The following is a 53887-nucleotide window of genomic DNA, read 5'->3' as shown; positions in this document are numbered from 1 at the left end:
CGGTCGCGTTTTCCGGCCGCGCTCGTGGCCTTCGTCACATTCCGTACCCGTCCGGGACCCCGTACGTCACCTCGCGACCTCCCGGAAACCCCAGGTAAGGGCGGCATGACGCCGCGTTCATCCCCTCTGGTCCGATTCTTCCGAATGGTTCCGATGTGGTGTGGAGCGTGGAACCCTGGAGGGCTTGGGGCCGTCTGTGTCAGAGGGCGTGGGTAGTCGCAGCGAGCAGACGGGCAGGCAGAGGAAGCATGAGCCAGGACAGCAGGGGCCGGGGCCGAAGGGCCGCCGCGGGCCGCCGCCGGCGCAAACCGGCCGGGCGCCGCAGGGCCGTCGTCATCGCCGCGTGGACGGCCGCGGCCGTCGTCCTGCTGGGCGGGGCGGGGCTCGGCTGGTTCTACTTCAAGCTCAACGGCAACCTGAAGACCGTCGACATCGACGCCGCGCTCGGCAAGGACCGCCCGCAGGACGTGGACAACGGCTCGATGGACATCCTCGTCCTCGGATCGGACTCCCGCGGCGGCGCCAACGGGGAGTACGGCCAGGACGACGGCGGCTCCGCCCGCTCCGACACCGCGATGATCGTCCACCTGAACGAGGGCCACACCAGGGCGAGCGTCATATCGATACCCCGCGACACCCTGGTGACCCGGCCCGCGTGCAAGACGGCGAACGGCAAGACCGACCCGGGCGGCACGCGCCAGATGTTCAACGAGTCCTACACGGTCGGCGGGGCCGCCTGCGCGGTCGCGACCGTGGAGAAGATGTCGGGGATCCGCATGGACCACTACCTCGAGGTCGACTTCACCGGGTTCAAGAAGATCATCGACAACCTCGGCGGCGTCGAGGTGACGACCACCAAGTCGATCAAGGACCCGTACAGCCACCTCGATCTGGCGGCCGGCACCAACAAGCTCAACGGAGAGCAGGCCCTCGGCCTGGTCCGCACCCGCCACGGCGTGGGCGACGGCGGCGACCTCGGGCGAATACAGCTCCAGCAGGCCTTCATCAAGGCCCTGATCAAGCAGGTCACGGGCATCGGCGTCTTCGACAACCCCAAGCGGCTGCTGGACCTCGCCGACACCGCCACCAAGGCGCTCACCACCGACAAGGCGCTGGGCGACGTCAAATCCCTCATGGGCTTCGCCCAGGGCCTCCAGGGCATCGGCCCGGAGAACATGCAGATGATCACCCTGCCGGTGACCGGTGACCTCCGCGACCCCAACCGCGTCGTCCCGCTCGCCGCGGAGTCCAAGATGGTCTGGGACGCCCTGCTGGCCGACCGGGACATCCCCGCCGAGGCCACGGCGAACTCGGCCGGCGACAAGGGCACGGCCGGCTCGGTCGTCCGCTAGTACCGTGCGCGGACGGATCCGCCGGCGCCCGGCAAGCCCGGTGGGCCCACGGGCACGGAGTGGCATACGCCCTGCTCAGCGGGGTGCCGCCCGGGTGCGGAATAGATGGCGGCCCCCCTCCGTTGAGGGAGGCGTCCTCAGAATTTTGACAGGCAGCCCGGTCCTGGCAGACTGGTCTGTCGGCCCCGGTTCACGCAGCGCGCAATTCGGCTCCTGCGACCCGGCGCCCTCCCGAATCTAGGAGACACCTTGAAGCGCGATGTTCACCCCGAGTACGTCGAGACCCAGGTCAGCTGCACCTGTGGCGCGTCGTTCACCACTCGTAGCACCCTGACCGAAGGCACCATCCGTGCCGAGGTCTGCTCCGAGTGCCACCCGTTCTACACGGGCAAGCAGAAGATCCTCGACACCGGTGGCCGTGTGGCCCGCTTCGAGGCCCGCTTCGGCAAGGCTGCGCAGAAGTAGCGAGCCTCCGGCGCCGGATTCCGGCTGCACCCTGTTGCTACGGGGGCAGTCGGACCGGCGCCTTTCGCGTCCCGCAGCCCTTTTCTTCACTTTCACTTTCAGGAGCCCCCGATGTTCGAGGCGGTCGAGGAACTGATCGGCGAGCACGCCGATCTTGAGAAGAAGCTCGCCGACCCTTCGGTCCACTCGGATCAGGCCAACGCGCGCAAGCTGAACAAGCGCTACGCGGAGCTGACCCCGATCGTGGCGACCTTCCGCGCCTGGAAGCAGTCCGCCGAGGACATCGAGACCGCGAAGGAGTTCGCGGCCGACGACCCGGACTTCGCCGCCGAGGTCAAGGAACTGAGCGCACAGCGCGAAGAGCTCACCGAGAAGCTCCGCCTGCTGCTCGTCCCGCGCGACCCCAGCGACGACAAGGACGTGCTCCTCGAGGTCAAGGCGGGCGCGGGCGGCGACGAGTCGGCCCTGTTCGCCGGCGACCTGCTGCGCATGTACCTGCGCTACGCCGAGCGCGTGGGCTGGAAGACCGAGATCATCGACGCCACCGAGTCCGAGCTCGGCGGCTACAAGGACGTCCAGGTCTCCGTCCGCACCAAGGGCGGCAACGGCGCGACCGAGCCCGGCCAGGGCGTCTGGGCCCGCCTGAAGTACGAGGGCGGCGTGCACCGCGTGCAGCGCGTGCCGGCCACCGAGTCGCAGGGCCGCATCCACACCTCCGCCGCCGGCGTGCTCGTCACCCCGGAAGCCGAGGAGGTCGAGGTCGAGATCAACATGAACGACCTCCGCATCGACGTGTACCGCTCCTCGGGCCCCGGCGGCCAGTCCGTCAACACCACCGACTCCGCGGTGCGCATCACGCACCTGCCGACCGGTGTGGTCGCCTCCTGCCAGAACGAGAAGAGCCAGCTCCAGAACAAGGAGCAGGCGATGCGCATCCTGCGCTCGCGCCTGCTGGCCGCCGCCCAGGAGGCCGCCGAGCAGGAGGCCTCCGACGTGCGCCGCAGCCAGGTGCGCTCGGTCGACCGCTCCGAGAAGATCCGTACGTACAACTACCCGGAAAACCGGATCTCGGACCACCGGACGGGCTTCAAGGCGTACAACTTGGACCAGGTGCTCGACGGTGACCTCGACCCGGTCATCCAGGCCTGCGTCGACACGGACTCCGCCGCCAAGCTCGCGGCCGCGCACTGAGTCCCGGCGCACCACCCGCGTAGGCAGCACCCGCAGGCATCACCCGCAGTACCCGGCAGGACCCCCCGCACCACCCCCCGTACGACAGCAGCCCGGAGGACCAGCGTGAACTTGCTGCTTGCCGAGGTGGCCCAGGCCACCCAGCGGCTGGCCGCCGCCGGCGTGCCCTCACCGCGCTTCGACGCGGAGGAGCTCGCGGCCTACGTGCACGGCGTCAAGCGGGGGGAACTGCACCACGTCAAGGACGCGGACTTCGACGCCCGCTACTGGGAAGCCGTCGCCCGCCGCGAGGCGCGCGAGCCGCTCCAGCACATCACCGGCCGTGCCTTCTTCCGCTACCTGGAGCTCCAGGTCGGGCCCGGGGTCTTCGTGCCCCGGCCCGAGACCGAATCGGTCGTGGACTGGGCCATACAGGCCGTCCGGGCGATGGACGTGGTCGAGCCGCTGATCGTGGACCTGTGCACCGGGTCGGGCGCCATCGCGCTCGCCATGGCGCAGGAGGTCCCGCGCTCGCGCGTGCACGCCGTCGAGCTGTCCGAGGACGCCCTGCAGTGGACCCGTAAGAACGCCGAGGGCTCCCGGGTCACCGTCCACCAGGGCAACGCGCTCAGCGCCCTGCCCGAGCTGGACGGACAGGTCGACCTGGTCATCTCCAACCCGCCGTACATCCCGCTCACCGAGTGGGAGTACGTGGCCCCCGAGGCCCGGGACCACGACCCCGAGATGGCGCTGTTCTCCGGCGAGGACGGCCTCGACACCATCCGCGGCATCGAGCGCACGGCCCACCGCCTGCTGCGGCCCGGCGGCATCGTGGTCATCGAGCACGCCGACACCCAGGGCGGACAGGTCCCGTGGATCTTCGCCGAGGAGCGGGGCTGGGCCGACGCAGCCGACCACCCCGACCTGAACAACCGCCCCCGCTTCGCGACCGCCCGCAAGGCCCTGCCGTGACCGGCGCCGCCATGGCCGGCACAGCCCGCGCGAGGATTCCCGCCACCCCCCTGCTGCACGAGGAGGCCCGCTGATGGCCCGGCGATACGACTGCAACGACGCGACGGACCGCAAGACGGGCCTGCGTGAAGCCGCCTCCGCCGTGCGCCGCGGCGAGCTCGTCGTGCTGCCCACCGACACCCTGTACGGGATCGGCGCGGACGCCTTCAGCGCGGAGGCCGTCGGCGACCTGCTCGCCGCCAAGGGGCGCGGCCGCAACATGCCCACCCCGGTCCTCATCGGCTCCCCGAACACCCTGCACGGTCTGGTCACGGACTTCTCCGAGCAGGCGTGGGAGCTCGTCGACGCCTTCTGGCCGGGCGGTCTGACCCTCGTCGCCAAGCACCAGCCCTCGCTGGCGTGGGACCTGGGGGAGACCCGCGGGACCGTGGCCGTACGCATGCCCCTGCACCCCGTCGCGATCGAGCTGCTGACCGAGGTCGGTCCGATGGCGGTGTCCTCGGCGAACCTGACCGGGCACCCGGCGCCGGAGGACTGCGACGCGGCGCGCGAGATGCTCGGCGACTCCGTCTCCGTGTACCTGGACGGCGGTCCGACCCCGAGCACCCTGCCGTCGTCGATCGTCGACGTCACGGGGAAGGTTCCCGTCCTGCTCCGCGAGGGCGCGCTGACCGCCGAGCAGCTGCGGGAGGTCGTACCCGACCTTGAGGTGGCCCCGTGAGCCCTGAGGGGCGTGGCATAGCCGGGGACAGCACCTTCCGCATACTCCACGTCAGCACCGGCAACGTGTGCCGCTCGCCCATCACCGAGCGGCTGACGCGGCATGCGCTGTCGCACCGGCTCGGCGGGCTCGTCACGGGTGACCTGATCGTGGAGAGCGCGGGCACCTGGGGCCACGAGGGCGCGCCCATGGAGGCCAACGCGGCGGCCGTGCTGGCGGACTTCGGGGCGGACGCGTCGGGGTTCACCGGGCGGGAGCTGCTGGACGAGCACGTCATACGGGCGGACCTGGTGCTGACCGCAACCCGCGACCACCGGGCGCAGGTCATCTCGATGGGGCACTCGGCGGGGCTGCGGACCTTCACGCTGAAGGAGTTCACCCGGCTGGTCCGGGCGATAGACCCCGCGACGCTGCCGCCGCTCGACGACGGGATGGCGGAGCGGGCGCGGGCGCTGGTTCGGGCTGCCGCGGCTCTGCGGGGCTGGCTGCTCGCGCCGTCGCCGGACGCGGACGAGGTGTACGACCCGTACGGGGCGCCGATCACCTTCTTCCGCTCGATCGGCGACGAGATCAACCAGGCGCTGGACCCGGTCGTCACGGCCCTGACGGGCGTCACCGCTTCCCGCTGACCTGCGGCGCCGTTGTCGGGGGCGCCGCCCCCGGACCCCCCGCGCCCCCAAACGCCGGCGGGCCTCCGCGAGGCGGGACGGGTGGGGGCGGCCTACAGTGGCTTGTACCCGGTTCGCGGTACCCCCTGGAGTCGCGCCATGAGCGTCATCACCGAGCCCACGGACCTGCTGCGGCAGCAGGACCCGCAGATGGCGGACGTGCTCGCCGGGGAGGCGCAGCGGCAGGCGGGTTCGCTCCAGCTCATCGCCGCCGAGAACTTCACCTCGCCCGCCGTGCTCGCCGCGCTCGGGTCCGCGCTCGCCAACAAGTACGCCGAGGGGTACCCCGGCGCCCGCCACCACGGCGGCTGCGAGTACGCCGACCTCGCCGAGCGGATCGCCGTCGAGCGGGCCCGCGCCCTCTTCGGGGCCGAGCACGCCAACGTGCAGCCGCACTCCGGATCGGCCGCCGTACTGGCCGCGTACGCCGCCCTGCTGCGGCCCGGCGACACCGTGCTGGCCATGGGGCTCCCCTTCGGCGGACACCTCACCCACGGTTCGCCCGCGAACTTCTCCGGCCGCTGGTTCGACTTCGTCGGGTACGGGGTGGACGCCGAGACCGGGCTCATCGACTACCACCAGGTGCAGGAGCTCGCCCACGCGCACCGACCCAAGGCCATCGTGTGCGGGTCCATCTCCTATCCGAGGCATCCGGAGTACTCCGTCTTCCGGGAGATCGCCGACGAGGTCGGCGCCTTCCTGATCGTCGACGCCGCCCACCCCATCGGCCTGGTGGCCGGCGGGGCCGCGCCCAGCCCGGTGCCGTACGCCGACATCGTCTGCGCCACCACCCACAAGGTCCTCCGTGGCCCGCGCGGCGGGATGATCCTGTGCGGCGCCGAGTTCGCGGAGCGGATCGACCGGGCGGTGTTCCCGTTCACCCAGGGCGGGGCCCAGATGCACACCATCGCCGCCAAGGCGGTGGCCTTCGGCGAGGCCGCTGGTCCCTCCTTCACCTCGTACGCGCACCGGGTGGTCGCCAATGCCCGGGCCCTGGCGGACGCGCTCGCCGCACACGGCTTCGCCCTCACCACCGGCGGCACCGACACCCACCTGATCACCGCGGACCCCGCGCCGCTCGGCCTCGACGGAGTGAACGCCCGGGGCCGGCTCGCCGCCGCCGGGATGGTGCTGGACACCTGCGCCCTTCCGTACGGGGACCAGCGCGGCATCCGCCTGGGCACCGCGGCCGTGACCACGCAGGGCATGGGCGAGGCGCAGATGGCCCGGATCGCGGAACTGTTCACGGCCGCGCTGGCGGGCGGGGAGCCCACGAAGATCCGTAGGGACGTCAACGAGCTGGTGGTCGGTTTTCCACCGTATGGGGCTTAAGAGGGGCAAGAGCGACGTACCGCAACCGGGATACCGCCCCCTTGCGTCCCCGACAGCGAGTACATCGCAGCTAGTGTGTGGGGCTGAGATGGCCGGCGATACATCTGGGGCAGCCCGTGCGTGAATATCTGCTGACGCTTTGCGTCACGGTCGCGGTGACCTACCTGCTCACCGGGCCCGTGCGGAAGTTCGCGATCGCGGTCGGTGCGATGCCCGAGATCCGCGCCCGCGACGTGCACCGCGAGCCCACTCCGCGGCTCGGCGGCATCGCGATGTTCGGCGGCCTGTGCGCGGGCCTGCTGGTCGCCGACCACCTGCAGAACCTCAACGGCGTCTTCGAGCTGTCGAACGAGCCGCGGGCCCTGCTCTCCGGAGCGGCCCTGATCTGGCTGGTCGGCGTGCTCGACGACAAGTTCGAGCTCGACGCCCTGATCAAGCTCGGCGCGCAGATGATCTCCGCCGGCGTGATGTGCATGCAGGGTCTGACCATCCTGTGGATCCCGGTCCCGTGGATCGGGACGGTCGCGCTCACCCCCTGGCAGGGCAACCTGCTCACCGTGGCCCTCGTCGTGATCACCATCAACGCGGTGAACTTCGTGGACGGCCTCGACGGCCTCGCCGCCGGCATGGTCTGCATCGCGTCCTGCGCGTTCTTCCTCTACTCGTACCGGATCTGGTTCGGCTACGGGATCGAGGCGGCCGCGCCCGCGACGCTCTTCGCGGCGATCCTGATGGGCATGTGCCTCGGCTTCCTGCCGCACAACATGCACCCCGCCCGGATCTTCATGGGCGACTCCGGCTCGATGCTCATCGGCCTGGTGCTGGCCGCGGCCGCCATCTCCATCAGCGGTCAGGTGGACCCGGACGCGATGGCGCTCTTCGCGGGCGGCGAGCGCAACGCGACGCACGCGATGCTGCCGGTCTTCATCCCGCTGATCCTGCCCCTGACGATCATCGCGATCCCGATGGCGGACCTCCTCCTGGCCGTCGTACGGCGCACCTGGAAGGGCCAGTCGCCGTTCGCGGCGGACCGCGGGCACCTGCACCACCGGCTGCTGGAACTCGGACACTCGCACAGCCGTGCGGTGCTGATCATGTACTTCTGGTCGGGGCTGATCGCCTTCGGCACCGTCGCGTACTCGGTGCACTCCACCTCGATGTGGATCGTGCTCGCGATCGCCGGCCTGAGCGCCGTGGGCCTGCTCCTGCTCCTGCTGCCGCGGTTCACCCCGCGGACCCCCCGGTGGGCGGAGCGCCTCGTCCCGCCGCGCTACCGGCACGCGGAGCGGGCGGCCGAGGCCGCCCTGCAGGACGCCTCCGCCGTGGAGCCGGAGCCGGTACGGCCGATCGCGGCGGGTGTGGCGGGCGTCAACGGGGCGACCGCGGTAGGCCCCCGTTCGCGCTTCCCCGACCGGCGTAAGGCGGAGTCCTCGCGCTGACGCCGCGCGCACATGTCGGACATCAACGCCCTTTATCAGGCAAGGTGGTTGCCTGTCGCGCACACACGCGCAGGGTCACTCTCATGTGTGACAGTCGGCACACCCCACGGGTAAAGCTCTCATCAAATACTTTGTGATACCGTTCACTAAACCCGGCGACAGAGCCGAAGGACCGTAGTGCGACGGTCCATTGGCCCGAGGCTCTCACTCGGACCGGGCTTACGCTCGTCCCGTACGAGTCCCGTGCCCCCACCACCACGCGGAGCAAACCGCCATGCGGTCAGATGACGTCCGATCCCTCCTGCAAACCGCCGTACCCACGGCTGTCGCCGGCGCTCTCGCCGCCGTCATCAGTGGGCTGGTGGTCGGTGGCAAGGGGGCCGTGGGCGCCGTCGTCGCGACGGTGGTGGTGATGCTGTTCATGGGCATCGGGTTCCTCGTACTGCAGCGCACGGCGAAATCACTGCCGCACCTGTTCCAGGCCATGGGGCTCATGCTCTACACGGCCCAGATCCTGGCGCTCTTCGTCTTTCTCGCCGTGTTCAAGAACACCACCCTGTTCCACCCCAAGGCCTTCGCGATCACGCTCGTCGCCACCACCCTCGTGTGGATCGGCGCACAGGCGCGTGCTCACATGAAGGCCAAGATCCTCTACGTCGAACCGGACTCGATGAAGGGCGACAAGCCCGAAAATTCGGGACCGAAGTCGTGAGGGGTAGGGCCGGAATAAGTGTGCGTTCGAGATCCTGCTATCGTCCGGTTCCAACTGCGGCATTGCGGGCGCGGGCATCTGAGCTGACGCCTGTTCCATCGCGAGGCTCGATGCCTGACTGCCGCCCCACCATCCGTAATACCTGTCCAGTGCCGAACCGCGGCTGCACGCCGCGCCGACACAACGAGGTTGCCGTACCTATGCGCCACGCTGAAGGAGCCCTGCGGTGAGTGCTGCTGACATGACGCTCGCCTTCGAATTGAACTGTCATTTCGAAGACGGCACTGGCTGCGGCTTCCCGGGCCCGACCCTGTACTCGTTCCTGTTCAAGCCGATCTTCGGTGACGGTGACAGCAGCCTGTACTTCAACAAGACGATGCTGCTCGCCCTGCTGGGCTCGATCATCATCGTCGGCTTCTTCTGGGCCGCGTTCCGGAAGCCGAAGGTCGTCCCGGGCAAGCTGCAGATGGTCGCCGAGGCGGGCTACGACTTCGTGCGCCGCGGCATCGTCTACGAGACGCTCGGCAAGAAGGAAGGCGAGAAGTACGTCCCCTTCATGGTCGCGACGTTCTTCTTCGTCTGGATCATGAACCTGTGGTCGATCGTGCCGCTTGCCCAGTTCCCGGTGACCGCGGTCATCGCGTACCCGGCCGGCCTCGCCGCGATCATCTACGTCATGTGGATGTCGGTGACCTTCAAGCGCCACGGCTTCGTGGGCGGCTTCAAGAACCTCACGGGCTACGACAAGTCCCTCGGCCCGATCCTGCCGATGGTCATGGTGATCGAGTTCTTCTCGAACGTCATCGTCCGCCCCTTCACCCACGCGGTCCGACTGTTCGCGAACATGTTCGCGGGTCACACCCTGCTGCTGCTGTTCACCATCGCCAGCTGGTACCTGCTGAACGGGATCGGCATCGCCTACGCGGGCGTCTCGTTCGTCATGGTCGTCGTGATGACCGCGTTCGAACTCTTCATCCAGGCTGTCCAGGCGTACGTCTTCGTCCTCCTGGCCTGCAGCTTCCTGCAGGGCGCGCTCGCCGAGCACCACTGAGCGAGTTCGCTCCGCAAACCCCCCGAATCGTCCGGTGGCCAACCCCCACCGGTCCATGAAAGAGAAGGAAGAACTGGCATGTCCCAGATCCTCGCTGCTGCCACCGAAGGCGTCACCGGCTCCCTCAGCTCCGTTGGTTACGGCCTCGCGGCCATCGGCCCCGGCGTCGGCGTCGGCATCATCTTCGGTAACGGCACGCAGGCTCTCGCCCGTCAGCCCGAGGCTGCCGGTCTGATCCGCGCCAACCAGATCCTCGGCTTCGCCTTCTGTGAGGCGCTCGCCCTCATCGGTCTGGTCATGCCGTTCGTCTACTAAGACGAACTCCACGACTAGTCCGAATCGACGAAAGGCACTGATGTGAACCTCCTGGTTCTCGCGGCCGAGGAGCCGGGTAACCCCCTCGTCCCGCCGATCCCCGAGCTCGTCATCGGTCTGATCGCCTTCGTCATCGTCTTCGGTTTCCTCGCGAAGAAGCTCCTCCCGAACATCAACAAGGTTCTGGACGAGCGCCACGCGGCGATCGAAGGCGGTATCGAAAAGGCTGAAGCCGCTCAGACCGAGGCCCAGAGCGTCCTGGAGCAGTACAAGGCCCAGCTCGCCGAAGCCCGGCACGAGGCCGCGCGCCTGCGCCAGGACGCGCTGGAGCAGGGCACTGCGCTCAAGGAAGAACTGCGCGCAGAGGGCCAGCGGCAGCGTGAGGAGATCATCGCTGCCGGCCACGCCCAGATCGCGGCCGACCGCAAGGCCGCCTCTCAGGCGCTCCGTCAGGACGTGGGCAAGCTCGCCACCGACCTGGCCGGAAAGCTCGTCGGCGAGTCCCTCGAGGACCACGCCCGGCAGAGCCGCACGATCGACCGCTTCCTCAGCGAGCTCGAGGAGAAGGCCGAGGCGGCCCGATGAACGGAGCGAGCCGCGACGCGCTGGCCACCGCCCGCGAGCGTCTCGACGCGCTGACGGACAACACGTCCGTCGACGCGGCGAAGCTCGCCGGCGAGCTGGCGGCCGTCACCGCGCTGCTCGACCGTGAGGTCTCGCTGCGTCGGGTCATCACCGACCCGGCGCAGTCCGGCGAGGCCAAGGCCGAGCTGGCCGGTCGCCTCCTGGGCGGCCAGGTGGGCGGGGAAACCCTCGACCTGGTGTCCGGCATGGTCCGGTCCCGCTGGTCGCAGTCCCGCGACCTGGTGGACTCGCTCGAGGAGCTGGCGGCCACCGCCGACCTCTCGGCGGCCCAGAGCGGCGACTCCCTCGACGACGTCGAGGACGAGCTGTTCCGGTTCGGCCGGATCGTCGCCTCGAACACCGAGCTGCGCGCCGCGCTGACCGACCGGTCCGCGACCGCCGCCGCCAAGAGCCAGCTGCTGCGCAGCCTGCTCGGCGGCAAGGCGAACGCGGTCACCGAGCGTCTCGTCACGCGTCTCGTCACGCACCCGCGTGGACGTAGCCTGGAAGCGGGACTGGAGTCCCTCTCCACGCTCGCCGCCGAGCGCCGTGGCCGCCGGGTCGCCACCGTGACCAGCGCGGTTCCGCTCAGCGACGTGCAGAAGCAGCGTCTCGGCGCGGTGCTGGCCAAGCTGTACGGCCGCCCGATGCACCTGAACCTCGACGTGGACCCCACGGTCCTCGGCGGGATCGTGGTGCGGGTCGGCGACGAGGTCATCGACGGCACCATCGCGGACCGCATCGAAGAGGCGTCCCGCCGCATGGCCGGCTGACCAGCCACCAATAGAACAAAAGCATTCCTAGCGGCCCGGTTGGGCCGTGCAGAACTTGCAGAAGATTCCTGGGGGTCGCCCCCAGACCCCTAAGAAGCTTCAGGCCCAACAAGGAGAGCAGGGAACCCAGATGGCGGAGCTCACGATCCGGCCGGAGGAGATCCGGGACGCACTGGAGAACTTTGTCCAGTCGTACCAGCCGGACGCGGCCTCGCGCGAGGAGGTCGGAACGGTCAGCGTTGCCGGCGACGGCATCGCGAAGGTGGAGGGCCTGCCCTCCGCCATGGCGAACGAGCTGCTGAAGTTCGAGGACGGCACCCTCGGTCTCGCCCTCAACCTCGAGGAGCGCGAGATCGGTGCGGTCGTCCTCGGCGAGTTCAGCGGTATCGAGGAGGGCCAGCCGGTGCAGCGCACCGGTGAGGTGCTCTCCGTCGGCGTCGGCGAGGGCTACCTCGGCCGCGTTGTCGACCCGCTCGGCAACCCGATCGACGGCCTCGGCGAGATCGCGACCGAGGGCCGCCGCGCCCTCGAGCTGCAGGCCCCCGGCGTCATGGTCCGCAAGTCGGTCCACGAGCCGATGCAGACCGGCTACAAGGCGATCGACGCGATGGTCCCGGTCGGCCGTGGTCAGCGTCAGCTGATCATCGGTGACCGTCAGACCGGCAAGACCGCTCTTGCCGTCGACACGATCATCAACCAGCGCGACAACTGGCGCTCGGGCGACGTGAACAAGCAGGTCCGCTGCATCTACGTCGCCATCGGCCAGAAGGGCTCGACCATCGCGTCCGTTCGCGGCGCCCTGGAAGACGCCGGCGCGCTCGAGTACACGACGATCGTCGCCGCCCCGGCGTCCGACCCGGCCGGCTTCAAGTACCTGGCGCCGTACACCGGTTCCGCCATCGGCCAGCACTGGATGTACGCCGGCAAGCACGTCCTGATCATCTTCGACGACCTGTCGAAGCAGGCCGACGCCTACCGCGCCGTGTCGCTGCTGCTGCGCCGCCCGCCGGGCCGCGAGGCCTACCCGGGCGACGTCTTCTACTTGCACTCCCGTCTGCTGGAGCGCTGCGCGAAGCTCTCCGACGACATGGGTGCCGGTTCGATGACCGGTCTGCCGATCGTCGAGACCAAGGCGAACGACGTGTCGGCGTTCATCCCGACCAACGTCATCTCCATCACCGACGGTCAGTGCTTCCTCGAGTCCGACCTGTTCAACGCGGGCCAGCGCCCGGCGCTGAACGTCGGTATCTCGGTCTCCCGCGTCGGTGGCTCGGCCCAGCACAAGGCCATGAAGCAGGTCTCCGGCCGTCTGCGCCTCGACCTGGCCCAGTACCGCGAGCTGGAGGCGTTCGCCGCCTTCGGTTCCGACCTGGACGCCGCGTCGAAGGCCTCGCTGGAGCGCGGCAAGCGTCTGGTCGAGCTGCTGAAGCAGGGCCAGTACCAGCCGATGCCCGTCGAGGAGCAGGTCGTCTCCGTCTGGGCCGGCACCACCGGCAAGATGGACGACGTCCCGGTCAACGACATCCGTCGCTTCGAGTCGGAGCTGCTGGAGCACCTGCGCCGCGAGCGCAAGGACCTCCTGACCTCCATCGCCGACGGCGGCAAGATGTCGGACGACACCCTGACGTCGATCGCTGACGCCATCGCCGGCTTCAAGCGCCAGTTCGAGACCTCGGACGGCAAGCTCCTGGGCGAGGACGTGCCGGCCGTCAACGTCTCCAAGTGACGACGGAAGGGACCTGACTCATGGGAGCGCAGCTCCGGGTCTACAAGCGTCGCATCCGTGCCATCACGGCGACCAAGAAGATCACCAAGGCGATGGAGATGATCGCCGCCTCGCGCATCGTCAAGGCGCAGCGCAAGGTGGCGGCGTCGATGCCGTACGCGACCGAGCTCACCCGTGCGGTGACCGCGGTGGCGACCGGTTCGAACACCAAGCACGCCCTGACCTCGGAGGTCGAGGCGCCGGTTCGCGCCGCGATCGTGCTCATCACGAGCGACCGCGGTCTGGCCGGCGGCTACTCCTCCAACGCCATCAAGCAGGCGGAGCGGCTCACCGAGCGGCTGCGCGGCGAGGGCAAGGAGGTCGACACCTACATCGTCGGCCGTAAGGGTGTGGCCTACTTCGGCTTCCGCGAGCGCAAGGTCGCGGGGTCGTGGACCGGCTTCACCGACAGCCCGGCCTACTCCGACGCCAAGCGCGTCGCGGTGCCGCTGATCGAGGCCATCCAGAAGGACACGGCCGAGGGCGGCGTCGACGAGCTGCACATCGTCTTCACGGAATTCGTGTCGATGATGACGCAGAACGCGGTGGACGGCCGGATGCTGCCGCTCAGCCTCGACCAGGCTGTGGAGGAGACCGGCGCGAAGGGCGAGATCCTTCCGCTGTTCGACTTCGAGCCGTCGGCGGAGGACGTCCTCGACGCCCTTCTGCCGCGCTACGTCGAAAGCCGCATCTACAACGCACTGCTGCAGTCGGCCGCTTCCGAGCACGCCGCCCGCCGCCGCGCGATGAAGTCGGCCACCGACAACGCCGGGGATCTCATCAAGAGCCTCTCCCGGCTTGCCAACGCGGCCCGCCAGGCCGAAATCACCCAGGAAATCAGCGAGATCGTCGGTGGCGCCAGCGCCATGGCAGACGCGACCGCGGGGAGTGACAAGTAATGACGACCACTGTTGAGACGGCCGCCGCCACGGGCCGCGTCGCCCGGGTCATCGGCCCGGTCGTCGACGTGGAGTTCCCCGTCGACGCGATGCCCGAGATCTACAACGCGCTGAAGGTCCAGGTCGCCGACCCGGCCGAGGACGGCGCGCTCAAGACGCTGACCCTGGAAGTCGCCCAGCACCTGGGTGACGGCCTGGTCCGCACCATCTCCATGCAGCCCACCGACGGTCTGGTCCGCCAGGCCCCGGTGACCGACACGGGCGAGGGCATCACCGTCCCCGTCGGTGACTTCACCAAGGGCAAGGTGTTCAACACCCTCGGTGAGGTGCTGAACTACCCGGAGGAGAACGCCAACGTCACCGAGCGCTGGCCGATCCACCGCAAGGCCCCTCGCTTCGACGAGCTCGAGTCGAAGACCGAGATGTTCGAGACCGGCGTCAAGGTCATCGACCTTCTCACCCCGTACGTCAAGGGTGGAAAGATCGGTCTGTTCGGTGGTGCCGGTGTCGGCAAGACCGTTCTGATCCAGGAAATGATCTACCGCGTCGCCAACAACCACGACGGTGTGTCGGTCTTCGCGGGCGTCGGTGAGCGTACCCGTGAGGGCAACGACCTCATCGAGGAAATGGCCGACTCGGGCGTCATCGACAAGACGGCGCTTGTCTTCGGCCAGATGGACGAGCCCCCGGGCACCCGTCTTCGCGTCGCGCTCGCCGGTCTGACCATGGCGGAGTACTTCCGCGATGTTCAGAAGCAGGACGTGCTCTTCTTCATCGACAACATCTTCCGTTACACCCAGGCCGGTTCGGAGGTGTCGACCCTTCTGGGCCGCATGCCGTCCGCCGTGGGTTACCAGCCGAACCTGGCTGACGAGATGGGTCTGCTGCAGGAGCGCATCACCTCGACCCGCGGTCACTCGATCACCTCGATGCAGGCGATCTACGTCCCCGCGGACGACCTGACCGACCCGGCGCCGGCCACCACCTTCGCCCACCTCGACGCGACGACGGTTCTTTCCCGTCCGATCTCCGAGAAGGGCATCTACCCGGCCGTGGACCCGCTGGACTCGACGTCCCGCATCCTCGACCCGCGGTACATCGCGGCGGACCACTACGCCACGGCGATGCGCGTCAAGGGGATCCTGCAGAAGTACAAGGACCTCCAGGACATCATCGCGATCCTCGGTATCGACGAGCTGGGCGAGGAGGACAAGCTCGTTGTCCACCGTGCCCGTCGTGTCGAGCGCTTCCTGTCGCAGAACACCCACGTCGCCAAGCAGTTCACCGGCGTGGACGGTTCGGACGTTCCGCTCGACGAGTCGATCACCGCGTTCAACGCGATCTGCGACGGCGACTACGACCACTTCCCCGAGCAGGCGTTCTTCCTGTGCGGTGGCATTGAGGACCTCAAGGCCAACGCCAAGGAGCTGGGCGTCTCCTGAAGCCGCGCTCGTCCCTGAGCACAGCTGATTGACGGAGAGGGACGGGTGTGTCCCGTCCCTCTCCCCACGCCCATTAGAATTTGACCCAACACCCGGCTTTCCCGCCGGGTGGTGACCCGAGGAGCCACCTTGGCTGCTGAGCTGCACGTCGAGATGGTCGCGGCGGACCGTAGTGTCTGGTCCGGCGAGGCCACCCTGGTTGTCGCCCGCACCACGTCCGGCGACATCGGCGTCATGCCCGGTCACCAGCCGCTTCTCGGTGTGCTGGAATCGGGCCCGGTGACCATCCGTACCAGCGAGGGCAACACTGTTGTCGCCGCGGTGCACGGCGGATTCATCTCGTTCGCGGACAACAAGCTGTCCCTGCTGGCCGAGATCGCCGAGCTTGCCGACGAGATCGACGTCGAGCGGGCGGAGCGGGCACTGGAGCGCGCGAAGTCGGAGACCGATGGGGCCGCCGAACGTCGCGCCGATGTCCGGCTGCGCGCGGTTTCGGGGCGCTGAGCCCCGGTACTGGTAAGAGTTTCAAACCTCAGCCGCGGCCTGTTCCGGAATTTTTCGGACCGGGTCGCGGCTGAGGCGATGCAGGTCGCCCCCAGACTCCGTCTGGTAGGAGCTCCGTCGGTTGAGGTTTTCGATGAGCGAGGAGGTCGGTGAAAGATGCTCCTCGCTCTGCTTGTGAGCGGCCTGTCCGTAGTGGCCCTGGTGGTGATCGGGCTGTTTGTCTTCGGGCTGCGCCGCAGGCTGATCCAGCGCTCCGGCGGGACCTTCGACTGCAGCCTGCGCTGGGGCGTCGCCGAGGAACCCGACGTCTCCGGCAAGGGCTGGGTGTACGGGGTCGCGCGCTACAGCGGTGACCGCATCGACTGGTTCCGCGTCTTCAGCTACTCCCCGCGGCCGCGCCGGCTGCTGGAGCGGGCCTCCATCGAGGTCATCGCCCGCCGTGCGCCCGAGGGCGAGGAGGAGCTGGCCCTGCTCTCCGACGCCGTCGTACTCGGCTGCGTGCACCGGGGCACCCGCCTCGAGCTGGCGATGAGCGAGGACGCGCTGACCGGTTTCCTGGCCTGGCTCGAGGCGGCGCCTCCCGGCCAGAGGGTGAACGTGGCCTGATCGATTTCAGACGTGAAGAAGCCGGGGAGACGGGGGCGGACCCGTCTCCCCGGCTTCGTCTTTCACCGGTGTCGTTCAGAGGCCGTGTGCGCGGAGCCTACTGAAGGCCGGTGTGGATCGCGGTGGCGAGTTCGCCGTTCGTGGTGTCGCCGCTGAACTCCCAGAAGAAGGCGCCCTTGAGGCCCTGCTGCTTCACCCAGGTCATCTTCCCGGCGATGGTGGCGGGGGTGTCGTAGCTCCACCAGTTGCTGCCGCACTTGGCGTACGCCGTGCCGGCGACGGTGCCGGTCGACGGGCAGCTGGTCTTGAGCACCTTGTAGTCCTCGATGCCCTGCTCGTACGTGCCCGGGGCCGGTCCGGTGGCGGTGCCGCCGGGCGTGGCCTGGGTGACGCCGGTCCAGCCGCGGCCGTAGAAGCCGATGCCGAGGTTGAGCTTGGAGCCGGCGATGCCCTTGCCCTTGAGCTTGGTGATGGCGGCCTCGGAGTTGAACCCGGCGATCGGGATGCCGGTGTACGAGGTGAGCGGGGAGTGCGGGGCGGTCGGGCCCTTGGCGTCCCACGCGCCGAAGAAGTCGTACGTCATGACGTTGTAGAAGTCGACGTACTGGGCCGCGCCCGCGTAGTCGGCCAGGTCGAGCTTGCCCCCGTTGGAGCCGTCGGCGGAGATCGCGGCGGTGACCAGGTTGCTGCCGCCGAACTTGGCGCGCAGCGCCGACATCAGGTTCTTGAAGGCCGCGGCCCCGCTGGTGTCGCAGGACAGGCCGCAGGCGTTCGGGTACTCCCAGTCGATGTCGATGCCGTCGAAGACGTCGGCCCAGCGCGGGTCCTCGACCAGGTCGTAGCAGGACTGGGCGAAGGCGGCCGGGTTGGCCGCGGCCTGGCCGAAGCCGCCGGACCAGGTCCAGCCGCCGAAGGAGTACAGGACCTTGATGTTCGGGTACTTCTTCTTCAGCTGGCGCAGCTGGTTGAAGTTGCCCGCGACCGGCTGGTCCCAGGTGTCGGCGACACCGGAGACGCTGGAGGAGGCGTCGTAGGTCTTCTGGTAGTCGGCGTAGGCGTCACCGATCGTGCACTTGCCGCCCTGGACGTTGCCGAAGGCGTAGTTGATGTGCGTGATCTTCGCGGCGCTGCCGGAGGTGACCAGGTTCTTCACGTGGTAGTTGCGCTGGTAGACGCCCCAGTCGGTGAAGTAGCCGAGCTTGACGGCGGCGCCCGGGTCGGGCGGGTTGGTGCCGCCGGTGGTGGTCACCGAGACGGAGCCGGAGGAGGGCCCGGTCTGGTCGATGGTGTCGCGGGCGGTGACCGCGTAGGTGTACGTGGTGCCCTTGGTCAGGCCCGAGTCGGTGTAGGAGGGGCTGGTGACCGTGGCGATCTTGACGCCGCCGCGGTAGACGTCGTAGTTCTTGACGCCCTTGTCGTCGGTGGCCGCGGCCCAGCCGAGGGTCACGCCGGTGTCGGTGACGCCGCTGGCCGTGGGGGTGCCGGGGGCGCTGGGCGGGTTGTCGGTGGGTGTGGTGCCGCCGTCGCAGCTGCCGCCGTTGACCTTGCAGCCGCTGGGGGCGCCGGAGCCCGTGCCGTTGAAGCCGAAGCTGATGGTGGCGCCGGGGGCGAGGGTGCCGTTCCAGCCGACGTTCTTGCCGGTCCAGTGGGTGCCGGAGCTGGTGACGGTGGCGTCCCAGGCGGAGGTGACGGCGGTGCCGGCCGGGTAGTCCCACTCCACGGTCCAGCTGCTGAGGGTGGTCGTGCCGGTGTTCTTCACCGTCCACTTGCCCTCGAAGCCGGAGCCCCAGTCGGAGACCTTGGTGTACGTCGCGGTCGCGGAGGCGGCTGCCTCGGCGGGGCCGGCGAGGGCCACGAGTCCGGCGACGGGCAGGGTGAGGACGGCCAGGGCGGCCGCGACTCTTCGAAACAGCGGTGCGCGTCGTGGGGGTGCTGTGCTCAAGGGTGCTCCTCCGAGGTCCGCCGCGGCCGTGGGGACGGCCGCGGCATGGGGGTGGGACCTGCGCCGCCCGTGAGCGCGCCCCGCATGACGTCTTGTCATGGCACGCTCACCACAGTTGCCGTGAGGGTAGAAAGGTCTGGACCAACCGTCAAGAGGTCCAGACCTCATGGGAAATCCCCGGACTCATTTCCGGCCGGATTCCCGCTACAGGCCCAACTCCTGGGCCAGCACCGCCGCTTGGAGCCGACTGCGCAGCTCCAGTTTGGCCAGCACCCGGCTGACGTGCGTCTTCGCCGTGGCCTCCGCCATCTCCAGGCGCGCCGCGATCTCCGCGTTCGACAAGCCCTCGCCCAGGCACCCCAGCACCTCGCGCTCGCGCCGGGTCAGCGAGTCCACCGCCGCCGGCACGGGCGCCCGTACGGGCTTCGGGGCCGCGAACTCCGCGATCAGCCGACGGGTCACCGCCGGTGCGATCAGGCCCTCCCCGCGCGCGACCGTCCGTACCGCCGCGATCAGCTCCGCCGCGTCCGCGTCCTTCAGCAGGAACCCGGACGCGCCGGCGCGCAGCGCCCCGAAGACGTACTCGTCCAGGTCGAACGTGGTCAGCACCAGGACGTCCGCGAGGCCCTCCGCGACCACCTGGCGGGTCGCCGAGACCCCGTCCAGACGCGGCATCTGCACGTCCATGAGCACCAGGTCCGGCCGCAGCTCCCGGGCCAGGCGCACCGCCTCCTCCCCGTCGGCGGCCTCGCCCACCACCTCGATGTCGCCCGCGCTGCGCAGGATCATCACCAGCCCGGCCCGGACCGCGCTCTGGTCCTCCGCCACGACCACGCTGAACGTCATGCCCGTACCGCCCTCTCCCGTGCGGGCAGCGCCGCGCGCACCCGCCACACCGACTCCTCGGCCCCCGCCCGGAACTCCCCGCCGAGCAGCTCCGTCCGCTCCCGCATGCCGATCAGCCCGGCCCCGGAACCGGGGGCGCGGGGGCCGGGGCGCTCGCCGTAGGGCGAATCGACCGCGACGGTCAGCATTCCCCCTCCGGCGGGCTCGTGGGTCAGCCGGACGGTGACCGTGCCCGGGACGGCGTGCTTGAGGGCGTTGGTCAGCGACTCCTGGACGATCCGGTACGCGGCCAGCTCCACCGGCGCCGGCAGCGGCTCCCCGGGCGGCGGCGGGGGCCGCTCGTCGAGGAGTACGAACTCCAGCCCGCTCGCGGCCCCGGAGGCGCGGGCCTGCTCCAGCAGGTTCTCCAGGCCGTCGAGGGAGGGCACGGCGACGGCCTCGGCCCCCGCGCCCGCGTCCCGGAGCAGCCCGATCAACCGGCGCATTTCGGCCAGCCCCTGCACGCTGTTCTCCCGGATCACCCCGAGCGCCTCGCGGCTGGTGGCGGGGGAGTCGATGGAGAGCGCGGCGGTGGAGTGGATGGCGATGGCGGAGAGGTGGTTGGCCACCATGTCGTGCAGTTCGCGGGCCATCCGGGCGCGCTCGGCGACCACCGCCTGCTTCCGGTCCATCTCGGCCAGCAGCGCGGTCTGTTCCGCGCGCAGCCGGGCGGCCTCGGCGGCCTCGCGGTGGTTGCGCAGGGTGGCGCCGGTCAGGGCGGGGCCGAAGCTCACGATGCCGGTGATCACGCCGATCATCAGGGCCTGCGGGGTGCGCAGCCAGGCCACGGAGGCGATGGTGACGGCGATGGTGATCAGGCCGGTGGTCACCGGGAGGCGGCGGGCCATGGCGGGCCTGCCGTAGACGACGGCCGAGTACATCAGGTCCGTGAAGATCAGGACCGTGGCCAGATTTCCCACGGTGAACTGGTCGGCGATCACCCCGGCGGTGCCGACGGCCAGGGTCACCCGGGGCGCGCTGCGCCGCAGCAGCTCCATCGCACCGAGCGCGGCGAGGGGAACCAGCGCCGCCCAGTCGGGGAGCAGGTTGCGGGAGGGGGAGCTGTACACGCCGAGGGACCACAGGAGCAGGCCCGCGGCCACGCTGATCACGGCGAGGAGGACGTCGTCGCGGTGCGGGGGCGGGATCTTGGGGGTCACGAGCCCATCCAACAGGGTGCGGCGGGGGCGGACATCGCCATCGGGGCCGAGGCGCGGTACATCGAAGGATGCAGTGCCGCCTCCGGGACTTTCGTCACCGGCGACGAGGAACCGGGGCGGATCGGGCGGGAGGCTGGAGGCATCCCACCGCCGCAGGAACGGAGACCCCCGTGCTCGTCACCCTGATCATCGCCTGTGAGGTCGGCTTCTGGGTCCTGCTGACCGGCGGCCTGGCCCTGCGCTACCTCGCGAAGATGCCGAGGACCGGCGCGGCCGTCCTGTTGTGCGAGCCCGTGCTGGAGCTCGTACTGCTGGCCGCCACCGCGGTGGACCTGCGCGGCGGCGCCGAGCCGGACTGGAAGCACGGGCTGGCCGCGCTGTACATCGGCTACACGGTGGCCTACGGGCACTACACGGTCCGCTGGCTCGACGGCCACGCGGCGCACCGGCTGGCCGGAGGCCCGAAGCCGGCCGGCGCCGGATACGGCACGGCGCGGGCCCTCCACGAGTGGAAGCTGGTCGCCCGGACCGTGCTCGCGGCCGCCGTCGCGGCCGGCCTGCTGCAGGCCGCGATCTGGTACGTCGGCGGTTCGGGGGACACCGGCTCGCTGCGGGGCTGGCAGCTCACGGCGCTGCGGATGACCGGCATCCACGCCCTGATCGCCCTCACGTACACGGTGTGGCCGAAGCGGGCCCCCGCGAAGGCCGGGCTCCAGGACCGGTAGGCGGGTGTCAGCGGTCGCCGCCCGGGACCCACAGGACGTCGCCGACCTCCTTGTTGGCCGTGCGGGCCAGGATGAAGAGGAGGTCGGAGAGGCGGTTGAGGTAGGTGGCCGTCAGCGGGTTCATCACCTCTCCGTGCACCTCCAGCGCCGCCCACGTGGAGCGCTCGGCGCGGCGCACCACCGTGCAGGCCTGGTGGAGGAGGGCCGCGCCGGGGGTGCCGCCGGGGAGGATGAAGCTGCGGAGCTTCTCCAGCGCCTCGTTGAAGTGGTCGCAGTCCGCCTCCAGCTTGTCGACGTAGAACTGCTCGACGCGCAGCGGCGGGTACTCCGGGTTCTCCGCGACCGGGGTGCAGAGGTCCGCGCCCACGTCGAAGAGGTCGTTCTGCACCCGTACCAGGACCTTCACGACATCGGCGGGCAGCGAGCCGAGGGCGATCGCCGTGCCGATGGCCGCGTTGGCCTCGTTGGCGTCGGCGTAGGCGGAGATCCGCAGATCGGTCTTGGCGGTCCGGCTCATGTCGCCGAGCGCGGTCGTGCCCTTGTCGCCGGTGCGGGTGTAGATGCGCGTGAGGTTCACCATGCCGTCAGCCTAGTGCGGGCCAACTGAGGCCCTCTGTCGTACTGCTGGGCCGTCCCGGTGTGATGTCCGTCATCTGAGACGTGACGCGTGTTACTTCGCGGTCACCACGGCCCTCGCGGGCGCTAGTCTCCGCCGGAGAACGAACGAGGCCGTATTGAGGCCGTGCCGTATGGAAAGCGTGGGGTGTGCAGTGGCTGGGAAGCTCGCCGTCATCGGTGCCGGACTGATGGGTTCCGGAATCGCGCAGGTCTCCGCTCAGGCGGGTTGGGACGTCGTACTGCGCGATGTCACCGATGCCGCCCTGACCCGCGGCACCGACGGGATCAAGGCCTCGTACGACAAGTTCGTCTCCAAGGGCAAGATGAGCGCCGAGGACGCCGAGGCCGCGCTCGCGCGGATCACGACGACCACCGATCTCGACGCCGTGTCCGACGTCGACATCGTCGTCGAGGCCGTCTTCGAGAAGCTCGAGGTCAAGCACGAGATCTTCCGCACGCTCGACAAGCTCGTGCGCGAGGACGCGATCCTCGCCTCCAACACCTCCGCCATCCCGATCACCAAGATCGCGGCCGTGACGGAGCGTCCGGAGCGGGTCGTCGGCGCGCACTTCTTCTCGCCCGTCCCGATGATGCAGCTGTGCGAGCTCGTGCGCGGCTACAAGACGAGCGACGAAACCCTGGCCACCACGCGGGCGTTCGCCGAGTCCGTCGGCAAGACCTGCATCGTGGTCAACCGTGACGTCGCCGGTTTCGTGACGACCCGTCTGATCTCCGCGCTCGTCGTCGAAGCCGCGAAGCTGTACGAATCGGGCGTGGCGTCCGCCGAGGACATCGACATCGCCTGCAAGCTCGGCTTCGGGCACGCGATGGGCCCGCTGGCCACCGCGGACCTCACCGGCGTCGACATCCTGCTGCACGCCACCAGCAACATCTACACCGAGTCGCAGGACGAGAAGTTCGCGCCGCCGGAGCTGATGCGCCGCATGGTGGACGCCGGCGACATCGGCCGCAAGAGCGGGCAGGGCTTCTACAAGCACTGATCGTCTGTTCGAAAACCTGCACCCTACGGGGTGAATTAGGTATCGGTTCGCTCACGGTCGGCAACTTCCCTGCCCCTGGGGCAGTCAGTTGCAGTGAGAGTTGCCGACCACGGACCAGTCGGACCATACGTACGCAGTACCGCACTGCCGGGAGTACACATGCACATCAGGGGCGACCACGCCGAACTCGCTGTCGGGGGTCGCCTCGACGTGCGCAGCGCGGCGGACGCCCGTACGGTCCTGCACACCGCCCTCGACGACGGTCACGGCGACCTCGTGCTGGACCTCACCGGGCTCGACTCCTGGGATGCGACCGGCCTCGGCGTGATCATGGGCGCCCACCGCCGGGCCGGCCGGACCGGCCGGCGGCTCGTCCTGCGCGGAGTGCCGCCGCAGATGCAGCGGCTGCTCGTCGCCACGCGCCTGCACCGCATCCTCGCGATCGAGGGCGGCCTGGAAGCGGAATCCCTGCCGCGCGTCTGATCCGCCCGAGATGTCCCGCGACATTTCCTGCGGAAACGTAACGGTCCGGTGGTGAAGGCACCCCGGCGGTTCCCGCGCCGCCGGGCACGGTCTAGGGTTCGGGCGGAAACCGGACCAGTAGCGACAGCGGCGTGTGGCCGGGCGGTACGACGGCGCACGGCGCGATCGGGGGACTTGGTCATGGACCGCACACAAGGACAGGCCGATCCGGCGGAACGGCCCGCACGAGTGGTGAGGCTCACCACCGGCGACTTCACCCTCACGGTGAACCCCGTCGACGGCAGCGAGATCGAGCCGACGCACCGCCCCGGCGGTGAGGCGGCCCCCCTCCCGGCCAGGCGCACGCCCGCCGCCCGCGCCTCCAGGGCCGCCGCGGCGCGGCCCCCCGTGGCGCCGGGCTCCCCGGCCGGGCGGATGCTGCTGGGCCGCCAGGAGGAGCGCGAGCGCCTCGTACGCCTCCTCGCGCGCGGCCGCTCCGTACGGCTGACCGGGCCGCCCGGATCCGGGCGCTCGGTGCTGCTCGACGCCGTGGCCGAGGACTGCGCCGACATAGCCCCCGACGGGGTCGTACGGCTCAGCGGGTACGGGCACCAGCAGCCCGGAGAGATACTCCACGCGCTGTACGCCACCGTCTACGAGGCCACGACCGAGCGCCCCGAACGCGGCGAACTCCTCGCCCGCGTCCGCGAGATCGGCGCCGTCGTCCTCCTCGACGACCTCGACATGGGCGGCCCCGCCCTCGACGAACTGCTGCGGGCCACCCCGGAGTGCGCCTACCTGCTGGCCGCCACCCCCGACACCCGGGCCCCGTCCGAGGACTCGCACCTCGAAGAGGTCTTCCTCGGCGGGCTGAGCGCCGCCGACTGCGTGGCCCTGCTCGAAGCGGGCACCGGACGGGTCCTCGACGAGGAGGAGACCGCCTGGGCGCAGGACCTGCGCTTCGCCTCCGAGGGGCTGCCGCTGCGCTTCGTCCAGGCCGCGGCCCTGCTGCGCCGGCGCGACGAGCTGAACCGGTCCGGCGCCGAGGACGAGGACGAGGAGCCCGGCGTCTTCGAGGAACGGCCGCGCGACACCGTCTTCGTACCGCTGCCGACGCTCGCCGAGGGCGCCGCCCCCGCCGAACTGCTCGCCTCGCGGGTCAGCGAGTCGGCGCGGGCCGCACTGCGGATCGCCTGCGCGCTGGGCGGCGAGCTGCCGCACCACGCGCACCTGCCGGCACTGGTCGGGGACACGCACGCCGACACGGCGGTCGGGGAACTCCTCGACTGCGGGCTGCTGAGCCCCGTCGGAACGCGCTACCGGCTGGCCGCCGGGGTCGCACGGCAGCTGGAGGAGGTCGGGTACGGGGACACCGCGGCCGAGGGGGCCCGTACGGCCGCCCGGCACTACGCCTGGTGGACCGGCCACACCTCGGTGACCCCGGACCGGGTCGCGGCGGAGGCCGACGCGGTACTGGCCGCGCTGGCCGGTGCCGACGTGGTGGCGGCCGTGCTGCTGGCCCGTACGGCGGCCCCCGCGTTCGCCGCCTCGCTGCACTGGGAGGCCTGGGAGCGGGTGCTGCGCTCCGGCGCGGAGGCCGCGCGCAAGGCGGGGGAGGTCGCCGAGCAGGCGTACTTCCACCACGAACTCGGCGTACTGGCCCTGTGCGAGGGACGCCTGGAGCGGGCGCGGGCCGAGCTGGAGGCCTCGATCGGGCTGCGCGGCGCGCTGGCCGACAAGCGGGGCACCGTGGCGGGACGACGGGCGCTGGCCCTGGTCACCGACCGCGAGGCGGCGGAAGTCCACGTGTCGCCGCCGCTGCGGCTGGCCCCGCCGGCCGCGTCCGGCACTCCGGCCGCCGCGAGCGGCCAGGGCCCCGCGAGCGGCCAGGGCAAGGCAGCGGCCGGCCTGAGCAAGACCACGGGCGCGGGCACGGCGCCCGGGGCGAGCACGGTGACCCCGGCGGCCACGACGGCTCCGCTGTCGCCGCTGACCCCCGCGTCGCCGAAGACTCGAGTCACCCCGGTGCCCGGCTTGACTCCCGCCGGACCGGAGGACTCGGAAGCGGTCACCACGGTGGTGCCGGCGGTGGTCCCCATCGGGTCGACCTCGCCCACGACCCTGGCCGAGGTGTTCGAGGACGCCTTCCCCCTGACGCCCGAGCCGGACGAGCGGCCGCCGGTGGAGCACCGGCCGAAGCCCCGGGCCACCCGCAAGCCGCTGCTCCTGGCCGCGGCCGGGGCGCTGACGGTGGTGGTGCTGGGCACCGTGGTCGCCCTCGCGATGGCGTCCGACGAGACGCAGCCGCCGGCCCAGGGGCCGGGCGTCTCGGCGACCCCGAAGACGGGGGCCACGGGCACGACGCCGACCGATCCGGGCACGGACGGGACCGGTCCTTCGCCGGAGCCGGGCACCTCGTCCCCGGGCGCGCAGGAGCCGAGCGCCACGCCGTCGCCGAAGAAGTCCACCACGCGCAAGCCTTCGACGGCGCCTTCGTCCACGGGCCCCACGAACCCGGTCCCGCCGCCGGTGCCCCCGACGGAGACCGCGACCGCCACGCCGACGCCGACTCCCACGCCGACCCCGACGCCGACCCCGACGGATACGCCGACGCCCTGACGGAGCGCGGGGCGCGGCTCCTGGCCGCGCCCCCGCACCGCCGCTAGAACAGGCGGAGCTTGTCGTCCTCGATGCCGCGCATGGCGTCGTAGTCGAGGACGACGCAGTCCATGCCGCGGTCGTTCGCCAGCACGCGGGCCTGGGGCTTGATCTCCTGGGCCGCGAAGATGCCCTTGACGGGCGCCAGGTGCGGGTCGCGGTTCAGGAGCTCCAGGTAGCGCGTGAGCTGCTCGACGCCGTCGATCTCGCCGCGGCGCTTGATCTCCACCGCCACGGTCGCGCCGTCGGCGTCCCGGCACAGGATGTCCACCGGGCCGATCGCGGTCATGTACTCGCGGCGGATCAGCGTGTAGCCCTCGCCGAGGGTGTCGATCCGGTCGGCCAGGAGCTCCTGCAGGTGGGCCTCGACGCCGTCCTTGATCAGACCCGGGTCGATGCCGAGCTCGTGCGAGGAGTCGTGGAGGACTTCCTCCATGGTGATGATGAGCTTCTCGCCCGCCTTGTTGACGACGGTCCAGACGCCGGCCTCCTCACCACTCCCCTCCTTGAGGGTGCAGGGCGGCGACATCCAGTTGAGCGGTTTGTACGCCCGGTCGTCCGCGTGGATCGAGACACTGCCGTCGGCCTTCACGAGGATCAGACGGGGTGCCGAGGGCAGATGGGCGGTGAGCCGGCCCGCGTAATCGACGGAGCAGCGGGCAATGACGAGACGCATGGTCGGCAACGCTACTCGACCGATGGGCCTGCACGCGATTCGCCCCCGAAAGCCCCGTTCGCGGATGGCGCGTTGTATGCGCATTCTCCTGGTGCGGTCCCCACCGGGCGCCTACCGTGGTGAGCGGGAGGTTGCGAAGCGTGCACGCTGCGTCGCGATCTCCTTCCCTGCCCGTAAGGCTCCGGCAACCCAATCGGCCGGAGTCGCGAGAGGAGAACCCATGTCGCTCGACGTCTCACCGGCCCTACTCGAACAGGCCGAGCGAGGCGAGGTCGACGAAGCCGCTTTCGTCGACTGCGTCCGGACCTCCCTGCCCTACGCATGGGAGATGATCAGCTCGCTGGTGGCCCAGCTGAAGGTCGACGGCGGACAGTTCGCCGACAATCAGACGCCGCCGCCCGACGAGCAGGCGCGTGGCCAGCTGCTGCGCGCTCTCGCGAGCGACGCGATACGGGGTGCGCTGCAGCGCCACTTCGGAGTGCGCCTGGCTTTCCAGAACTGTCACCGGGTAGCGGTGTTCCCGCTGGATTCCTCGGTGGACGACCGGCTGGCCAAGTTCACTTCGATCCGTGGTCAGCTGCTCAACCAGTCGCCGGAACTCCGCGACTGCTAGCACGGCCGGCACGCATCGTCAGCTCGCGCACCACCCGCACGCGCACCACCCGCACGCGCACCATCAGCTCACGCACCACCAGCACGCGCACGACCCGTACGTCCGCACGAGCACGATCCGCACCTGTGACCGTGTACGACCGGTAATGCGCTGCCGCTCCGGTGCCAACGGAGCGGCAGCCCTGGTCTCAGCCGAGCCGGGGCACGACCTCGGTGCCGAGCCTGCGGAGGTTCTCCTCCGTCGAGGCGAGGTCGCCCGAGCCTTCCGTCAGCAGGGCGAACCGCGTGATGCCCGTACGCTCCGAGGTGACCGCCAGCCGGTCCGCCGCCAGCTCCGGGGTGCCCACGGGGTGCAGATCGCACAGCAGCTCCGTGTACGCGACCGGGTCCCGCATCGCGCGCAGGCGCCCGTCCACCGTCACGTGCGCGTCCAGGCCCTGCTTGAGCCAGCCCGGCATCGACTTCATCAGCGTCTCCCTGGCGTCCGCCGTGCGGTCCGCCAGCTGGCACACCCCGGCGGACACGTGGTCCGCCTCCCCGGAGCGGCCCGCGGCCCGCGCCGTGCGCCGCCACAGCTCGACCATGGCCGCCTTGTCCTCGTCCCCGCAGTGCATGCCGAGCAGCATCGGCAGTCCGCGCTCCGCGGCCAGCCGGACCGAGGCGGGGGAGGTGCAGGCGACGATCACTTCCGGCCCCTTCCCGTCCCCGTCCAGTGCCTCCGACGGACGCGGTACGACGGCCACCTCGCGGAACCCGTACCGGGCTCCGGCCTCCGCCCCGGCCGCCCCCACGCGCGGCTCGGTCAGCCAGCGGCGCAGCAGGTCCAGATCCTCCTGGAAGCGGTTCTCGTACGCGTCGAGCCCGCCCCCGAAGACCTCCAGGTCCACCCAGGGACCGCCCCGGCCGACCCCCAGGGTGAACCGGCCCTCCGACGTCAGGTGCAGCAGGGCCGCCTGCTCGCCCAGGGCCACCGGGTGCGTGTTCGGCAGGACGCTCACCGCCGTGCCCACGCGCAGCCGCCGGGTGCGGCCCAGCATCAGGGCCGCCAGGGTCACCGCCGACGGGCACACCCCGTACGGGACGAAGTGGTGTTCGGCGAGCCAGACCGAGTCGAGCCCGGTCTCCTCGGCCACCTCGGCGGTCCGCACCGCCCGGTGCAGTGCCTCTCCCTGTCCCTGGCCAGGGAACTGGGCCGCCAGTACAAACGCTCCTACGCGCATCGCCTTTAGCCTCCTCGCGGCTGACGCGGCCTCCCCCAGGCGGACCGGTTTCCTTACCGGCAACAACGTCTGACACGTGCCAAAGGCACGGCCTGACAGGAAAGTTATTGGGATTGTCGGGCCAGTCGCGCGCTTTTCGGATGGTGGGCCTGATGGACGTCCTTCGGCCACCCTGCGGTTACCCCGTCTCGCTGCGCGTAGTCTGGGAGAAAGTCACTGCCGGCCGCCCATCCGTGAGGTATACGTGTCACCGCGCCACAACCGCCCCAGGGGCGGCGAGAATCCAGCCGATCGTTCGGACCAGGGCTCGGGCCCGGGGAGTCTGGACCGGTACGGGCTGGAGCGCACGGAGGAGTACCAGGGCGAGGACTGGAAGGTCCGGCACGTCGCGGGCGCGAGCGCGGCGGGCAAGCGCTACCGCTGCCCCGGATGCGACCAGGAGATCCCCTCCGGCACCCCGCACCTGGTGGCCTGGCCGGAGTACGGCGGCGTCGACGACCGCAGGCACTGGCACAAGGCCTGCTGGAACGCGAAGGACCGCCGCACCTCCAAGGTGCAGCGGTCCCGTAACGCTCCCAAGTACTGAGCCGGACGGCGTCCGGGTCGGACGGCGTCCGGCCCGGACGTCCGCCGGGTCAGACGTCCCGGCGGCCGGTCACCACGTACGAGGCGGCGACGGTCGCGCCGGTCACCAGCAGGATCAGCACCATGTGGCTCAGGCTGCTCGGGGCCGCCACGCGGTCGCCGGCCGCGCCCGGGTCGTCGGTGCCGGCGGGCAGGCCGAACAACTGCATCAGCGCCATGGGCGCGTTGTACTGGAGCAGGGCCCGGCCGATCGGGACGAGGGCCTCCCAGATGCTGAACACGGCCCCTATGACCGGCGGCAGGGTGACGATGCCGAGCATCAGGGCGATCGCCCCCGCCGAGTGCCGCACCAGTGCCCCGATCGACAGGGCCAGTACGCCGAGCAGGGTGACGTAGAAGCTGCCCAGGATGCCGGAGGCCCACTCGGAGGCCGAGTGGGCTCCGGAGGCGGAGCCGCCGTGCAGGATCGTGGCGGCCAGCTGGATCAGGCAGACCGACCCGGCCGTGGTGAGGAACGCGGCGGTTCCGAAGACGAGGTACTTCGCGGTGAGCACCCGGTACCGGTCGGGGGCCGCCGTGAAGGTGGTGCGGATCAGGCCCGTGCCGTACTCGGAGGTGACCGTCAGCACGCCGAGCACCATCACCGGGAGCTGCCCGACGAGCAGGCCGAAGAGGGCGGGGCCGACGAACGGCATCTGCTCGTAGTCCACGTCCGTGGTCTGCATGATGACGAGGCCACCGAAGCCGACGACGAGCAGTACCAGCGAGCCGAGCGTCCACATCGTGGAGCGCACCGAGATCAGCTTGGTCCACTCCGAGGCCACCGCGTGCCCCAGATGCGGCCGGGTGGCCGGCAGCGGCGAGCTGTAGACCTGCGGGCGCGGCTCCCCGTCGGTCACCGTGGTCGGGGGGGTCATCGGGTGTCCTCGGACTTCCGGTCTGGGGTGTGCACGGGATCTTGGGCGCGGGCGGGGCCGGGGGAGTGCGCCGACGGGGAGGCCGCGAGCTCGCCCGGGGTGCCGGGCATCAGGAACGGCTGCCCGCCCGTTCCGGGCGGCGGAGGCGCGAAGAAGCCCGCCTGCGGGATCTGGAGGGCGGCGGCGTCGGCCTCCTCCTCCCACTTCGGGACGGTCAGCGGCTCCGGCTCCCACAGTTCGGCACGCGGGTCCTCGGTGGAGGTGTACTCGACGGAGGACTGCGTCATCCGCATGTAGGCCTCCTCCAGCGAGGCCCGGTGCGGGGAGAGCTCCCACAGCCGTACGCCGGCCCCGTGCGCGAGGTCGGAGATCCGGGGCAGGTCCAGCCCGGTCACCCGCAGGGCCCCGTCGGGCTCCTTGAGCACCCGGCCGCCCGCCTTGCTGAGGACGGTGCCCAGCGTGTCCCAGCCGTCGGGGTCGGTGTCGGCCGTGCGGACCCGCGCGAATCCGGCCGAGTTGTGCGTGATGAAGTCCGCGGTGCTCATGTCGGCCAGCAGCCGCCCGCGTCCGATCACGATCAGGTGGTCGGCGGTCAGCGCCATCTCGCTCATGAGGTGCGAGGAGACGAAGACGGTGCGGCCCTCGGCGGCGAGCCGGCGCATCAGGTTGCGGACCCAGAGGATGCCCTCGGGGTCGAGCCCGTTGACCGGCTCGTCGAAGAGGAGCACCTGCGGGTCCCCGAGCAGGGCGGCCGCGATGCCGAGCCGCTGGCCCATGCCGAGCGAGAAGCCCTTCGTGCGCTGCCGGGCCACGTCCTGCAGGCCCACGACGCCGAGCACCTCGTCGACCCGCTTCTCGGGGATGCCGGAGAGCTGGGCGATGGACAGGAGGTGGGTACGGGCCCGGCGGCCGCCGTGCGCGGCCTTGGCGTCGAGCAGGGCCCCGACGTGCCGCTGGGCGTTCGGCAGCTCGCGGAAGGGCAGGCCGTTGATCGTGACCCGGCCGGACGTGGGGCGGTCCAGGCCGAGGACGAGCCGCATGGTGGTGGACTTCCCGGAGCCGTTGGGCCCCAGGAATCCGGTGACGTGACCGGGCCTGACCTGGAAGGACAGGTCGTCGACGGCGGTCTTCGCGCCGAAGCGCTTGGTCAGCCCGACTGCCTCGATCATGTGCTCTGCCCCTTACCAGGCCGGGACGACTCTCGCCCGCGTAAGGGTTAAGAGGATAACGAGGATCGTACGGTTCCGTCCCGGGCCGTATCCCTGAGCTGCCCCTGAGATCGACCCGGGGATTCCCCGTAGTACCTCAGGCGTCCCTCTTCTTGAGGACGAGGTAGCCGCCGAGGACGGCCGCCAGGACCCACAGGAGCATGATCCCGAAACCGCCCCAGGGGCCGTACGGAACCTTCTCGCTGCCCATGGCGCCCGGGATCACCTGCATGATCTTGGACCCGGCCTGGTCGGGGAAGTACTGGGCGACCTTCCGCGTCGCCGGGACCGCCCCGAGGATGTTCGAGACCAGGAGGAAGAACGGCATCAGGATGCCGAGCGAGAGCATCGAGCTGCGCAGCATCGTGGCCACGCCCATGGAGAACAGCGCGAGCATTCCCATGTACAGCCCGGCGCCGAAGACGGCGCGCAGCACGTTCGGCTCGTCGATGCCGATGCTGCGGTCGCCCAGGATCGCCTGTCCGAGGAAGAACGAGGCGAAGCTGGTGATCAGGCCCACGAGCAGTGCGAGCCCGGTGGCGACGAGCAGCTTGCCGGCCAGGAAGCTGCCGCGCCGCGGTACGGCGGCCAGCGAGGTGCGGATCATGCCCGAGCTGTACTCGGTGCCGACGACGAGCACGCCGAAGACGATCATCGCGAGCTGGCCCAGGGTCATGCCCGCGAAGCTGGCCAGGGTCGGGTCGAAGGTGGCCTGCTCCTCCGGCCGCATGTCCTTGAAGGACGAGCTGATGAAGGCGCAGAGCAGGGAGCTGATGCCGACCGTGACGACGGCGGCGGCGGCCAGCGTCCAGACGGTCGAGGCCACCGAGCGGATCTTGGTCCACTCGGACTGCAGAACGGCGGAGAAGGACATGATCACTCGCCGCCCTTGCGCGTCGCCTCGAAGCCGGCGCCCCACGCGGGTACGTCGGCCGGCCGGGCGGGGTTGTCCGCAGCCGTGCCGGGACCGGGCGGAAGCCCCGGGGCCCCCGGCGCGTGGGCGTGGTACTCGACGGAGTCCGCCGTCATTCGCATGAACGCTTCCTCAAGTGAAGCCCGCTGCGGGCTGAGTTCGTGCAGCACGATCTGGTGCTGGGCGGCCAGCTCGCCGAGCCGCTCCACCTCCACGCCGTCGATCTCCAGCGTGCCGGTGGCCGGGACGCTGATGGCGTCGATCCCGGCGTCGTGCAGGACGTCCTTCAGCCGTTCCTGCTGCGGCGAGCGCATGCGGACGTAACTGCGGGAGTTCTGCTGGATGAAATCGGCCATGGACAGGTCGGCCAGCAGCTTTCCTTGTCCGATGACGACCAAATGCTCTGCGGTCAGTGCCATTTCGCTCATCAGGTGGGACGAAACGAAGATCGTCCTTCCCTCCGCCGCGAGCCCCTTCATAAGATTGCGGATCCAGAGAATTCCCTCCGGGTCCAGACCATTGACGGGTTCGTCGAACATCAGGATCTCCGGGTCGCCGAGCAGCGCGGCGGCGATTCCGAGACGCTGGCCCATGCCCAGCGAAAATCCTTTCGACTTCTTCTTCGCCACGGCCGTGAGGCCGACCAGGTCCAGCACGTAGGAGACCCGGCTGCGCGGGATCCGGTTGGCCTGGGCGAGGCAGAGAAGGTTGTTGTAAGCGCTGCGGCCGCCGTTCATCGACTTCGCGTCCAGCAGCGCCCCGATGTACTTCAGCGGCTCCGGCAGGTCCCGGTAGTGCTTCCCGTCGATCCGGACCGTACCGCTGGTCGGATTGTCGAGGTCCAGCATCATGCGCATGGTCGTGGACTTGCCCGCCCCGTTGGGGCCGAGGAAGCCCGTCACCACCCCCGGTCTGACCTGGAAGCTGAGGTTGTCCACGGCGGTTTTCGCGCCGAATCGTTTCGTAAGGCCCTCGAGCTCGATCATTCCGCCACGCTAGAACGCCCGAGGGCCCTACGCCACCTCTAAGAGGTGACGCAGGGCCCGGGGTGTCGAAGCGGAGTGTTCCCCTCCGCGACTGGGGGTCCGACTAGCGGCTCTGCTGCGCCGGAACGCCGCGGGTGACCGGCTCGTCGTCGATCGGGGAGGCGGCGGCGGCGACGGCCGCGCCCGTCAGCGTCGCCAGCATCTCGCGGACGTTGGTGAGCTGGGCGTTGATCGAGTCGCGGCGGTTGGTCAGCGCCGCCAGCTCGCGCTCGGACTCGCTGCGGATGCGGTCGGCCTTGGCGTTGGCGTCGGCCACGATGTCCTCGGCCTGGCGCTGCGCGGTCTCCACGGTCTGGCGGGCACGGCGCTCGGCGTCCGTACGGAGCTTCTCGGCCTCCAGGCGCAGCTGCTCCGCGCGGTGCTCGATCTCCGCGAGGCGCTTCTCGGCCTTGGCCTGACGGCCCGCGAGGTCGCGCTCCGACTGCTCGCGGCGCTTGGCCAGGTTGGTCTCGAAGTCCGCGGCGGCCTGGGCGGCCTTGGCGCGGGTCTCCTCGAAGAGCGCGTCGGCCTCCTCGCGCTTGGAGGCCGCGTCCTTCTGGGCCTCGTTGCGCAGGGCGGAAGCGTCGCCCTTGGCCTTCTCGACGATCCGGACACCCTCGTCCTCGGCGGTCGACTTCCGGTCGGCGGCGAACGACTCGGCGTCGTTGCGCACCTGCTGGGCGGCCGACTCGGCGAGCTCGCGGTGCTGCTCGGCCGCGCGACGGGCCTCCTCGCGCAGGTCCTTCGCCTCCTCCTCGGCCAGGCGCAGGATCTTCTCGACCCGGGCGCCGAGGCCGGCGTACGACGGCTCGGCGTCGTTCACCTGGGCCTGGGCGTTCTGCGTCTCGAGGTGCAGCTCCTCGATCCGCTTTTCCAGAGAGTTGATACGTCCGAGGGCGCTGTCACGGTCGGAGACCAGCTTGGTGATGCGGTCGTCCACCTGACCGCGGTCGTAACCACGCCGCACGAGCTCGAAGCCGAAGGGGGAGGAAGTGTCGCTCATGGGGTTCCTGTCGAATGAGACCGATGAGGTACTACGCGAGGTGTTAGGTGTTAAGGGGAATCCTAGGCGCCAAGACGGCGTGTCATCGAGTCAATCCGCGTTTGATCTGGACAATGACACCCCTTTTGAGTGGCAAGGAGCCAGAACGCTTGTCACTCGTTCGCCTGAACCTCCATCAGGAGCACACATCCAGACGTCCCGACTAGCTCTCTGACGACTTGCCACTCGAACGAGTGGAACCCGCTGTCGCACCGGCCTTCACGCCCCCCGCGCCCTGGCCGCCGACCCCGGGCTTCGCGCCACCCGAAGGCGCCTCGAATGATTCCAACGCCTCAAGAACGTCCTGGACACGGGAGATCTCGGCCTGAATGTCCTCGCGCCTGCGCACCAGGACCTCCAGCTCGCGCCGGCCCTCCTCGACGAGCCGCTCGGCCTCCGCGGTGGCCTCCGCGAGCCGGCCCTCGGCCGCCCGCACCAGCTCGGCCTTCTTCTGCTCGGCCTCCTTGAGCAGCGCCTCCGCCTTGCGCACCGCGGCGATGCGGACCTTGCTCGCCTCGCTGCTCGCGTCCGAGACCAGCTCCTTGGCCTTCGCCTCGGCCTCGACGCTCTGCTCGGTGGCAGCCCGCACCAGCTTGTCCACGCGTTCGCCGGCCGACTTCATCTGCTCGGCCGACTCCCGGCGGGCCCGCTCGTGCAGCTCCTCGACCTCGCCCTCGACGCGGCCGCGCAGCTCCTCCGCCCGTTCCCTTATGGCCGCCGCGTCGCTGCGCGCCCCCACCAGCAGTTCGTCGGCGTCGGTACGGGCCTTCTCCACCAGGGAATTGCCCTCGACGGTCGCCTCGGAGGTGATCCGCGCGGCTTCCTTGCGCGCCGCGTCGACCATCGCGTCCGCCTGCTCCTCGGCCGCCGTCGTGGCGGCCAGGGCCTGCTTCTGCGCGTCACCGGTGAGCTTCTCGGCCTCCGAGGAGGCCTCCGTGATGAGCCGGTCGACCTGGCTCGCGGCCTCGCTGCGGCGCTTGTTGGCCTCCTCGCGCGCCTCGTCCAGCAGCCGCTCCGACTCCGCGCGGGCCTCGCTGCGGATGCGCTCGGCCTCGGTGGCGGCCTCCGCCTTGACCCGCTCGGCCTCGGACCGGGTGCGGGTGGCGTGCTCCTGCGCCGAGGACAGCGCCTCGGCCGCCTCCGTACGCAGCCGCTCGGCCTCGTTCGCGGCCTCGCCGACCGTGCGCTCGTTGTCCTTGCGGGTCTGCTCCGTGAGCCGGTCCGTCTCCGCGACGGCCTCCGCGACCAGGCCGTCGGCCTGCTCGGCGGCCTCGGTGCGGATCCTGCCCGCCTCGGCGCGCGCCTCGTCCAGCGTCTGCTCGGACTCCCGCTCGGCGCTCGCCAGGGTCTCGTTCGCCGCGACCGTGACGCGGTCCGCCTCCGCGGTGGCCTCGCCGATGATCCGGCCGCCCTCCGCGCGGGCCTCGTCCAGGACGCTCGCCGCCTCGGCACGCAGCCGGTCGGCTTCCGCCGCCGCCTCGCCGACGGTCGCCTCGTTGGCCGTACGGGTCTCCTCGACCAGCCGGTCGCCCTCGGTCCGCGCGTCGATGAGGATGCCCGTCGCGTCCCGCTCGGCCCCGGCCAGCGTCTGCGCCGCCTGGGCCGTGAGCCCCTCCGCCTCGGCACGGGCCGCGTCCAGTACGGCGGCGGCCTCGGCCCGCAGGCCCTCCGCCGCGGCCTCGGCCTCGCCGACGGTCGCGGCGTTGGCCGCGCGGGTCTCCTCGGTGAGCCGCTCGGCTTCCGCGGCGGCCTCGGAGACGAGCCGGTCGGCCTGCTCCGCCGCCTCCGTGCGCAGCCGGTTCGCCTCCGACCGGGCCTCGTCCAGGGTGCCCGCGGCCTCGGCGCGGGTCGCCTCGGCGGCGGCCTCGGCCTCGGCCGTGAGCCGCTCGGCCTCCTTCTCGGCCTCGCCGACGGTCAGCGCGTTGGCCGCCAGGGTCTCCTCGGTGAGCCGCTCGGCCTCGGCCGTCGCCTCCGCGACGATCCGGCCGCCCTCGGCGCGCGCGGACTCCAGGGACTCCGCCGCCTCGCCGCGGATCCGGTTGGCGTCGTCGCGGGCGTCCGCCTTCGTACGGGCGGCGTCCCGCTCGGACGCGGCCAGCGCGTCCGTGGCCTCCGTACGCACCCGCTGCGCGTACTCCGCGGTGTCGGTGCGCAGCTGCTCGGCCTCGGCGATCGCCTCGGCCACGGTCCGCTCGGCCAGCGCCTTCGCCGCGTCCGTCTCGGCCCGGGCCTCGCTGCGGATCCGGTTCGCGTCCTCGGTGGCCCGCTCCCGCTCCGCGTACGCGTCGCCGCGGACCCGGTCGGCCTCTTCCTCGGCCTCGGTCTTCGTACGGGCGGCCGCGTGCTCGGCCGCGTTGCGCAGCCCCGCGACCTCCTCCTCGGCCTGCTCGTGCAGCCCGGCCACGGAGTCGCGGACCTGCTGGGCGGTGGCCTCGGCGGCCGCGACCACCTCGGACGCGCGCCGCTCGGCCTCCTCGGTGAGCCAGACCGCCTCGGCCTGGGCCTCCTCGGAACGCTTGCGGGCCTGGGCGAGGAGCTCCTCGCTCTCCTCCCGGGCCTGCGCGCGCTCGCTCTCCGCGTCCGTGCGCGCCGAGGCCAGGGTCTCCTCGGACTCGCGGCGGCGCCGCGCGGCCTCCTCCTGGGCGGCGGCCAGCGCCTCCGCGGCCTCCTGCCCGACCCGCTCGGCGGCGGCCTTGGCCTCCGCGCGCAGCCGGTCGGCCGTCTCCTGCGCCTCGGAGCGCAGCCGCTCCGCCTCGGCCTCGGCCTCGCCGGTCAGCCGTACCGCGGTCTGCTCCGCCTCGGCGCGCACCCGCCCGGCGTCCTGCGCCGCCTCCGTGCGCAGCTGCTCGGCCTCCGCCTCCGCCTGCGTCTGCAGGGTGCGGATCCGCTCCGCCGACTCGGCGCGCAGCCGGTCGCTCTCCTCGGTGGTCTCCTTGCGGATGTTCTCCGCGGCCGCCCGGGCGTCGCGCAGGGTCTGCTCCGCCGTGGCGAGCCGGCCCTCGGCGTCCGTGTGCAGGCGGACGAGCTCCTCGTCGGCCTCGGCCCGCTTCGCGGCCAGCGCCTGCTCGGTCTCCTCGCGCCGCACGGCCGCCGCGGCGTCCGCCTCGGCCCGTACCGACTCCGCCTGCTCCTCGGCCTCCGCGCGCAGCCGCTCGGCCTCGGCGCGGGTCCGCTCCAGGGTCTCCTCGGCCTGCTTGCGCAGCGTCGCGGCCCGCTCCACGGCCTCGCCGCGCACGCGCTCGCTTTCGGTGTCCGCGCCGGCGCGCACCTCGTCGGCGTCGGCCCGGGCCTTGCCCAGCAGCTCCTCGGCGGTGCGGGCCGCCTCCTCGATCTGGTGGACCGCCTCGCGGCGGGCCTCGCCGCGGATCCGCTCGCCCTCGGCGACGGCCTCCGCGCGCAGCTGCTCGGCCTCGCCGCGCAGCCGGCGGGCCTCCTCCTGCAGCTCGACCGTACGGGCCCGGTACTCCTCGGTGTCGTCCTTCGCGGCGCCCTTGAGCTCGTCCGCCGTGGCCGCGGCCTGGGCGCGCAGCCGCTCGGCCTCCGCCTCGGCCTCGCCGCGGATCCGCTCGGCCTCCTCGGACGCCGCCCGGGTGGTGGCACGGGCGTCCTCCGAGGCCTTGTTCAGGACCTCCTCGGCGGTGCGGGCCGCCTTCGCCAGCTGGGCCGCGGTGTCCTCCGCCGCCGCCGTACGGGCCTGGTCGCCGGCCTCGGTGCGCAGCCGGTCGGCGGACGCGCGGGCGTCGGCCAGCAGCTGCTCGGCCTCGGCCTTGAGGACGTCGGCCTCCTTGGTGGCCTCGCCGACCAGCCGGGCGACCTGCTCCTTGGCCGTACGGGTGCGCTGCTCGTTGACGGACTCCGCCGAGCTCAGCTGCCGTGCGGCGCTCTCCTTGGCGTCGGCCAGCAGCTTCTCCGCGGCCGCGCGGGCCTCGCGCAGGGCCGCGTCGGCCTCCTGGGCGCGCTGTTCGGCGACCCGGCCCAGGTCCATCGTCTGCTGCCGGGTCTGCTCGGCCTCGGCGGAGGTGGTGGAACGCAGCCGCTCCGCGTGCTCGGTTGCCTCCTGGGCCTGCGCGGAGGCGGCGGTCAGCAGCCGCTCGGCCTCCTTGCGGGCGCGCAGCAGCGTGGACTCGGCCTCGGTGCGCGCGGCCTCGTTCTCGGCGGCGAGCCGGCGGGTGGCCTCGGCGGCGACCCGGGCGGCCTCGGCGCGGGCGGCGTTGAGGGTCTGCTCGGCCTCGGCGCGGGACTCGTCCATGAGCCGGCGGGCCTGCGACTCGGTGCGGGCGCGCAACTGCTCGGCCCAGGCCACGTTCTCGTTGACGTGCGCTTCGACGGTCTGGCGGCGCTCGCCCAGCTCCTGGTCCAGGCGCTGGCGGCGGTTGACGGCCTCGGCGTGCAGTTCGGCCTGGAGGCGCGCCTGGTGCTCGGCGTGTTCCTGGAGGATGCGCTGGGTCTGTGCCCGTACCTCGCGCAGCTCGCGCTCGGCGTCGGAACGCATCTGGTCGGCCTGGATCTGGGCATTACGGAGCAGCTGCTCCGCCTGGTAGCCCATGTCCGCGCCGTCGTAGGCGGGGCGGGACGCCAGGTTGCGGCGTACCTCGTGGAGCTTGGCGCGCAGCACCTCGACCTGGTACCCCAGGTCCTCGGCGTGCTGGACGGCCTTCCCGCGTTCCTTCTTCAGCCGCTCCATCTCGGCTTCGAAGCGCGAGAGATGGTCGGCCTCGGCCTGATGACTCTCCTGGCTTTCGTAGCCCCGCACAGCGCGGTCCCATCCGTCCCCTGGTCGCAAGCTCATTCCCAAATGAGCATCGTCCGCCCGCTGAACGACGCCCCCGGGGAATGGTGTCAGATATCGGGGCAGGGGTTACAGGCCCCGACCCCGTCTCCGCACCGAACCCCGGCCGAGCCACGGCCACTCTACCGGCCGGGGAATGGCGGCATCAGTGGTCGGGGTTGCTCGTGACCAGTTCGGTGAGGACGCCGTGGCAGTCCTTGGGGTGCAGGAAGGTGATCGAGGAGCCCATCGAGCCGGTGCGGGGCTGGTCGTAGAGGACGCGGACGCCCTTGCCGCGGATGGCTTCCGAGTCGCCCTGGACGTCCTCGGTGCCGAAGGCGATGTGGTGGACGCCCTCGCCGTTCTTCGCCAGCCACTTGCCGACCGCCGAGTCCTCGCGGGTGGGCTCCAGGAGCTGGAGGTAGGAGGCGCCGCCGTCGGAGGTCTCGTTGATCTTCAGCATGGCCTCGCGCACCCCCTGCTCCTCGTTGACCTCGGAGTGGAACACCTCGAAGCCGTACGTGGCACGGTAGAACTCCACCGTCTTGTCCAGGTCGAAGCAGGCGATCCCGATGTGGTCGATTCTTGTCAGCATGGACACAGTGCAGCGCTCCGGGGGGCGGTTACGCAACGTGCGCGCGATCACACTGGCGGGCCGATGACGGCACGGGTACCGCTCAGTACATTCGGGTAAACCCTCGTTCACTCCTCATCTTCAAGGGGCTGTGCTCCATGTCCGGAACGAACAACACCACGTCAGTGATCGTCGCCGGGGCCCGCACGCCCATGGGGCGGCTGCTGGGCTCGCTGAAGTCCTTCTCGGGTGCCGACCTCGGCGGCTTCGCCATCAAGTCCGCGCTGGAACGGGCCGGGATCTCCGGTGACCAGGTCCAGTACGTGATCATGGGCCAGGTGCTCCAGGCCGGCGCGGGCCAGATCCCCGCCCGCCAGGCCGCCGTCAAGGGCGGAATCCCGATGAACGTGCCCGCGCTCACCATCAACAAGGTGTGCCTCTCGGGCCTCGACGCCATCGCCCTGGCCGACCAACTCATCCGCGCCGGCGAGTTCGACATCGTGGTCGCGGGCGGCCAGGAGTCGATGACCAACGCCCCGCACCTGCTGCCGAAGTCCCGTGAGGGCTTCAAGTACGGCGCCATCGAGATGCTCGACGCGATGGCCTACGACGGCCTCACCGACGCCTTCGAGAACATCGCGATGGGCGAGTCCACCGAGAAGCACAACACCCGCCTGGGCATCGAGCGCGCCCCGCAGGACGCCTTCGCGGCCACCTCCCACCAGCGGGCCGCCGCCGCGCAGAAGAACGGCGTCTTCGAGGCCGAGATCACCCCGGTCGAGATCCCGCAGCGCAAGGGCGACCCGGTGGTCTTCTCGCAGGACGAGGGCATCCGTCCCGAGACCACCGCCGAGTCCCTCGGCAAGCTGCGCCCGGCCTTCGCCAAGGACGGCACCATCACCGCCGGCACCTCCTCGCAGATCAGCGACGGCGCGGCCGCCGTGGTCGTGATGAGCAAGGCCAAGGCCGAGGAGCTGGGCCTGGAGTGGCTCGCCGAGATCGGCGCGCACGGCAACGTGGCCGGCCCGGACAACTCGCTGCAGTCGCAGCCGTCCAACGCGATCCTGCACGCCCTGAAGAAGGAGGGCCTGGAGGTCGCCGACCTCGACCTCATCGAGATCAACGAGGCCTTCGCGGCGGTCGCCGTGCAGTCAATGAAGGACCTCGGCGTGACCCCGGAAAAGGTGAACGTCAACGGCGGCGCCATTGCCCTGGGCCACCCGATCGGCATGTCCGGCGCCCGCGTGGTGCTGCACCTGGCGCTGGAGCTCAAGCGCCGCGGCGGCGGGGTCGGCGCGGCCGCGCTGTGCGGCGGCGGCGGACAGGGCGACGCCCTGATCGTCCGCGTCCCGTAGCGGCCGGCAGCCCGCACCCGTACCCGTACGAGACCCGCGACAAGCAAGGAGCGCAGCACCTATGACGGCGGTGGACGTCCCCCAGCTGGTGGCCCAGGCCCGCGAAGGCAGGCCGAGGGCGGTGGCCAGGCTGATCTCCCTGGTCGAGGGGGCGTCCCCGCAGCTGCGCGAGGTGATGGCGGCGCTGGCGCCGCTCACGGGCAACGCGTACGTGGTGGGCCTCACCGGCTCACCGGGCGTGGGCAAGTCCACGACCACCTCGGCGCTGGTCTCCGCGTACCGGCAGGCCGGCAAGCGGGTCGGCGTGCTCGCCGTCGACCCGTCCTCGCCGTTCAGCGGGGGCGCGCTGCTCGGCGACCGGGTGCGGATGTCGGACCACGCCTCCGACCCGGGGGTGTACATCCGCTCGATGGCCACCCGCGGCCACCTGGGCGGTCTCGCCTGGGCCGCCCCGCAGGCGATCCGGGTGCTGGACGCCGCCGGCTGCGAGGTGATCCTGGTCGAGACGGTCGGGGTCGGGCAGTCGGAGGTGGAGATCGCCGCGCAGGCCGACACCTCGGTGGTGCTGCTCGCGCCCGGGATGGGCGACGGGATCCAGGCCGCGAAGGCGGGCATCCTGGAGATCGGCGACGTCTACGTGGTGAACAAGGCCGACCGGGACGGCGCGGACGCCACCGCCCGGGAGCTGAACCACATGCTGGGCCTCGGGGAATCCCGGGGCAAGCACGACTGGCGGCCGCCGATCGTCAAGACGGTCGCGGCCCGGGGCACCGGCATCGACGAGCTGGTCGAGGCGCTGGAGAAGCACCGGGCGTGGATGGACGAGCGCGGGGTGCTGGCCGAGCGCCGCACGGCCCGGGCGGCCCGCGAGGTCGAGACGATCGCGATCACCGCCCTGCGGGCCCGGCTGGCGGACCTGCACGGCGACTCCCACCTCGACGCCCTGGCCGCGCGGGTCGCGGCGGGCGAGCTGGACCCGTACGCGGCCTCGGACGCGCTGCTGGCGACTCTGCGGGAACCGGATGCGGAGCCCGCGGGCCGGTCATAGACTGGCGAACGCCCGGAATGCCCCGACGCAGGGAGGTTTCATGGCGAAGCGCGGCAACAAGAAGCGAGCCCGCAAGAAGAAGAAGGCCAATCACGGAAAGCGTCCCAACGCCTGACCGTGAGGACTGACCACACACGGAAGCCGCACCCCGTCCGCGAGGTGCGGCTTCCGTGCGTCGGGCCCCGGCCCTTGCCCTCCCTCAGCCGTTGTCGTCGTTCTCGTTCTCGTTCTCGTCGTTGTCGTTGTCGTTGTCCGATGGGGACACGGTGGCCTTGCCGGAGCTGGGGTCGACGTGGACGTTCTGGGTCTTGCCGCCGGCCTTGATCTCCACGTCCCAGTAGCGAGCCTTGTCGTCGTTGTCCCACTGGACCGACCAGACCTTGCCGGGATGGGCGGCGAGGGCGGCCTTCATGGCCTGCTGGGCCGTGACCTCCGCGGCGACGATGGCCGCGTTCTCCTTGCTGTCGTCGTCGTTCTCGTCGTCGTTCTCGACGAAGACCGTGCCGCTGGCGGCGTTGACGAGCAGCTCGGTGTCGACGCCGTCCTTGCCGACCACGTTCACGTGCCAGACCGGGCCGTCCTTGTCGAGGGACGCGATGACTCCGGGGTGGTGTTCGAGGGCCGCCTTGACGGCCCCCTCTGCGTCGACGTCGGCACGCAGTGGTGCGGAGGCGGCGTCGGACGAGGGCGTGTACGCGCCGGATGCGGCGGCGGCCGCCACCGGCCCCCCGACCAGCAGGACCGCGGCGGCCGCGGCCGACGAGACGTACAGGGTGCGCTTCATGGCTTGACCTCCTCGGGCCGGCCATGGCGCTTACGGTTGCTCGGCGGCGGCCGGCGAGCGAGCGTTACCGCCCATTCTCCGGCCTCCGGCCGAGGTCCGCCGCTCGGAGCAGCTCGAAGCAGCTCGGAGCCGCTCAGAGCTGCTCGGAGCTGTTCAGGGCCGCTCCGACCCCCGGGCTCAGGCCTTGCCGCGGCCCGCGCGCAGGTGCTCCGCGACCGGGCCGAGCGAGGCCCGCAGGGCCTGGAGGGCGTCCGGCGGGAGCAGGTCGATGAAGTGCCGGCGGACGGACGCCACGTGGTGCGGGGCGACCTTGCGCATGGTCTCCATGCCCTCGGGGGTGAGTACGGCGTAGAGCCCCCGGCGGTCGGACTCGCAGTTCACGCGGCGGACCAGGCCCGCGGCTTCCATGCGGGTGATCTGGTGGGAGAGCCGGCTCTTGGACTGCAGGGTGGACGTCGCGAGATCGCTCATCCGCATCCGGTGGTCCTCGGACTCCGAGAGGTTCACGAGGATCTCGTAGTCGTTGTTGGTGAGCCCGAAGGGCTGGAGATCCTTTTCCAGCTGGTGCATCAGCAGTCTGCTGACGTCCAGGTGGGTGCGCCAGGCGCACTGCTCGGCGTCGCTCAGCCAGCTCGTGGCCGTCTCGGTCTCGATGGTCTCCATGAAAGAACTCTACCTAAGAAGTTGAATTGCGTACAAAGCTGTGAGGTCGAGCGGTGGCGCCTACAGGCCGAAGCGGCGCTGGAGATCACCCAGCTGTCCCGGCATCCGAGGAACGCCCAGCTGCCCGAGCGGCCCCTGTCCCGCCCCGGGAACGCCCTGTGCGTTGCCCGTCGCCGCGCCGGCGCCCACGGCACCGACCGCCTGCTCCGCCATCAGCATCTCCGAGGACTGCAGCAGCACCGTGCCCGCCCCGACGAACTCGAACTGGTGCTCCTCGCCGGAGGAGCCCCCGATGCCGGTCAGCGAGCGCAGCCCCCCGATCACGCCCGACATGTACCCGTGGTCGTAGTGGTGGCAGGGGGACGGGCAGTCCGCCCATCCCACCAGCGCCTGCGGGTCCACGCGCAGCGGCGGTTCCATGAACACCACCGGACCGTTGGACGCCGCCACGAACTTCCCGGTTCCGATCAGCGTGAGGAACCCGGGCACGATCGACTGCTTCAGCGCCAGCGTGGGCTGGTAGGCGAGCAGGTTGCCCGACCGGATGGTCAGGTTGCCGTTGTCCAGGTCGTACGAGTTCACGTCGAAGGCCCGGTCGGCGAGCAGCATCTTGCCCTGCCCCTCGGCCACCACCCAGTCGCTCGCGTGCAGCGGCGAGTGGAAGCTGGTGCGCAGCAGCCGGTCGAAGCGGCCGTGGCCGATGCCGTTGAACTCGATGCGCCCGTAGTAGGCGATCATCTTGCCCTTCTGCAGGAACCACTGGCTGCCCTTGAGCTCCACGCAGAAGGTGTAGGCGTTGACGTTGTCGTCGGACGGCAGGGTGTACGGGTCGAAGACCGTCGGGCCGCCGGGCCCGCCCGTCACGGGGCCAAAGTTCACAGCTTCTCCTCCGAGGCCTGTACGTACACCGCGCCCTGTCCGGACAGCTCCAGCTGGAACGCCTCGCCCGAGCCGCGCCCGACCATGTCGCGCCAGCCCAGCGCCGTGGACAGCTTGTTGCGGACCTCGCCGTGGTGGGCGACGTACGCCTGCGGGTCCACGTGGACGGGCCGCTGCGGGGTGATCGGCAGCTCGATGACGCCGCCGTGGGCCATCACGGCCACCGAGCCGTGGCCCTTGAGGGTGGTGGTGAACAGGCCCTGGCCGGTCACCTGGCCGCGCACCATGCCCATGACCCCGCCCTGCGAGCCCATGAACATCGTGCCCTGCTGCAGGGTGCCGTCGAAGGCGAGCAGCCGGTCCGCCTCCACGTACAGGGTCTCGCCGGTCAGGCTGATCACCTGGATGTGGTGGCCGCCGTGGCCGAACATCACGGTGCCGCTGCCCTCGACCTCCATCAGCGGGGTCTGCTCGTTCGCCACGCGGCGCCCGATCATGCCCATCACCCCGCCCTGGCCGCCGGTGATGCTCGGGGTGAAGGAGACCTCGCCGCGGTACGCGAGCATCGCGCCGCGCTGGCTGTACATCTTCTGCCCCGGTACGACCTGGGCCTCGACCATCTTCGAGTTGATCTCGCGGAACGGCATCAGACGTCGCCCCCGATGGTGTTGCGCTCGCTGGGCTGCACGTACACCAGGCCCTCGCCCTCGAAGCGGATCTGGAAGGACTCGCCCGAGCCCTCGCCGATCAGGGTGCGGAAGTTCACGCCCGACTGGAAGGACTGCTGGAGGTTGCCGGTGTGCGCGATGTACGCCCCCGGGTCGACGGAGAGCGGGTACTGGGCGCTGACGCGCAGCACCACGGCCGGGCCGTCCGACATGATCGCCGCCTGCCCGTTGCCCTCGACGGTGGTGGTGAACAGGCCGTTGCCCGTCGTCGCACCGCGCAGGCCGGTGAAGGTGGTGCCGGTGCGCAGGCCGGCGTCGGTGCACAGGAGGTTGCTGGACTCGACGTACAGCTTCTCACCGCGCAGATTGACCAGATTGATCTCACTCGCCCGGTCGGCGAAGAAGCAGGTGCCGTGACCCTGCACTTCCATCACGGTCATCTGCTCCCCGGTCAGCCGCCGGGTCACCATGCCGCGGAGGCCTTCGCCGCCGCCGGTCATCTTTTTGAAGGCCATCTGGCCGTCGTACGCGACCATGGCGCCGTTTTTCGCTTTCACGGCGTCCCCGGTCAGGTCGACGGCGAGCACCTTGCTGCCTTGAAGTCTGAACTGAGCCACGGGAAGACGTTATCCGCAGCGGGCGGGAGCGAACAGGGCCCGTTGGCCGATACGCACCCCGATCCACCGGGACCGGGCCCCGCCACAAGATCGAACGGGGTGGATGGGACACTGGGACGGACCCCCGGCATCCACCCCGAAGGTTCCACGTGGACATCAAGACCGCTTCCGCCCTGCACCGGCTGCGCCTCATCTCCGTACCGGAGGCGCTCTCGTTCCCGGCGCTGCTGATCTTCGGCTCGGTGCTGAGCCGGATCTCGGACATCGACTACCTGATGATGCCGCTCGGCATCGTCCACGGGATCCTGTTCGTCATCTACGCGGTGTTCCTGCTGGACGTCTGGAACAAGGCGAAGTGGCCCCTGAAGAAGGTCGCCCTCTTCTTCCTGCTGGCCCTGGTGCCCTTCGGCGGCCTGTACGGCGACAAGCTGCTCAAGCGCGACGAGGCGGCGGGCGTGCTCGCGGCCCGTGCCCGCGAGGCGGCCCGCGCATGATGATCGCGTTCTCGGTGACCCCGCTGGGCGTCGGCGAGGAGGTCGGCGAGTACGTCGCCGACGCCGTCCGCGTCGTACGGGAATCCGGACTGCCGAACCGCACGGACGCCATGTTCACCACCATCGAAGGCGAATGGGACGAGGTGATGGACGTGGTGAAGCGCGCGGTGGAGGCCGTGGAGGCGCGCGCCCCCCGGGTCTCCTTCATCCTCAAGGCCGACATCCGGCCCGGCGTCACCGACGGCATCACCTCCAAGGTGGAGACCATCGAGCGGCACCTCGCCCAAAACTGACCCGCTCCCTCCTTCGCGACAGCGCCCCCGGCCCAGCGGCCGGGGGCGCTCTTCGTTTCCCGGCTCCGAGCGTGGTTCCTGGGTTTGAGCGACCACTCAAACTCTTGCGGGAAAAGCGTTGAGCGACTGCTCAAACTCCGCTAACTTTTGGTTTGAGCGATCGCTCAAACCGCGAGAAGGGGGCGTCGGCCTTGGGTCTGTACGTCGAGACGGTCATCCGCACCGAGATGGCCCGGCTCTGGGGCCGGAGCCAGGAACCCGACCAGCACCAGCGCTGGGACCTGCGGTTCACCTCCATCACCTACCTGCCGCGGGCCGCCGAGGACGAGCCGCAGCGCTTCCGCTACGCGACGCGCCTGCTGCCCTTCCTCTCCGTCGCCGGCACCGGGATCTCCGCCGGGGAGCGCCGGCGCGCCGACGGCACCCGGGTCTCCGCCCTGTGCTTCTCCTCGCACCACCCGCTCTCGCTTCTCGCCGAGGGCAGCGGCTACTGGCGCTACGTCCCCGACCCGGACGGCGGCCCCGGCATCCGCTTCCTGACCGGCTACGACTACAGGCCCCGCTGGGGCCGCTTCGGCGCCCTCGCCGACCGGCTGGTCTTCCGGCCGCTCATGGGCTGGGCCACCGCCTGGTCCTTCGACCGGCTGCGGCTGTGGTGCGAGCGCGGCACCACCCCGGAGCGCGCCCTCGTCCGGGCCCTCGCCGAGAGCGCCGTCCGGATCCTGGCCGCCGCGGCCGCACTCGCGTACGCGCCCCTCGTGGCCGCCCTCGCCGTCGGCCTCCTCGCCCTGCTGCTCCCGCCGCTCCCCGGCACCCCCGCCGCCCGCCGCTGCCTGCGCACCCCGCCCGGCCGGGTCCCCGCGGCCGCGCCCCGCCTCCTCGCCACCCTCAGTACCCCGGAGCCGTCATGACCTCGATCTTCCGGGCCCACATGGGCGCCGACTTCGACCGCCTGCACCCGCAGATCCAGCGCCGCTTCTCCGTCGGCCTCGACAACGGGGAGGCCTGCGTCGGGCGCGGCACGATGGACCGGATCTGGCACGGCGGCCTCTACGTCAAGCCGTTCCTGCGGCTCGGCGGGGTGCGCAACATCCTGGTCCCGCGCGAGGGCGTGGACGTGCCCTTCGTCATCGAGAACTTCCCCTACCTCGACTCCTTCGGGCGCGAGACCGTCACCTTCGTGCGGACCTTCCAGCTGCCCGGCGGGCCCCACCGGTTCGACGCCACGATGGTCCACGCCCCCGAGCGCGGCAGCATCCTCGACTACCTGGGCACCCACCAGCACCTCGCGAGCGACCTGCGGATGAGCGCCGAGTCCGACGGCTCCCTGCTCATCCGCTCCGGCGAGCACCGCTTCCGCGAGGGCCCCGTCGACGTCCGCGTTCCCGACCTGATCGGCGGCGACGCCGAGGTCCGTGAGTCCTTCGACGAGGCGAGCGGCCGCTTCCGGATCCGGGTGCGGGTGGTCAACCGCCGCTTCGGCCCGCTCTTCGGGTACGAGGGCTCCTTCGCCGCCGAGTACGTGGACGTCGACCGGCGCGGGGTCCGCCGCGACCTGCGCCCCGTGCGCGAGGAGGTCCGCGCGTGAGCGCCGCCAGCGAGGCCACCAAGCTCAAGCTGCTCGAAGGGGCCCTGCTCACCCTGGTCGAGCAGGGCATCGGCAAGACCTCGGCCCGCACCATCGCCACCACCGCCGGGGTCAACCAGGGCCTGATCTTCTACCACTTCGGCTCCGTCGAGGAGCTCCTCTCCGCGGCCTGCGTCTTCGGCGCCGAGCAGCGGGTGGCCCGCTACCGCGAGCGGTTCGCGGAGCTCGGCTCCCTCGCCGAGCTGCTCGCCTTCGCGCGGGAGATGCACGCCGAGGAGCGGGCGGCCGGCCATGTGGCCGTGCTGGGCCAGCTGCTCGCCGCGGGCCAGGCCCAGCCCGCCCTGGCGGCCGCCACCGCCGCCGGGATCGGGCTGTGGGTCGAGGAGCTGGAGTCGGTACTGACCCGGCTGCTGGCGGCCACCCCGCTCGGCTCCTTCGCCGACCCGGCCGGGCTGGCCCGGGCCGCGGCCGCCTCCTTCGTCGGCATCGAGCTCTACGAGGGCGTGGATCCGGCGGGGGCCGGCCGGGCCCTGGACGCCCTGGAACAGCTCGCGGGGCTGGCACAGGTCCTGGAGGGGCTGGGTCCGCTGAGCCAGCGGGCCGTACGCCACGGTCTGCGCCGGAGCACCCGTCCCGACCGCGGCGGCCGCTGAACCGCGCGTTTCCCGGGCGCCCCCGCCCCGTCGCGGGCGCGTGGGCACCCGTACGGCCCCGTGCCCGAGGTCACGAAAAGGAACCGCCCGCTCGGCCGAATCCAGTTCGACACGCCCTGGAACCTCCCCTTTCGTGGGGATATCACCTCGGTTTCGAGCACTGGAGGAACCGTGCGGCCGGAAGACTTCGACTACGAGAGACACAGCCGTCTCGCCGGCCCGTACGGGGAGCCGGACCCCACCGCCCCCTACCGGGTGGAGTACCGCTCCCTGTTGTCGCGCGAGGAGCTGCGCACCCGAATACGCGCCGTCGCCCTCATGACGCTCGCCCCCCTCGCCGCCGCCGGCCTGCTCCTCTACCTCGTCTGGCCCACCCACTGGACCGTCCGGGAAGGCGGCGAGCGCTGGCTCGTCCGCTTCGACGCCGTGATGCTCGGCTCCATCGCCCTGATCATGCTCTTCATGCTGGTCAACGTGGTCTCGATCGCCCACGCCACGATGGTCGCCCGGGACCCGGTCCCGGTCCCCGCCGAACCCGGCACCCGCGTCGCCTTCCTCACCACCTACGTGCCCGGCAAGGAGCCGCTCGCCATGGCGGCCGCCACCCTGCGCGGCGCGGTACGGGTCCGCCACGACGGGCCGCTCGACGTCTGGCTGCTCGACGAGGGCGACGACGCCGACGCCAAGGCGCTGTGCGCGGAACTGGGCGTACGCCACTTCACCCGCAAGGGCGTCGCCGAGTGGAACACCGCGAAGGGCGCCCACCGGGCCAGGACCAAGCACGGCAACTACAACTCCTGGCTGGCCCGGCACGGCGACGACTACGAGTTCTTCGCCTCCGTCGACACCGATCACGTACCGCTGCCGAACTACCTGGAGCGGATGCTCGGCTTCTTCCGCGACCCCGACACCGCCTTCGTCGTCGGCCCGCAGGTCTACGGCAACTACACCGCCTCCGTCACCAAGGCCGCCGAATCCCAGCAGTACCTCTTCCACGCCCTGATCCAGCGCGCGGGCAACCGCTACGGCGCCCCCATGTTCGTCGGCACCAACAACGCCGTGCGGATCGCGGCCCTCAAGCAGGTCGGCGGGCTCTTCGACTCCCTCACCGAGGACATGGCGACCGGCTTCGAACTGCACCGCCGCCGCAACCCCGCCACCGGGCGGTTCTGGCGCTCCGTCTACACCCCCGACGTACTCGCCGTGGGGGAGGGGCCCACCTCCTGGACCGATTTCTTCACGCAGCAGCTGCGCTGGTCCCGGGGGACGTACGAGACCCTCCTGCGGCAGTACTGGCGGGGCTGCTTCCGGATGCCTCCGGGCCGCTGGCTCAACTACACCCTGATGCTCGTCTACTACCCGATGACGGCCGTCAACTGGATGCTCGGAGTCCTCAGCTGCGTCCTGTTCCTGTGGTTCGGCGCCTCCGGCACCCAGGTCTCCTCCGAGGTCTGGCTGATGCTCTACACCGACGCCGCCGCCCTCCAGGTCGGCCTCTACCTGTGGAACCGCCGCCACAACGTCTCGCCCCACGAGCCCGCCGGATCCGGCGGGCTGGCCGGCATGGCCATGTCCGCGATCTGCGCGCCCGTCTACCTCAAGTCGCTCGGCTCCGCGGTGCTGCGCACCCGGGGCCGCTTCGTCGTCACGCCCAAGGGCGGCGACGCCAGCCCCGACGGGCCGGCGACCTTCCGGGTCCACCTCCTGTGGGCCGCCGTCCTCGCCGCCTCGCTCGCGGCCTCCGTGCGCTACGAGCACACGCACGTGGCCATGCGCGTCGGGGCGGTGCTCGCGCTGACCGTCACCCTCGCGCCGCCGGCCGTGTGGGCGACGACGGCCCTCCGGGCCCGCCGGGCGGGCGAGGAGCCGGCGTTGGCGACGACCAGGGGAGGGGAGTGAGCCGTGGCGTACCGCCCCTCGAAGCAGTTCAAGAAGACCGCCCTGGGCGGCGGCGCCGCCCTGCTGCTGCTCGCGCTCAACGCGCCCGCCGCGCTCTCCTTCGCCGAGGACAGGTTCCACTCGTACAAGATCGGGCAGTCCAGCTACCGCATCCAGTACGGCTCGTGGGGGCTGATCGGCCTGCCCGACGAGTACCGGATCAACGCCATGCACGCGGCGCTGCTGCACACCGGCAAGGTGCTGCTGATCGCCGGCTCCGGCAACGACCAGGAGAACTTCGACAAGGGCACCTTCTCCACCGTCCTGTGGGACCCGAAGGACGACACCTTCAAGAAGATCCCGACCCCCGTGGACTTCTTCTGCTCCGGGCACAGCCAACTGCCCGACGGCCAGCTGCTCGTGGCCGGCGGAACCGCGCGCTACGAGGTCCTCGACGGGAAGGTCACCCGCGCGGGCGGCGGGATGCGGGTCAAGAACGAGAGCCCCGACAAGGCGGTCAGGCTGCCGAAGGGGACCGTCTTCCGGTCGCCGACCGGAGTCGAATACGTGTCGAAGTTCGACGTCACCGTCCCCAGGGCCACCCGGAAGTTCGAGGTCGGCTACGGGCGCGGCGGGCAGATGATGCCGTGGAAGACCAAGGTGGTCGCCGCCGAGGCCCGGGTGTTCGTGGAGGCGGTCGAGGAGGGCGCCGCGGGGCTGACCACGCAGGCCGCCCAGTACGAGGTGGCCGGCCTCACCGGCGAGGACGCCCGCAACGTCTACGGGCTCGCGGAGCGGCTCAGCGCCGACAAGCAGGACTTCCAGGGCATCAAGGCCGCCTACGAGTTCGACCCCAAGGCGGAGAAGTACATCCCGGTCGACCCGATGAAGGACGCCCGCTGGTACCCGACCCTGGTGGGGCTCGGGGACGGTCGGGTGCTCGCGGTGTCCGGGCTCAACGACGTGGGCGACGTCGTCCCCGGCGACAACGAGTACTACGACCCGCGGACGAAGAAGTGGTCCAAGGGGCCCTTCCGCTACTTCCCGACCTACCCCGCCCTCTTCCTCACCCAGGGCGGCAAGCTGCTCTACACCGGTTCCAACGCGGGCTACGGCCCCAAGAACAAGGGGCGCGAGCCGGGGGTGTGGGACCTGCGGACGAACGTGTTCCGCAAGGTCGGCGGACTGGCCGACCCGGACCAGCTGGAGACCTCCTCGTCCGTACTGCTGGCCCCGGCCCAGGACCAGAAGGTGATGGTGCTCGGAGGCGGCGGGGTCGGTGAGTCCAGGCGGGCCACCGCCCGGACGGCGGTCGTGGACCTCAAGCAGGAGGTCCCGGTCTTCCGCTCGACCGCCCGGCTGCCGCAGGGGGTGCGCTACCTCAGCAGCGTCCTGCTGCCCGACGACTCCGTGTTCACCACCGGCGGCTCCGCCGACTACCGGGGCCGCGGCGCCAGCGACATCCACAAGGCGCAGTTCTACTACCCGCGCACCGACTCCTTCGTGGCCGCCGCCGACCCGACGGTGGGCCGCAACTACCACTCCGAGGCGCTGCTGCTGCCCGACGGGCGGGTGGCGACCTTCGGCTCCGACCCGCTCTTCGCGGACAAGGACAACACCAAGCTGGGCAAGTTCGAACACCGGCTGGAGGTGTACACCCCGCCCTACCTGTACCGGGACCCGGCGCTGCGGCCGGTGCTGGGCGAGGGGCCCGAGGAGGTCGTGCTCGGCGGGTCCGCCACCTTCGAGGCGCCGGGGGCGGAGCGGATCGAGCGGGCCCGGCTGATGCGGCCGAGCGCGGTCACGCACACCACGGACGTGGAACAGCGGTCGGTGGCGCTGGGGCTGCGCACAACGGCGGGCGCGGTGACGGTCACCGTCCCGGCGGACCCGACGCTGGTTCCGCCCGGCTGGTACATGCTCTTCGTGACGGACGCCGACGGGACCCCGTCGGTGGCGAAGTGGATCCGCGTACGGGAGGCACCGGCGCCCGTCGCGCGGGACTCCGGACAGGGGTGGATGGGCGCGTCGCAGGGCCGCCCGCCGGGTCGGCCGGGGTCGTAGCCGGCGGGTCAGTCCGTGGAGCGGCGGGCCAGGCCGAGGGCGTAGTCCGGCCACCACGTGCCGGCCGGCGGGCCGCCGCGGCAGGAGCCGTCGGATTCGCCGGGGCGCTTGATCCAGAGGTACGCGTCCACGAGCGGGTCGCCCGTCCGGTCGGTCGGCGGCGTGCCCAGGGCCCGGCCCGGCGGGTTGCACCAGGCCTGCTGGCGGCTGCCCCGCAGCGGGCCGTCGCCGTTGCGGCTGGTGTCGATGACGAAGTGCTTGCCCTTGGTGGCCTTGGAGATCGTGGCGCCGTACTCCCGGCCGGCCGCGCTGGGCTGGAAGTTGGAGACGTTGAGGGAGAAGCCGTCGGCGCGGTCGAGCCCGGCCTTGTAGAGGGGGTCGACCAGTTTCATCGGGTCCGGGATCCAGGCCGGGTTGCCCGCGTCCAGGTAGACCTTGGTGTTCTTGTTGCGCTTGAGGCGGTCGATGGCCTCGGAGAGCAGCCGCAGGCGCTCCTCGTGGTGCCCGGCCTGCGTGCAGCCGTCGACGAGGTGCGGGATCGCGTCCGGCTCCAGGATGACCAGGGCCTTCGTATCGGCGATGTTGTCGGCGAAGGCGCCGATCCAGCTGCGGTAGGCCGTGGCGTCCCGGGCGCCGCCCGCCGAGTGCTGGCCGCAGTCGCGGTACGGGATGTTGTACGCGGTGAGGACGAGGGTGCGGCCGGCCGCGCGGGCGCTCGCCCGGGCCCGGCGGATCTCGGGGCCGGGATCGCCCGCGGGCCCCCACAGGGCCATCGGCCGGTCGGCGATCCGGCGCAGCACCTGGGCGTCGCTGTTGCGGCCCTGCGCCTCCCAGGCGGCGACCTGCCGGGCGGCGTCGCTCTCCGGGTCCACCCAGAACGGGGACTCGTCGACGATGCCGACGGCCGCGGGGCGGTTGGGGGGTGCGGATTCCGGGTGCGCGGTGGGGGTGGGAGCGCAGGAGGTCGCGGCGAGCGCGAGGGTGAGGGCGGCGGCCGCAGTGGTGAGGGGGGTGCGGGCTCTGCTGGGGCCTGGCATCCGGCTTCCTCGGGACGAAGGGTGGGGCGGCGGACCGGGTCATCGTGACATGGGGGCAGGTGGGG

53 protein-coding genes are annotated in these 53887 nt (G+C 71.1%); 34 read left to right on the top strand and 19 right to left on the bottom strand.

Going from position 1 to position 53887, the window contains the following annotated elements; all coding sequences use genetic code 11:
• The first annotated feature begins 248 nt into the window (after positions 1-248).
• From ACWGDE_RS05285 to ACWGDE_RS05200, 18 genes are all read left to right on the top strand, one after another.
• On the top strand, positions 249-1352 hold the full coding sequence (locus ACWGDE_RS05285) for an LCP family protein (protein WP_453387616.1): 1104 nt from the start codon (positions 249-251) through the stop codon (positions 1350-1352).
• Between the two features lie 249 nt (positions 1353-1601).
• Positions 1602-1817, top strand: a complete 216-nt coding sequence (rpmE, locus tag ACWGDE_RS05280; RefSeq protein WP_214954960.1) for a 50S ribosomal protein L31 — start codon at positions 1602-1604, stop codon at positions 1815-1817.
• Positions 1818-1928: 111 nt separating this feature from the next.
• The gene (gene prfA / locus ACWGDE_RS05275) at positions 1929-3008 is read left to right on the top strand and encodes a peptide chain release factor 1 (RefSeq protein WP_453387615.1); all 1080 of its coding nucleotides are present in this window, start codon (positions 1929-1931) and stop codon (positions 3006-3008) included.
• Between the two features lie 105 nt (positions 3009-3113).
• Entirely contained in the window at positions 3114-3959 is an 846-nt protein-coding gene (gene prmC / locus ACWGDE_RS05270; RefSeq protein WP_453387614.1) for a peptide chain release factor N(5)-glutamine methyltransferase, read from the top strand.
• Positions 3960-4032: 73 nt separating this feature from the next.
• Positions 4033-4680, top strand: coding sequence for an L-threonylcarbamoyladenylate synthase (locus ACWGDE_RS05265; RefSeq protein WP_054224695.1), 648 nt, complete (start codon positions 4033-4035; stop codon positions 4678-4680).
• On the top strand, positions 4677-5309 hold the full coding sequence (locus tag ACWGDE_RS05260) for an arsenate reductase/protein-tyrosine-phosphatase family protein (protein ID WP_328300819.1): 633 nt from the start codon (positions 4677-4679) through the stop codon (positions 5307-5309). Before ACWGDE_RS05265 ends, ACWGDE_RS05260 begins: the two co-directional genes overlap by 4 nt.
• A 138-nt stretch (positions 5310-5447) precedes the next feature.
• Positions 5448-6680, top strand: a complete 1233-nt coding sequence (locus ACWGDE_RS05255; RefSeq protein ID WP_453387613.1) for a serine hydroxymethyltransferase — start codon at positions 5448-5450, stop codon at positions 6678-6680.
• A gap of 116 nt (positions 6681-6796) precedes the next feature.
• Positions 6797-8119: an MraY family glycosyltransferase gene (locus ACWGDE_RS05250; RefSeq protein WP_453387612.1), complete on the top strand. Its 1323-nt coding sequence runs from the start codon at positions 6797-6799 to the stop codon at positions 8117-8119.
• A gap of 274 nt (positions 8120-8393) precedes the next feature.
• A complete protein-coding gene (locus ACWGDE_RS05245; RefSeq protein WP_453387611.1) occupies positions 8394-8831 on the top strand; it encodes a hypothetical protein in 438 nt (145 codons plus the stop codon).
• Between the two features lie 241 nt (positions 8832-9072).
• Complete coding sequence (atpB, locus tag ACWGDE_RS05240; protein ID WP_453387621.1) at positions 9073-9882, top strand: F0F1 ATP synthase subunit A; 810 nt, start codon at positions 9073-9075, stop codon at positions 9880-9882.
• A gap of 78 nt (positions 9883-9960) precedes the next feature.
• Positions 9961-10197, top strand: a complete 237-nt coding sequence (locus tag ACWGDE_RS05235) for an ATP synthase subunit c family protein (RefSeq protein ID WP_266955157.1) — start codon at positions 9961-9963, stop codon at positions 10195-10197.
• A 42-nt stretch (positions 10198-10239) separates the two neighbouring features.
• Positions 10240-10782, top strand: coding sequence for a F0F1 ATP synthase subunit B (locus ACWGDE_RS05230; protein ID WP_453387610.1), 543 nt, complete (start codon positions 10240-10242; stop codon positions 10780-10782).
• Complete coding sequence (locus ACWGDE_RS05225; protein ID WP_453387609.1) at positions 10779-11594, top strand: F0F1 ATP synthase subunit delta; 816 nt, start codon at positions 10779-10781, stop codon at positions 11592-11594. The genes ACWGDE_RS05230 and ACWGDE_RS05225 overlap by 4 nt, the downstream gene beginning before the upstream one ends.
• A gap of 130 nt (positions 11595-11724) precedes the next feature.
• Positions 11725-13320: a F0F1 ATP synthase subunit alpha gene (gene atpA / locus ACWGDE_RS05220; protein WP_453387608.1), complete on the top strand. Its 1596-nt coding sequence runs from the start codon at positions 11725-11727 to the stop codon at positions 13318-13320.
• 20 nt (positions 13321-13340) lie between these two features.
• Positions 13341-14258, top strand: a complete 918-nt coding sequence (locus tag ACWGDE_RS05215) for a F0F1 ATP synthase subunit gamma (protein WP_453387607.1) — start codon at positions 13341-13343, stop codon at positions 14256-14258.
• The gene (gene atpD, locus ACWGDE_RS05210) at positions 14258-15700 is read left to right on the top strand and encodes a F0F1 ATP synthase subunit beta (protein WP_030386949.1); all 1443 of its coding nucleotides are present in this window, start codon (positions 14258-14260) and stop codon (positions 15698-15700) included. Before ACWGDE_RS05215 ends, atpD begins: the two co-directional genes overlap by 1 nt.
• 129 nt (positions 15701-15829) lie before the next feature.
• On the top strand, positions 15830-16204 hold the full coding sequence (locus ACWGDE_RS05205; RefSeq protein WP_453387606.1) for a F0F1 ATP synthase subunit epsilon: 375 nt from the start codon (positions 15830-15832) through the stop codon (positions 16202-16204).
• Positions 16205-16360: 156 nt separating this feature from the next.
• Positions 16361-16810, top strand: a complete 450-nt coding sequence (locus ACWGDE_RS05200) for a DUF2550 domain-containing protein (RefSeq protein WP_453387605.1) — start codon at positions 16361-16363, stop codon at positions 16808-16810.
• A 97-nt stretch (positions 16811-16907) separates the two neighbouring features.
• Here ACWGDE_RS05200 and ACWGDE_RS05195 read toward each other — a convergent pair whose 3' ends face one another.
• The 3 genes from ACWGDE_RS05195 to ACWGDE_RS05185 form a co-directional block, all read right to left on the bottom strand.
• A complete protein-coding gene (locus ACWGDE_RS05195) occupies positions 16908-18722 on the bottom strand; it encodes a glycosyl hydrolase family 18 protein (protein ID WP_453387620.1) in 1815 nt (604 codons plus the stop codon).
• Positions 18723-18956: 234 nt separating this feature from the next.
• Positions 18957-19598 carry a response regulator gene (locus ACWGDE_RS05190; RefSeq protein WP_453387604.1) on the bottom strand — a complete coding sequence of 214 codons (642 nt, stop codon included), beginning with the start codon at positions 19596-19598 and terminating at the stop codon, positions 18957-18959.
• A complete protein-coding gene (locus ACWGDE_RS05185; RefSeq protein ID WP_453387603.1) occupies positions 19595-20797 on the bottom strand; it encodes a sensor histidine kinase in 1203 nt (400 codons plus the stop codon). The genes ACWGDE_RS05190 and ACWGDE_RS05185 overlap by 4 nt, the downstream gene beginning before the upstream one ends.
• Before the next feature lie 170 nt (positions 20798-20967).
• Here ACWGDE_RS05185 and ACWGDE_RS05180 point away from each other — a divergent pair, with 170 nt between their 5' ends.
• A complete protein-coding gene (locus ACWGDE_RS05180) occupies positions 20968-21522 on the top strand; it encodes a hypothetical protein (protein WP_453387602.1) in 555 nt (184 codons plus the stop codon).
• A 7-nt stretch (positions 21523-21529) separates the two neighbouring features.
• Here ACWGDE_RS05180 and ACWGDE_RS05175 read toward each other — a convergent pair whose 3' ends face one another.
• Positions 21530-22102, bottom strand: coding sequence for a cob(I)yrinic acid a,c-diamide adenosyltransferase (locus tag ACWGDE_RS05175; protein ID WP_453387601.1), 573 nt, complete (start codon positions 22100-22102; stop codon positions 21530-21532).
• 190 nt (positions 22103-22292) lie between these two features.
• On the opposite strand from ACWGDE_RS05175, the gene ACWGDE_RS05170 reads away from it, so the two are divergent.
• The 3 genes from ACWGDE_RS05170 (at position 22293) to ACWGDE_RS05160 (ending at position 26222) form a co-directional block, all read left to right on the top strand.
• Positions 22293-23141 carry a 3-hydroxyacyl-CoA dehydrogenase family protein gene (locus ACWGDE_RS05170; RefSeq protein WP_453387600.1) on the top strand — a complete coding sequence of 283 codons (849 nt, stop codon included), beginning with the start codon at positions 22293-22295 and terminating at the stop codon, positions 23139-23141.
• Positions 23142-23300: 159 nt separating this feature from the next.
• On the top strand, positions 23301-23624 hold the full coding sequence (locus ACWGDE_RS05165; protein WP_355410659.1) for an STAS domain-containing protein: 324 nt from the start codon (positions 23301-23303) through the stop codon (positions 23622-23624).
• Positions 23625-23804: 180 nt separating this feature from the next.
• The gene (locus ACWGDE_RS05160) at positions 23805-26222 is read left to right on the top strand and encodes an ATP-binding protein (protein ID WP_453387599.1); all 2418 of its coding nucleotides are present in this window, start codon (positions 23805-23807) and stop codon (positions 26220-26222) included.
• 43 nt (positions 26223-26265) lie between these two features.
• On the opposite strand, the gene nucS is transcribed toward ACWGDE_RS05160, so the two are convergent.
• A complete protein-coding gene (gene nucS / locus ACWGDE_RS05155) occupies positions 26266-26937 on the bottom strand; it encodes an endonuclease NucS (RefSeq protein ID WP_453387598.1) in 672 nt (223 codons plus the stop codon).
• Positions 26938-27157: 220 nt separating this feature from the next.
• Between nucS and ACWGDE_RS05150 the strand changes: the two genes are divergently transcribed.
• Positions 27158-27550 carry an SCO5389 family protein gene (locus ACWGDE_RS05150; RefSeq protein WP_069921977.1) on the top strand — a complete coding sequence of 131 codons (393 nt, stop codon included), beginning with the start codon at positions 27158-27160 and terminating at the stop codon, positions 27548-27550.
• A gap of 187 nt (positions 27551-27737) precedes the next feature.
• On the opposite strand, the gene ACWGDE_RS05145 is transcribed toward ACWGDE_RS05150, so the two are convergent.
• Positions 27738-28769: an LLM class flavin-dependent oxidoreductase gene (locus ACWGDE_RS05145; protein WP_453387597.1), complete on the bottom strand. Its 1032-nt coding sequence runs from the start codon at positions 28767-28769 to the stop codon at positions 27738-27740.
• 244 nt (positions 28770-29013) lie between these two features.
• On the opposite strand from ACWGDE_RS05145, the gene ACWGDE_RS05140 reads away from it, so the two are divergent.
• Positions 29014-29355, top strand: coding sequence for an ATP/GTP-binding protein (locus ACWGDE_RS05140; RefSeq protein ID WP_254384262.1), 342 nt, complete (start codon positions 29014-29016; stop codon positions 29353-29355).
• A gap of 49 nt (positions 29356-29404) precedes the next feature.
• Here the strand turns inward: ACWGDE_RS05140 and ACWGDE_RS05135 are convergent, their stop codons facing one another.
• The 7 genes from ACWGDE_RS05135 to mce form a co-directional block, all read right to left on the bottom strand.
• On the bottom strand, positions 29405-30271 hold the full coding sequence (locus ACWGDE_RS05135; RefSeq protein ID WP_453387596.1) for an ABC transporter permease: 867 nt from the start codon (positions 30269-30271) through the stop codon (positions 29405-29407).
• Positions 30268-31440, bottom strand: coding sequence for an ABC transporter ATP-binding protein (locus tag ACWGDE_RS05130; RefSeq protein WP_453387595.1), 1173 nt, complete (start codon positions 31438-31440; stop codon positions 30268-30270). The genes ACWGDE_RS05135 and ACWGDE_RS05130 overlap by 4 nt, the downstream gene beginning before the upstream one ends.
• A gap of 136 nt (positions 31441-31576) precedes the next feature.
• Entirely contained in the window at positions 31577-32356 is a 780-nt protein-coding gene (locus tag ACWGDE_RS05125) for an ABC transporter permease subunit (RefSeq protein WP_453387619.1), read from the bottom strand.
• On the bottom strand, positions 32356-33378 hold the full coding sequence (locus ACWGDE_RS05120) for an ATP-binding cassette domain-containing protein (protein WP_453387594.1): 1023 nt from the start codon (positions 33376-33378) through the stop codon (positions 32356-32358). The genes ACWGDE_RS05125 and ACWGDE_RS05120 overlap by 1 nt, the downstream gene beginning before the upstream one ends.
• A gap of 103 nt (positions 33379-33481) precedes the next feature.
• Positions 33482-34420: a cellulose-binding protein gene (locus ACWGDE_RS05115; RefSeq protein ID WP_453387593.1), complete on the bottom strand. Its 939-nt coding sequence runs from the start codon at positions 34418-34420 to the stop codon at positions 33482-33484.
• A 202-nt stretch (positions 34421-34622) separates the two neighbouring features.
• On the bottom strand, positions 34623-39212 hold the full coding sequence (gene scy, locus ACWGDE_RS05110; protein ID WP_453387592.1) for a polarized growth protein Scy: 4590 nt from the start codon (positions 39210-39212) through the stop codon (positions 34623-34625).
• Positions 39213-39393: 181 nt separating this feature from the next.
• Complete coding sequence (gene mce, locus ACWGDE_RS05105) at positions 39394-39822, bottom strand: methylmalonyl-CoA epimerase (RefSeq protein WP_274549601.1); 429 nt, start codon at positions 39820-39822, stop codon at positions 39394-39396.
• Positions 39823-39959: 137 nt separating this feature from the next.
• Between mce and ACWGDE_RS05100 the strand changes: the two genes are divergently transcribed.
• The 3 genes from ACWGDE_RS05100 (at position 39960) to ACWGDE_RS05090 (ending at position 42319) form a co-directional block, all read left to right on the top strand.
• Positions 39960-41156 carry an acetyl-CoA C-acetyltransferase gene (locus ACWGDE_RS05100; protein ID WP_453387591.1) on the top strand — a complete coding sequence of 399 codons (1197 nt, stop codon included), beginning with the start codon at positions 39960-39962 and terminating at the stop codon, positions 41154-41156.
• A 61-nt stretch (positions 41157-41217) separates the two neighbouring features.
• Positions 41218-42204 (top strand): methylmalonyl Co-A mutase-associated GTPase MeaB, encoded by a 987-nt coding sequence (gene meaB, locus ACWGDE_RS05095; RefSeq protein ID WP_453387590.1) that lies wholly within the window; start codon positions 41218-41220, stop codon positions 42202-42204.
• A gap of 40 nt (positions 42205-42244) precedes the next feature.
• Positions 42245-42319 carry a 50S ribosomal protein bL37 gene (locus ACWGDE_RS05090; protein ID WP_099895366.1) on the top strand — a complete coding sequence of 25 codons (75 nt, stop codon included), beginning with the start codon at positions 42245-42247 and terminating at the stop codon, positions 42317-42319.
• 84 nt (positions 42320-42403) lie between these two features.
• Here the strand turns inward: ACWGDE_RS05090 and ACWGDE_RS05085 are convergent, their stop codons facing one another.
• The 5 genes from ACWGDE_RS05085 to ACWGDE_RS05065 all read right to left on the bottom strand — a co-directional run bounded on the left by ACWGDE_RS05085 (position 42404) and on the right by ACWGDE_RS05065 (position 45815).
• A complete protein-coding gene (locus ACWGDE_RS05085; RefSeq protein WP_453387589.1) occupies positions 42404-42988 on the bottom strand; it encodes a PepSY domain-containing protein in 585 nt (194 codons plus the stop codon).
• Positions 42989-43165: 177 nt separating this feature from the next.
• Complete coding sequence (locus tag ACWGDE_RS05080; RefSeq protein WP_453387618.1) at positions 43166-43642, bottom strand: MarR family winged helix-turn-helix transcriptional regulator; 477 nt, start codon at positions 43640-43642, stop codon at positions 43166-43168.
• Positions 43643-43711: 69 nt separating this feature from the next.
• A complete protein-coding gene (locus ACWGDE_RS05075) occupies positions 43712-44515 on the bottom strand; it encodes an AIM24 family protein (RefSeq protein WP_453387617.1) in 804 nt (267 codons plus the stop codon).
• Between the two features lie 11 nt (positions 44516-44526).
• Entirely contained in the window at positions 44527-45177 is a 651-nt protein-coding gene (locus ACWGDE_RS05070; RefSeq protein ID WP_453387588.1) for an AIM24 family protein, read from the bottom strand.
• Positions 45177-45815, bottom strand: coding sequence for an AIM24 family protein (locus ACWGDE_RS05065; RefSeq protein ID WP_453387587.1), 639 nt, complete (start codon positions 45813-45815; stop codon positions 45177-45179). The genes ACWGDE_RS05070 and ACWGDE_RS05065 overlap by 1 nt, the downstream gene beginning before the upstream one ends.
• 149 nt (positions 45816-45964) lie before the next feature.
• Between ACWGDE_RS05065 and ACWGDE_RS05060 the strand changes: the two genes are divergently transcribed.
• The 7 genes from ACWGDE_RS05060 (at position 45965) to ACWGDE_RS05030 (ending at position 52785) form a co-directional block, all read left to right on the top strand.
• Positions 45965-46309, top strand: a complete 345-nt coding sequence (locus ACWGDE_RS05060; protein ID WP_453387586.1) for a DUF3817 domain-containing protein — start codon at positions 45965-45967, stop codon at positions 46307-46309.
• Positions 46306-46602: an MTH1187 family thiamine-binding protein gene (locus ACWGDE_RS05055; RefSeq protein WP_453387585.1), complete on the top strand. Its 297-nt coding sequence runs from the start codon at positions 46306-46308 to the stop codon at positions 46600-46602. Before ACWGDE_RS05060 ends, ACWGDE_RS05055 begins: the two co-directional genes overlap by 4 nt.
• Before the next feature lie 191 nt (positions 46603-46793).
• Positions 46794-47513 (top strand): hypothetical protein, encoded by a 720-nt coding sequence (locus ACWGDE_RS05050; RefSeq protein ID WP_453387584.1) that lies wholly within the window; start codon positions 46794-46796, stop codon positions 47511-47513.
• Entirely contained in the window at positions 47510-48190 is a 681-nt protein-coding gene (locus ACWGDE_RS05045; protein ID WP_453387583.1) for a DUF4166 domain-containing protein, read from the top strand. Before ACWGDE_RS05050 ends, ACWGDE_RS05045 begins: the two co-directional genes overlap by 4 nt.
• Entirely contained in the window at positions 48187-48843 is a 657-nt protein-coding gene (locus tag ACWGDE_RS05040) for a TetR family transcriptional regulator (protein WP_453387582.1), read from the top strand. The genes ACWGDE_RS05045 and ACWGDE_RS05040 overlap by 4 nt, the downstream gene beginning before the upstream one ends.
• A gap of 171 nt (positions 48844-49014) precedes the next feature.
• Entirely contained in the window at positions 49015-50742 is a 1728-nt protein-coding gene (locus ACWGDE_RS05035) for a glycosyltransferase family 2 protein (RefSeq protein ID WP_453387581.1), read from the top strand.
• Positions 50743-50745: 3 nt separating this feature from the next.
• A complete protein-coding gene (locus ACWGDE_RS05030; RefSeq protein WP_453387580.1) occupies positions 50746-52785 on the top strand; it encodes a galactose oxidase-like domain-containing protein in 2040 nt (679 codons plus the stop codon).
• A gap of 8 nt (positions 52786-52793) precedes the next feature.
• On the opposite strand, the gene ACWGDE_RS05025 is transcribed toward ACWGDE_RS05030, so the two are convergent.
• The gene (locus ACWGDE_RS05025) at positions 52794-53822 is read right to left on the bottom strand and encodes a glycoside hydrolase family 6 protein (RefSeq protein WP_453387579.1); all 1029 of its coding nucleotides are present in this window, start codon (positions 53820-53822) and stop codon (positions 52794-52796) included.
• Positions 53823-53887: the final 65 nt, after the last annotated feature.

The sequence above is a fragment of the Streptomyces sp. NPDC054956 genome, assembly GCF_053609185.1.
This window is presented reverse-complemented; position numbering and strand designations above follow the sequence as displayed.

Excerpts from the sequence above, each read along its gene's own strand:
- ACWGDE_RS05285 (WP_453387616.1), top strand. The coding sequence starts at position 249 with ATGAGCCAGGACAGCAGGGGCCGGGGCCGAAGGGCCGCCGCGGGCCGC.
- prfA (WP_453387615.1), top strand. The coding sequence starts at position 1,929 with ATGTTCGAGGCGGTCGAGGAACTGATCGGCGAGCACGCCGATCTTGAG.
- ACWGDE_RS05265 (WP_054224695.1), top strand. The coding sequence starts at position 4,033 with ATGGCCCGGCGATACGACTGCAACGACGCGACGGACCGCAAGACGGGC.
- ACWGDE_RS05255 (WP_453387613.1), top strand. The coding sequence starts at position 5,448 with ATGAGCGTCATCACCGAGCCCACGGACCTGCTGCGGCAGCAGGACCCG.
- ACWGDE_RS05245 (WP_453387611.1), top strand. The coding sequence starts at position 8,394 with ATGCGGTCAGATGACGTCCGATCCCTCCTGCAAACCGCCGTACCCACG.
- atpB (WP_453387621.1), top strand. The coding sequence starts at position 9,073 with ATGACGCTCGCCTTCGAATTGAACTGTCATTTCGAAGACGGCACTGGC.
- ACWGDE_RS05235 (WP_266955157.1), top strand. The coding sequence starts at position 9,961 with ATGTCCCAGATCCTCGCTGCTGCCACCGAAGGCGTCACCGGCTCCCTC.
- ACWGDE_RS05225 (WP_453387609.1), top strand. The coding sequence starts at position 10,779 with ATGAACGGAGCGAGCCGCGACGCGCTGGCCACCGCCCGCGAGCGTCTC.
- atpA (WP_453387608.1), top strand. The coding sequence starts at position 11,725 with ATGGCGGAGCTCACGATCCGGCCGGAGGAGATCCGGGACGCACTGGAG.
- ACWGDE_RS05215 (WP_453387607.1), top strand. The coding sequence starts at position 13,341 with ATGGGAGCGCAGCTCCGGGTCTACAAGCGTCGCATCCGTGCCATCACG.
- atpD (WP_030386949.1), top strand. The coding sequence starts at position 14,258 with ATGACGACCACTGTTGAGACGGCCGCCGCCACGGGCCGCGTCGCCCGG.
- ACWGDE_RS05200 (WP_453387605.1), top strand. The coding sequence starts at position 16,361 with ATGCTCCTCGCTCTGCTTGTGAGCGGCCTGTCCGTAGTGGCCCTGGTG.
- ACWGDE_RS05190 (WP_453387604.1), bottom strand. The coding sequence starts at position 19,598 with ATGACGTTCAGCGTGGTCGTGGCGGAGGACCAGAGCGCGGTCCGGGCC.
- ACWGDE_RS05175 (WP_453387601.1), bottom strand. The coding sequence starts at position 22,102 with ATGGTGAACCTCACGCGCATCTACACCCGCACCGGCGACAAGGGCACG.
- ACWGDE_RS05165 (WP_355410659.1), top strand. The coding sequence starts at position 23,301 with ATGCACATCAGGGGCGACCACGCCGAACTCGCTGTCGGGGGTCGCCTC.
- ACWGDE_RS05160 (WP_453387599.1), top strand. The coding sequence starts at position 23,805 with ATGGACCGCACACAAGGACAGGCCGATCCGGCGGAACGGCCCGCACGA.
- nucS (WP_453387598.1), bottom strand. The coding sequence starts at position 26,937 with ATGCGTCTCGTCATTGCCCGCTGCTCCGTCGATTACGCGGGCCGGCTC.
- ACWGDE_RS05150 (WP_069921977.1), top strand. The coding sequence starts at position 27,158 with ATGTCGCTCGACGTCTCACCGGCCCTACTCGAACAGGCCGAGCGAGGC.
- ACWGDE_RS05145 (WP_453387597.1), bottom strand. The coding sequence starts at position 28,769 with ATGCGCGTAGGAGCGTTTGTACTGGCGGCCCAGTTCCCTGGCCAGGGA.
- ACWGDE_RS05135 (WP_453387596.1), bottom strand. The coding sequence starts at position 30,271 with ATGACCCCCCCGACCACGGTGACCGACGGGGAGCCGCGCCCGCAGGTC.
- ACWGDE_RS05130 (WP_453387595.1), bottom strand. The coding sequence starts at position 31,440 with ATGATCGAGGCAGTCGGGCTGACCAAGCGCTTCGGCGCGAAGACCGCC.
- ACWGDE_RS05120 (WP_453387594.1), bottom strand. The coding sequence starts at position 33,378 with ATGATCGAGCTCGAGGGCCTTACGAAACGATTCGGCGCGAAAACCGCC.
- ACWGDE_RS05115 (WP_453387593.1), bottom strand. The coding sequence starts at position 34,420 with ATGAGCGACACTTCCTCCCCCTTCGGCTTCGAGCTCGTGCGGCGTGGT.
- mce (WP_274549601.1), bottom strand. The coding sequence starts at position 39,822 with ATGCTGACAAGAATCGACCACATCGGGATCGCCTGCTTCGACCTGGAC.
- ACWGDE_RS05100 (WP_453387591.1), top strand. The coding sequence starts at position 39,960 with ATGTCCGGAACGAACAACACCACGTCAGTGATCGTCGCCGGGGCCCGC.
- meaB (WP_453387590.1), top strand. The coding sequence starts at position 41,218 with ATGACGGCGGTGGACGTCCCCCAGCTGGTGGCCCAGGCCCGCGAAGGC.
- ACWGDE_RS05085 (WP_453387589.1), bottom strand. The coding sequence starts at position 42,988 with ATGAAGCGCACCCTGTACGTCTCGTCGGCCGCGGCCGCCGCGGTCCTG.
- ACWGDE_RS05070 (WP_453387588.1), bottom strand. The coding sequence starts at position 45,177 with ATGCCGTTCCGCGAGATCAACTCGAAGATGGTCGAGGCCCAGGTCGTA.
- ACWGDE_RS05055 (WP_453387585.1), top strand. The coding sequence starts at position 46,306 with ATGATGATCGCGTTCTCGGTGACCCCGCTGGGCGTCGGCGAGGAGGTC.
- ACWGDE_RS05045 (WP_453387583.1), top strand. The coding sequence starts at position 47,510 with ATGACCTCGATCTTCCGGGCCCACATGGGCGCCGACTTCGACCGCCTG.
- ACWGDE_RS05025 (WP_453387579.1), bottom strand. The coding sequence starts at position 53,822 with ATGCCAGGCCCCAGCAGAGCCCGCACCCCCCTCACCACTGCGGCCGCC.